Here is a 56,254-nt window from a genome sequence, read left to right as displayed (position 1 = left end):
GGGCAGGGTGATCTGGTTCTTCGACGTCAATTTGGCAAGCATGGCCGGCTCCTGCAAATGAGAGAAAACACGGAAATCTTACTTCCTTACCTCATTCCTCTGCGTCTCACCGGGCTTCTTCACTTGGCGAGGCTGGCCCTCCCAGTCCACTCACGCCGTTCAACCCGCTGTCCGCCGTCACCAGCACGCCCGCCGAAACGATGTAGTCGGCCGCGCTTTCGATGTCGCCGCGCAGCGCCTCCTTCGCGGCAGGCGCGTCGCGCCGGCGCAGGGCCTCGACCAGGCGCGCGTGGTGGCCGACCGCCACCTGCTCGCTCACGCGGCGCGAGCCCGAGCGCATGTCGTGGTTGAGGATGGGGCCTATGCGCAGCCATAGCGCCTCGATCATCTGCAGCAGCATGGGCATGCCGGCCGCGCCGTAGACGGCGAAGTGGAAATCCTTGTTGAAGGCGATGAGCCGTGCGCCATCGGGCGAGGCACCGGCCATCTCGGCCGCAAAGCGGTCCTGCAGGACGGCAATGCGCTGCAGCCCTTCGGCCGGCAGCTGCAGCGCGGCCTGCTCGGTGGCCAGGCCTTCGAGGTTGACGCGGATGCGGGTGATTTCGCGGAAGGCGCTTTCCGTCATCAAGGGCACGCGCAACGCGCGGTTGGGCGTGAGTTCCAGCGCCTGCTCGGCCACCAGCCGGTGCACGGCTTCGCGCACGGGCATGACGCTGACGCCCAGCGCGCTGGCCGTGGTGCGCAGCGAGATCTGCTCGCCCGGAATCATCTGGCCGGTGATCAGCAGTTCCCTGAGCTGTGCATAGACATCGCTGCTGAGGGTCTGGCGTTTGAGTGGGGTGACTAGTTCTTTGATGGCCATGGCGGCGATGGTAGCGCGGCGACACCGCTGTCATGTCACATAGGGTATTCACCATATTTGATCTGTGATCACAGATACAAAATCCAAAGCCAACCCGAATCCCTTTCACCTTTGTTTGAGTTCCCAAGGAGTCCCCGCATGTGGAAAAACGATCTTCTGGCCGGCCAGCGCGTCCTGGTGACGGCGGGCGCCGCCGGAATCGGTCTGGAAATCAGCCGCGCCTTTGCCCAGGCCGGCGCGCGCGTCATGGTCTGTGACGTGGCCCAGGCCAGCCTGGATGCGCTGGCTGCCGCCCTGCCCGGCGCCAGCGGCCGTCTTGCCGATGTGTCGGATGCCTTGCAGGTGCAGGCCCTGTTCAAGGCCGTGGACAACGAGTTGGGCGGCCTGGACATCCTCGTCAACAACGCCGGGGTGGCCGGCCCCACGGGCGCGGTGGAGACGCTGGAGCTGGCCGACTGGCAACGCACGCTGGATGTGAACATCACCGGCGCCTTCCTGTGCACACGGCTGGCCGTGCCCCGGCTTCGGCAATCGGCACGCGAGGGCCGGCAGGCAGCCATCGTCAACCTGTCTTCGGCGGCAGGGCATCTGGGCATGCCGGGCCGCTCGGCCTATTCGGCGTCCAAGTGGGCCGTGATCGGCCTGACCAAGTCGCTGGCGCTGGAGCTTGGCGCCGACGGCATCCGCGTGAACGCCATCCTGCCGGGCGCCGTGGACGGCCCGCGCATCCGCGATGTGATTGCCGCCAAGGCGCAGGCGCGCGGCCTGCCGCTGGAGGACGTCACGCGCAGCTACACGCACCAGGCCGCGCTGGGCCGCATGGCCACGGCGCGCGACATTGCCAACATGGCCGTGTTTGCCGCCAGCCCGCTGGCCGGCCATGTCACGGGCCAGGAGCTGGCCGTCGATGGGCTGACCCAGGCGCTGAGCTGAGCGCCCTCTCGTCCTCCCCTCCTCTCGCCTTTTCACCGTTTGCAAGGACCTTCCATGGCCACCCGCACCAAAGCCATCATCACCTGCGCGCCCACGGGCGCCATCCACACGCCCAGCATGTCGCCCCACCTGCCCGTGACGGCCGAGCAGATTGCGCGCGCCGCCATCGATGCCGCCGAGGCCGGCGCCGCCATCGTGCACCTGCATGCCCGCGATCCGCGCGACGGGCGCCCTTCGCAGGACCCTGAGCTGTTCCGCCCCTTTCTCAAGGCGATCCGTGCCGAGAGCGATGCCATCGTCAACATCACCACGGGCGGCAGCCCGCACATGACGGTGCCAGAGCGCATGCGGCCCGTGACCGAGTTCCAGCCCGAGCTGGCCTCGCTGAACATGGGCTCGATGAACTTCGGCCTGTTCCCCATGCTGGAGCGTTTCAAGGACCTGGAACACGCCTGGGAACGCGAGCACCTGGAAAACAGCCGCAACCTGGTCTTCAAGAACACCTTTGCCGATATCGAAGGCATCCTGCGACTGGGCCAGGCCCAGGGCACGCGCTTCGAGTTCGAGTGCTACGACATCAGCCACCTGCACAACTTGGCGCATTTCGTGGACCGGGGTCTGGTGCAGGGGCCCGTGTTCGTGCAGTCGGTGTTCGGCATCCTGGGCGGCATCGGCGGCCACCCCGAGGACCTGATGCACATGCGGCGCACGGCCGACCGCCTGCTGGGCAGCAACTACCAGTGGTCCATCCTGGGCGCCGGGCGCAACCAGCTGCCGCTGGCCACCATGGGCGCGGCCATGGGCTCGCATGTGCGCGTGGGGCTGGAAGATTCGCTGTGGATAGGCCCGGGGCAGCTGGCCACCTCCAGCGCCGAGCAGGTACGCCGCATCCGCACCGTGCTCGAGGCCCTGAATGTCGACGTCGCCACGCCTGCCGAGGCGCGCAGCATGCTGGGCCTCAAGGGTGCGGCCAACGTCGCCTTCTGAATCGCCTTCCCGGGCCAGCCCCCATGCCACCGAACAGGAGACCCCCATGCAGATCGATATCGTCGCCGACCTCAAGACCACGCTGGGCGAAGGCCCGCTGTGGGACGTCGGGCAGCAGCGCCTGTACTGGATAGACAGCTTCGACGGCCGCATCTTCCGCTGCACGGCCGACGGGCGCGAACTGCGCGCCTGGGAAGTCGGCCAGAAGATTGGCTCCATGGCACTGCGCCGCGATGGCCGCTCGGCCCTGGTGGCGCTGCACGGCGGCGTGCACACGCTGGACCTGGAAAGCGGCGAGCTGGAGCTGGTCGTCGCCCCCGAGTCCCATCTTCCCGGCAACCGGCTCAACGACGGCAAGGTGGACCGGCAGGGCCGCTTCGTCTTCGGCTCCATGGACACCCTGGAGGAGCAGCCTTCGGCGCGGCTGTACCGGCTGGACACGGACCTGAGCCTGCATGTGCTGGACGAGGGCATCATCTGCTCGAACGGCCCGTGCTGGAGCCCGGACGGCACGACGCTCTATTTCTCGGACACGTGGAGCGGCGAGATCCGGGCCTACGACTACGACACGGCCACGGGCCATGCCAGCGGCCGCCGGACCTTTGCCCCGGTCGACACCAGCGGTGGCGGCGCGGCCGACGGGGCCACGGTCGATGCCGAAGGCTGCCTGTGGCAGGCCCTGGTGTACGCGGGCCAGCTGGTGCGCTACACGCCGGACGGCCGAGTGGACCGGGTGATAGAGATGCCGGTGCGCAAGGTGACAAGCGTGATGTTCGGCGGACCCGGGCTCGACACGCTGTACGTCACCTCCATGGGCAAGCCGCCGTTGCCGCGCTTCCCGGGCGACGGCCAGTCCCGTGGCGCGCTGTTCTCCGTCAAGGGGCTGGGCGTGCGTGGCCTGCCCGAGCAGCGCTTCGGCGCCTGAACCCGCAACCGGGCATGCAGGCCCGGAGCCTTCGCACCGCAACGCCGCCCGCCCCGCGAAGCGGCACCTTCATCCACACAACAATGAAACGGCACCCACCGCTGGTGCCCGGGAGACTGTCATGGCCCAGGCCCCGCGCGCTTCGCTGCGCCAGATCCACCGCTATTCATGGGTATCCCTGCTGGTCTGCTGGCTGATCTGGGTACTGAATGCCTACGACCGCGAGATCGTGCTGCGGCTGGGGCCGACCATCTCCCGGCACTTCGGCCTGTCGGCCGACGAATGGGGCACGGTGGCCACCATCGTGATGCTGGCCCTGGCCGTGCTGGACATCCCCGGGGCGATCTGGAGCGACCGCTATGGCGCGGGCTGGAAGCGCGCACGCTTTCAGGTGCCGCTGGTGCTGGGCTACACGGCGCTGTCGTTCGCCTCGGGCTTCAAGGCGCTGAGCGGCAGCCTGGCGGGCTTCGTGGCGCTGCGCGTCGGCGTCAACCTGGGCGCCGGCTGGGGCGAGCCCGTGGGCGTGAGCAACACCGCCGAGTGGTGGCCGGTGGAGCGGCGCGGCTTCGCGCTGGGCGCCCACCACACGGGCTATCCGGTGGGCGCCATGCTCAGCGGCCTGGTTGCCGGCTTTGTGCTGTACGCCTTCGGCGAGGAGAACTGGCGCTATGTGTTCTTCGTCGCGCTGGTCGTCGCCATCCCGCTGATGTGGTTCTGGGCGCGCTATTCCACGCCGCAGAAGATGGAACTGCTGTATGCCGACATCGCCGCCCGGGGCATGACCCCGCCGCAGGCCAGCGTGGCGGCGCAGGTGGAAAAAGGCCAGGCCTGGCGCACCCTGCGCAACACGCTGGCCGATCGCAGCATCGCCCTGACGGCTGGCAACACCCTGCTCACGCAGGTGGTCTACATGGGCATCAACGTGGTGTTGCCCGCCTATCTCTACAACATCATGGGCCTGTCGCTGGCCGAATCGGCAGGCATGAGCGTGGTGTTCACGCTCACCGGCATCCTGGGGCAGCTGGTCTGGCCGGCTCTGTCGGACGTGATCGGGCGCCGCGTCACCCTGGTGATCTGCGGCCTGTGGATGGCCGCCAGCGTGGGCGCCTTCTACTTCGCCGACACCATGGCCCTGGTCGTGGTGATGCAGCTGCTGTTCGGCCTGGTCGCCAATGCGGTCTGGCCCATCTACTACGCGGTGGCCTCGGACTGCGCCCAGCCCTCGGCCACCTCCACGGCCAACGGAATCATCACCACCGCCATGTTCGTGGGCGGCGGCATCGCGCCCGTGCTGATGGGCAGCCTGATCGCCCTGGGCGGCGGCTGGACCAGCCCCGGCGGCTATGCCCTGTGCTTCCTGGTCATGGCCGGCTGCGCGCTGGGCGGCGTGGCCCTGCAGCTGGGCACGCGCGGCAATGGTGCCTCCACCGCCACCGCCTGACTCCGCTTTCCTCCATCCATCTTGCCAAGGATTTGCCATGGTCCATCACCCATCGCCCTCCCCTGTTCACGCGCCGCCCGCACGGCTGCAGCCTGCCACCGGCGACAAGCAGGCGCTGCTCAACGCCCGCATCTTCCGCAGGCTGATGCCGCTGCTGGTGCTGTCCTATGTGATCAGCTTCATAGACCGCACCAACATCGCGCTGGCCAAGTCGCACATCGAGGTCGACCTGGGCATCTCGGCGGCCGCCTACGGCCTGGGCGCCGGACTGTTCTTCCTGAGCTATGCGCTGCTGGAAGTGCCCAGCAACCTGGTCATGCACAGGGTGGGGGCGCGGTTCTGGATCACGCGGATCATGGTGACCTGGGGCCTGCTGTCGGCCGGCATGGCCTTCATCACCGGAGAGACCTCGTTCTACGTGATGCGCGTGCTGCTGGGCGCGGCCGAGGCGGGCCTGTTCCCCGGCGTGATGCTCTACCTGACCTACTGGTTCGGCCGCGAGGAACGGGCCCGCGCCATCGGCTACTTCCTGCTGGGCGTGTGCATTGCCAACATCCTCAGCGGCCCCGTGGGCGGCGCGCTGCTGCAGATGGACGGCATGCTGGGCTGGCACGGCTGGCAGTGGATGTTCGTGATCGAGGGCCTGCCCGCCGTGGCCCTGGCCTGGGTGGTCTGGAAGAAGCTGCCCGACGGCCCGGCCAGCGCGCCCTGGCTGACGGCCGCCGAATCGCGCGAGGTACTGCAACGGCTGCAGGCCGAGCAGGACCAGCAGGCCGGCACCGGCCAGGTGGGCCATTCGCTCAGGGACTGCCTGCGCGACGGGCAGATCTGGCTGGCCATCCTCGTCTACTTCTGCCACCAGATCAGCATCTACACGGTGATCTTCTTCCTGCCCGGCATCATCGGCACCTACGGACAGCTCTCGCCGCTGCAGATCGGCATGCTCAACTCCGTGCCCTGGATTGCAGCGGCCATCGGCGCGGCCTGGCTTCCTCGCTTTGCCACCCACCCGCAGCGCTGCCGGCGCATGCTGCTGGCGGGCCTGGCCACCATGGCCGCCGGCCTGCTGCTGGCGGCGCTGGCGGGCAAGGCCTCGCCAGCGCTGGGGCTGCTGGGTTTCAGCCTGACGGCGCTGATGTTCTTCGTGGTGCAGTCCGTGGTCTTCCTGTTTCCCGCCTCGCGGCTGGCGGGCGCGGGGCTGGCGGGCGGCATAGCCCTGGTCAATACCTGCGGCCTGGTGGGCGGCTTCATAGGTCCCACGGTGATGGGGATGATCGAACAGGCCACGGGCAGCACGCGCAACGGCCTGTTCATCATGGCGGGCCTGCTGGTGGTGGCAGCGCTGTCATCCACCCGCCTGCGACAGGGCCAGGAGACGCCGTGATGACGGCCCTTCCCCCGCTGCAGGCCGCGCTGTAGGCCAATCTCCTGTATGCGGGCCTGCCGGCTGCCCGCCAGCGCGTCCCGGACCTTGGCAAGCGGTTTTGCGGCGCTAGGATGGACCGAACTCCATTTCGCGGCCCCCTGCGCCATGACCGACACAGCGACCGACAGCCCCCAAACGCCAGCATCCAGGGCACCATCGCACCCGCCGCGCCGCCGCTGGCTGCGCATCCTCGTGTGGATGGCCTCGGCCCTGGTGCTGCTGCTGGCGCTGGTCGTGGTCCTGATTGCCACCTACGACTGGAACCGCGCCAAGCCCTGGGTCAACCAGCGGGTCAGTGAAAGCACCGGCCGGCATTTCGCGATTGAAGGCGACCTGCGGCTTCAATGGAACTGGCCCCAGCCGCTGGACCAGGGCTGGCGTCACTGGATTCCTGGCGTCACCGTCCAAGCCGAGCAGCTGACCCTGGGCCAGCCCGAAGGCTGGCAGGTGGAGCAGGAGCCGGCCAAGGGCAGTGCCGAGTTGCCCGCCCTGCCTGCGCCGCCCGACCAGTTGAACAAGGGCCGCCTGCCCGAGGAGAAAGCCAAGGAACAGCCCAAGGGGAAGGGGAAGGCGAAGGACAAGGACGAAGGCAAGGAAAGGGACAAGGACTCGCAGGCCAGCCCTTCCGCGCCCAGGATCGACAGCGACAGCATCGTCCTTGCCGACGAGAAAATGGCCCCACCTCCGCGCGACGCCGCCACCATGGCCACGGCCGCGCGCGCCACGGCCAGCCTGCGGCTATGGCCACTGCTGGGCCGGCACGTGCTGCTGGACCATCTGCAGCTCGAAGGGCCTGACCTGGTCTTCGCACGGCGCAAGGACGGCAGCAACAACTGGACCTTCAAGCGCCCCGAGTCCACGGGTCCTCGCTGGCGCTTCCAGGTGGCGCAATTGAGCCTGCGCGGCGGCCTGGTGGGCTGGAGCGATGGCCTGCGCCAGATGGCGGTGCGCGCACGCCTGGACAGCCTTGTGCAGACGCCCAGCCCAGACTTTCCCTATGGCATGCGCGTCGGCCTGACCGGCCGCATCGCCAAGGCCACGGTCGAGGCCCAGGGTCTCATAGGACCCGTGCTGGACCTGCAAAGCGAGCAGGCACGCTTTCCCGTGAAACTGTGGGCCCACGCGGGCAGCCTGCGCGCCCAGGCCGAGGGCATTCTCGACAATCCCCGCGCCCTCAAGGGCATGGACCTGCAGGTGCGCCTGCGCGGCACCAGCATGGCGGACCTGTTTCCGCTCACCGGCCTGCTGCTGCCGCGCACCCCACCCTTCGATACCAGGGGCCATCTGGTCGGCAGCCTGCAGCCCGGCCGCGCCGAGTGGGACTACGAAAACTTCGAAGGCCGCGTCGGCCAGAGCGATCTGCGCGGCACGCTGCACTACGCATCGGGCAAGCCGCGGCCCAAGCTCAGCGGCGACCTGGCCTCGCGCAAGCTGCGCCTGGCCGATCTGGGACCGGTGGTGGGAGCACCTTCCACCAAGCAGGGACAAAAAAGCAAGCAGGTCGCCAGCGGCAAGGCCCTGCCCACCCAGCGGTTTGACACCAGCAAGTGGAAAGCCATGGACATGGACGTGCGCTTCAAGAGCGATCGCATAGAACGGCCCCAGGCCCTGCCCATCGAGGACTTCAGTGTCCATGCACTCATGGACAACGGCGTGCTGCGCCTGTCGCCGCTGCGCTTTGGCATGGCCAAGGGCAAGCTGGACCTGGAGGCGGTGGTGGACAGCGGCGCCAAGCCGAACAAGGCCAGCCTCAAGGGCAAGGTCGAGGGGCTGCAGCTGTCGGCCCTGTTCCCGGAGATCGAACTCATGAAGAAAAGCCTGGGCAGCATGGACGGCGCCCTGGGGCTGGAAGGCCGGGGCCAGTCCATCGCCGAGTGGCTGGGCACCAGTTCGGGCGACATCCGCCTGTATGTGCGCGATGGCCGCTTCAGCAAGCAGTTGCTGGACCTGGCCGCGCTGAACCTGGGCAGCGTCATCGTTACCAAACTGTTCGGCGCCGACAAGGAAGTGCAGCTCAACTGCGCCGTTGCCGACCTGACCGTGAAGCAGGGCATTGCGCGCACCCGCAACGTCAAGCTGGCCACGCCCGAGGCCATCATCGAGGCCACGGGACAGATCAGCCTGGCGCAGGAGACCATGGACCTGCGCATCGTCCCCGAGTCGCTGAAGTGGAAGTTCTTCTCGCTGCGCACGCCGCTGTACGTGCGCGGCAGTTTCGCCCAGCCCAAGGTGGGCGTGGAGCCCGGCCCGCTGCTGCTGCGCGCGGGCGCGGCCGTGGCCGCCGCCGTGGTGGCACCAGCGGCCCTGGCGCTGGTACCGCTCACGGTGCCGGCCGCCGAGGAAGATGCGCAATGCCAGCGCCTGCTGGCGGAAAGCAGCAAGAAGTAGAGTAGACGCGGGGCCCTGATGCGGCACGCGCCGCGCTGCATTGGCGCAAAAAGGCTAGCAAACCCGGTGGCAATGTGACGAAATAGCGCCGCGGCACACAGGCATCGAGGCGCGGTGCCGGCAGGTCAAGGGCCTCGTCGATGCCCTCGCAGACGATGCGCAGGCAGCAGGCGCCGTGGCAGCAGCGGCGGCAGCGGCAGCGCTCAGGTCCCGACAGCCCGTGTGCAGGAACGCCCTGCCAGAGCACCATTCGCTGTAGCGATCCATGCATTGCGTATTTCCCCTTAGCCCCTGCGACGGCGCAAGCCGTTGATTTCGCTTAACCTTGACGTTCGCTTTTCTCCTGTGCCAAGTCCTTTCCCCATGTCCTCCAAAGTCCAGTTCCGCCTGCGCGTATACAACGAAAGCACCATTGCCATCGGCCCCGGCAAGGTGCAGTTGCTCGAAGCCATTGCCGAGGCGGGCTCCATCTCGGCTGCAGCGCGATCGCTGGGCATGTCCTACCGGCGCGCCTGGGTGCTGGTCGACGAGATGAACCGCGCGCTGCAGACACCGGCCGTCAACACCAGCGCTGGCGGGGCCCACGGCGGCGGCGCCTCGCTCACGGCTACCGGCGAAGCCATCGTCAGGCACTACCGCTCCATAGAGACCACGGCGCGCATGGCGGCGGCGGCCGATATCGCCGCGCTGACACGCCTGCTCAACCCCCAGGGAACGAGCGCATGAGCGCGGCCGGCTCCACGGCGCAGGCCATCGCCTGCCGCTCCATCGGCCATGTGCGCAGCCGCTTCACCGACCCGGTGGGCATGCCCATACAGACGGCAGGTGCGGCCGACGAGGCCGGCAGCGTGGAACTGCATCCCGAATTCGAGGCCGGGCTGCGCGACATCGAAGGCTTTGACTACCTGATCCTCATCACCCATCTGCACCAGGCCGTGGAAAAGCTGGAAGTCGTGCCCTTCATGGACGACAGCAGCCACGGCGTGTTCGCCACGCGAGCCCCGGCGCGGCCCAACCGGCTGGGCCTGTCCATCGTGCGCCTGGTGCGGCGCGAAGGGCGGGTGCTGCATTTCCTGGGCAACGACATGCTGGACGGCACGCCCGTGCTCGACATCAAGCCCTACGTGCCCAGGCTGGATGTGCGCCAGACCGAGCGCATCGGCTGGTTCGGCAAACGTATCGACCAGATGCCCGACATCCGCGCGGACGACCGCATGGCCTGAGCCTGCAGCGGCAGCAACGGCAACAGCCCTCAGTGGAAATTGCGGCTCGCCACGCCGGCGCCGCCCAGGCGGCCCAGCCAGCGGCTCATGTCGCGGGCGCGGTGCACGATGAGATGGCGCACGGCGGGCACCTCCAGGCCGGCCTGCTCTGCAGGCGCTGGCTCGCCGCAGTCCTTGCCGCCGCCCCAATCCGAGCTGCTTTGCCAGATGCCCTCCACCGCCAGCAGCCGCGCGCCCAGCAAGGGCTCGCCCCAGCGCGTGACGGTATCGGGCCAGACCACCAGGTTGACCGTGCCCGTCTCGTCCTCCAGCGTGATGAAGAGGGTGCCCTTGGCCGTGGGCGGGCGCTGGCGCACGGTGACGATGCCGCAGGCCCGCACGCGCATGCCCGGCAGCGTGTCGCGCAGCTCCAGCGCCGTGCGCAGCCCGTGGCGGCGCAGGCGGTCACGCAGCAGGGCCAGCGGGTGGCGGCGCAGGCTCAGGCCCGTGGCCGCGTAGTCGAACAGGATTTCCTCGCCCTCGGGCGCGGCAGCCAGCTGCACGGGCGCCTCATGCACAGGCACGCCCGCGAACAGCGGCGGCTGCACCTGCAGGGCCGCCGCATCCCACATCTGCTGGCGGCGGTGGCCGGACAGGCCCTGCAGCGCATCGGCCGCGGCCAGGGCCTGCAGCTCGGCGCGCTGCAGCCGGGCGCGCAGGGCCAGATCCTCGGTGCTCCTGAACGGCGCCTGCGCGCGGACCTGCGCCACGCGCTCGCCCGAAGTCTTTGGCAACTGCGCCACCATGCACAGACCCAGGCGCACGGCCGGCTGCGGCAGCTCGACGCCGGCAATGCGCTCGTGCGGCGCCTGCAGCGTGCAGTCCCAGTCGCTGTGGCGCACATCGACGGGCAGCACGCGCACGCCATGGCGGCGCGCATCCTGGATCAGCTGCGAGGGGGTGTAGAAGCCCATGGGCTGGGCATTGAGCAAGGCCATCAGGAAACAGGCCGGCTCATGGCGCTTGAGCCAGGCGCTGGCATAGGCCAGCATGGCAAAGCTGTAGGCATGGCTTTCGGGAAAGCCGTATTCGCCGAAGCCCAGCATCTGGCGGAAGATGGCCTGGGCAAATTCGGCGCTGTAGCCGTTGGCCAGCATGCCGTCGATCAACTGGCGCTCGAAGCGGTGCACGCCGCCCTTGCGCCGCCAGGCCGCCATGGAGCGACGCAGTTCGTCAGCCTCGCCCGCCGAGAAGCCCGCCGCGATCATGGCGATCTGCATGACCTGCTCCTGGAAGATGGGCACGCCCAGCGTGCGTTTCAGCGCATCCTCGAGCGCGGGCTTTTCCAGGACCAGCGCATCACCCTGCCGCCGACGGTCGCGCGCCTGCAAATAGGGATGCACCATGCCGCCCTGTATGGGGCCGGGCCTCACGATGGCGACCTCGACCACCAGGTCGTAGAACACGCGCGGCCGCAGCCGGGGCAGCATGCTCATCTGCGCCCGGCTTTCGATCTGGAAGGTGCCCACGGTGTCGGCGCGGCAGATCATGTCGTAGGTGGCGGCGTCCTCCTTGGGAATGTCGGCCAGCTCCCAGCGCGGCCCGCGCAGCGCAGCGCGTGCCTTCAGGCTGCCGCGCAGCACGGTGAGCATGCCCAGGGCCAGCACATCGACCTTGAGCAGATTCATGGTGTCCAGATCGTCCTTGTCCCACTGGATGACCGAGCGGCCCTGCATGGCGGCCGGCTCCACGGGCACCAGCCGCGTCAGCGGCCCGTCGGTCAGCACAAAGCCGCCCACGTGCTGGCTCAGGTGGCGCGGGCTGTCGCGCAGTTGCAGGGCCAGCTCCAGCCACAGCCGCGCACGCTGGGGCGACAGTTGCGGGCAGTCGTCGCCCAGCCGCTCGCGCAGCCGGGCCAGGCGCAGCAGCTTGGAGCGCACCCAGCCCAGGGCCGGGTCATCGGGTTCGGGCTCCGGCTCGGCCGCCTGGTCCTCGGCATCGCTGAACCAGTGGTGCTGCCTGGCCATGGCATCGATCAGCACCGCATCCACGCCCAGGGCCTTGCCCGCATCGCGCAGCGCGCCGCGCGTGCGCCAGCAGCTGACCACGGCCGTCAGCGCCGCACGGTCGCGGCCGTATTTTTCGTAGATGTACTGGATGACGGTCTCGCGCCGCGCGTGCTCGAAGTCCACATCGATATCGGGTGGCTCGCTGCGCTCGCGGCTGATGAAGCGCGCGATCAACAGCGTCTGCAAGGTGGGATCGACGGCCGTGATGCCCAGGCAGAAGCAGACCACCGAGTTCGCGGCCGAACCGCGCCCCTGGCACAGGATTCCTTCGCTGCGCGCAAAGCGCACGATGTCGTGCACGGTGAGAAAGTACATCTCGTAGCCGCAGTCGGCGATCAGCGCCAGTTCCTCTTTGAGCTTGTCGCTCACCGCGTCGGGAATGCCTTGCGGATAGCGCCCCGCCGCCCCCTGCCAGGTATGCCAGGCCAGGGTCTGGCGCGCGTCCATGCCGGGCAGCACGGTTTCCTGCGGATAGTGGTAGCGGATCTCATCGAGCTTGAAATCGCAGCGCGCGGCAATCTGCACGGTGGCATCCAGCATGGCGCGCGGATAGATGCCGCCCAGCCGCAAGCGCGAGCGCAGATGCCGCTCGGCATTGGGGTGCAGCTCGAAGCCGCACTCGGCCACCGTGCAGCCCAGGCGCAGCGCCGTCACCAGGTCCTGCAACGGCTTGCGCGAGCGCGCATGCATGTGCACGTCGCCGCAGGCCACGCAGGACAGGCTCAGTAACCCTGCCACGTCCTGCAGGCTTTGCAGCCACAGGCTGTCGTCGGGCGCCAGCAGCAGCTCCACGCCCAGCCAGCAGCCCGGCCCCAGCTGCGCCACGGCGGCCTGCACGGCCTCGGCCATGGCGGGCACATCGCCGGGCAACAGCTGCGCACGCTGCGGCACAACGATGCATTCGCAGCCTTCACGCAGCAGATGCCAGGGGCTGTCCGCATCGACCAGGTACCGGCCCTTTTCGGCACGGGCGCGCGCTGCGCTGATGAATTCGCAGAGGTTGCCCCAGCCGTTCAGATCGCGCGCCAGCGCCACCACGCGCAGCGGGCCCCAGGCGAATTCGCTGCCATGGATCAGGGCCATCTCGCAGTCGCGCGCGGCCTCGAAGGCCCGCACGGCGCCGGCCACCGAGCATTCGTCGGTCAGGGCCAGCGCCTGGTAGCCCAGGGCCTTGGCGCGCTGCACCAGTTGGGCGGGCGAAGAGGCGCCGCGCAGAAAGCTGAAGTTCGACAGGCAGTGCAGCTCCGCATAGCCGGGCAGGCCCGGGCCCGATGCCATGCCGGACACCGGCCCGGTGGCCTGGGGCGGGGGCTGCAGCCGCTGCAGCTGCGGGGGCGGCGGCTCCAGCAGGATGTCCTGCTCAGCCATAGATGCCTTGCGCAAACCAGGCGGCGGGCGACAGCAGGGCCGGCATGCCTGGCAGCCGCTCCGATGCAGGCGTGCGCTCGCGGTAGATCCAGACATGGCCGACAGCCGCGTTGCTCGCCACGAAATAGTCGCGCACGGCCAGCGCCGCATCGGCCTGCGGCTCTCCCCACCAGCCGGCCTCCAGCCGATAGGGGCCGGCCAGCAATTGCAGCGGCCCCTGCCAGCAGGGGCGGCTGCCCTGCAGGAGCAGCGGCTGGGGCGGATCGAGCAGCCAGGGAGGAAGCAGGTCCTGCCAGGGATTGGCCGCCTTGCGCGCGTGCGCGGGCCGCCGCTGTGCCTGCGGGGTCTGCAAGGCCTCGCAGGCCGGGGTCCAGCGCTGCATGGCCTCGGGCCGGTGGTCCGATTGCAGCTGCGCCACCCGCACGCCCTGCGCACCACGGCGGGCCGAGACGCGCTCCACCCATTCATGCCAGGCCATGCCGCTGGCCGCGTCTGTCGCGCCTGCCGCCTCGCCCAGCGGCGCCGGGCCGGGCGCGGCCGGTGGCAGGCAACTGCCGGCATCGGCCGCGAAAGGCGCGGTGTCCAGCGCCACCAGCTCCAGCATGTCCGCAGGCGCGCGCCAGGGCGTGCGGGCCAGGCGTTCGCGCAGCAGGCGCTCCATGTGCTCCAGCGCCTGGGCGGGCCGGGCCGTGCGGATGTCCAGCGCTTCCCAGGCCGGCAGCTCCGTGCCGTCCACGCGCCGCAGATCGTGGTGCCAGCGCAGTTGCAGGCCCAGCACGCCCTGGTGGCGGGCCTGCAGCCAGGCCTGCAGCGCACGCAGCAGGGGCCGGGCGGCATGCAGCAGGGCCTGGGCGTCGCTGGCCGGATAGCCCAGGTCGGCGCGCAATGCAAAGTGCTCGGGCAGCTCCAGCCAGTCCAGCGCATGGGGGCTGCTGCCATAGGCCTGGTCCAGCGCCAGCAGGGCCGGCAGCCCGATGCGCCGCGCCAGGCCCGCGCGCGGCAGGGCGCGCAGCTCGCCCCAGCGGCGGCAGCCCATGCGCTCCAGGGCCGGCGCATGCGGCTCCAGTGCGGGCAGCGTCCAGATGGGCAGTGCGTCGGCAGGCGGCCAGGGCTGGCGCGAATCCGCGCCCTGCATGCGCCAGCGCAGACGTGCCAGCGCCTGCCACGCCGTGGCGCCCCGGGCCCAGGACGGCATCCGGGGGCCGCCCGCCTGGCCGCCCTCGGGCTGCTGTTCGCGCAGCGCGCGCAGCAGGCCCAGCAGCATGGCCTGGCGACCGCCCCACAGGCGCTCCACGCTGCCCACCTCCATCAACGCCACGGCCTGCCCTGCCCCGCACCAGAGGGCCACGCGCGGCGTCCAGCGCAGGGCCCACCAGGCCTGCTGCGCGCAGGCACTGCCTTCGCCATCACTGTCGCCGTTGCCCTGGCCATCGCCCTGCGCGACATGCAGCGGCCAGGCAATCCAGTGCAGTGCTTGATTCGGCTGTGCCATGGCATCTCACCCCAGGGTGTGCGCTGCCGCCTGCAGGGCGGGCGTCTCGGAGGGCAGCAGTTGCCCGTGTCCATGAAGCCAGCGCTGCGCCTCGTCCGCCTGCCGGGTGCGCCGCTGGGCCTGGGCCTGCAGCACGTCCTGCCAGGCCCAGTGGTGCAGCGGCAGCCTCAAGGGATGCTCCAGCGCAGGCCCTCGGCGCTTGAGCAACTGCACGCGCAGGCAGGCTGGCGTGCCACCTTCGCCCGGCTCCCCCAACTCTGTCTCCACGCGCAGCCGCAGCGGCGCGGGCGAGGCTACCGTCTGCAAGCCGGCCGAGGCCTCGCGCCACAGCCACAGAATGCGCCCCTGCGCAGCGGCCGCCCATTGCAGCCGGCGCAGCGTGGCCATGGGCAGGCCGGCTGGCAGCCAGGCCAGCACGGCCAGCACGTCGCGGCAGCGCAGTGCCTGCTCACAGACCCAGGCCAGCCCTGCCCCATCGCCTGCCGGGTGGGCGCCGGGGTGGGTGTCGGCCTCCACGCAGCACAGCCGGTGCGCCGCCACGCCCGCCGCTTCCAGTCCCGGTGCAAAAGGCCTGCAAGGCGGCGCCACCAGCACCACCTGGCCCGCACTGCGCTGCATCAGGGCCGCCAGGCCCGGCAGCAGCAGCGGCCATTCGGCATGGCCATGGGCGGGTTGCAGCAGTTCGACCATGGCGCCCAGCGGCCAGCCCCCGCCCGGCAATTGCGCATCCAGCAGCGCATGGCCCGAAGGCTGGACCCGCTGCTGCAGCGCCTGCTGCCAGCCATCGCCACGCCACACGCCCTGCAACTGGGGCAGCGCACGCGCCGCGCCCGCCATGGGGGCGGGCTGCGTTGGCTGAGGGGCGTGGTGGATGGACATGGGGAAACCTTAAATACTGTATGAATATACAGCACTCTTGATTTCCCCAGAGATCCATGGATGTAAAAAAGCCGGGCAAGCCCGGCTGTCTCAATGCGCTGGCGCTCTCGCTGCGCCGCCCGGCGGGGGCGTGGCATCGATCTGCATGCAGGCTTCGCACCATTGCGCGACCGCCGTGTCCACCGCGTGGGTGCGGGCATTGATGGCGGGCCAGCGGCGCAGGCAGGCGTTGACGATGGCCTGCAGTTGCCACAGGGCCTCGCGGCTGAGCAGGGCCAGCTCGCTCATGCCCTGCACATCGTCCTTGAGGTAGGCCAGCAGGTCGGTTTGCTGGTTGGGATGCAGCCCTGCCTCGGCCAGCTGCTTTTGCAGGCCGCTGATGCTGGAGTCGACGTAGACGGCCGCCTGGTGGTCGGGCATGGCCTGCCAGCGCTCGGGGAAGGCCTGGCTCAGCGTGTCCCACATCTGGAAGGCGGCCGACAGCGCTGCCACGCTGTGCGTGACTTCGGCCTGCAGCGGCGGCAGCGGCGTGCCCGGCGAGATCTCGTCGTAGAGCAGCGGCAGCAGGATGCCGACCAGGTCGGCCGGATAGCGGCGGTGGTTCATGCGCAGCATCAGCGACAGGCGCTGGCCGGGCAGGTCCTGGAATTTGTCGAAGAAGGCCGAGACCACCTCGGCCAGCAACAGGATACGGCCCATTTTGGAGATGGCTTCGCCATGCACGCCGCGCGGATAGCCCGTGCCGTCCATGCGCTCGTGGTGCTCGAGCACGGCCATTTCCACGTCCTGCGAATACGCGCCCGCGCCCCGCATGATGAGCATGCCCGTGACCGAGTGCGCCACCAGGTGCTTGCGCTCGGCGCCCGTGAGCCGGTAGTTGGGGTCGGTCCAGGCCGGGTCCATGTAGAGCATGCCCACGTCGTGCAGCAGGGCCGCCGTGGCCAGGGGGCCGCATTCACGCTCGCTCCATTCGCTTTGCAGCGCCAGGTAGACGGCCACCAGCATCATCTGCAGGCTGTGGGCGAACAGCTCGGGCCGCTGCTCGCGCATGACCGTGAGCTTGAAGGCGATCTGCGGCGGCAGCACCATCAGGCGCAGCGGTGCCAGCAGCCGGTCCGTACCGCCCAGCGACTGCACCAGGCGGCGCATCAGGTCCACGGTCTCGCACTGCACCATGGACTGGGCCTCGATGGCCAGCACGTCCACGCGGTTGTCCACGCCCAGGTGCTTGTCGATGGGGTCGCGCAGCTTGTGCTTGACCAGGCGCTCGTACATGTTGCCGTCGATGCGCGCACCCTTGTCCACGAGCTTGACGCCCTTGTCGTTGAAGATGGGCTCGCCGGTGACCACGTTGCAATGCTCGGCCATGTCGGTGACGGCGCGCAGGAAATGCACGCCCTCGTCCTTCCATCCCTGCGCTGTCTGTGGATTGCGCACGGCCGCGACATCCGTCATAGAGGCTCCCATTGGCTCGAAATCTGAAATATAAGCAAAAGAGCCCGCGCAAGGCGGGCTCTCGTTGCGCAGGCCTGCCAAGGCAGGCCGTGCACGGCAACATCAGCGAATCAGCGTCACGCCGGTCTTGGACTGGATGTCCTCGAAGCTCACTTCGGGGGCCAGTTCCACGAGCTTCAAGCCCTGCGGCGTCACGTCCATCACTCCCAGGTCGGTGATGATACGGTCCACCACGCCCACGCCGGTCAAAGGCAGGGTGCAGGCGGGAAGAATTTTGAGGTCGGTCGTGCCGTCCTTCTTCTTTGCCACATGTTCCATGAGCACGATGACGCGCTTGACGCCGGCCACCAGGTCCATGGCGCCGCCCATGCCCTTGACCATCTTGCCGGGAATCATCCAGTTGGCCAGGTCGCCCTTCTCGGACACCTGCATGGCGCCCAGGATGGACAGGTTGATCTTGCCGCCGCGGATCATGGCGAACGACTGGTCGCTGCCGAAGATGGACGAGCCGGCAATCGTCGTCACGGTCTGCTTGCCGGCGTTGATCAGGTCGGCGTCCACGGCATCCTCGGTCGGGAAGGGGCCGATGCCCAGCATGCCGTTCTCGGACTGCAGCCACACTTCCTTGTCACCCGTGTGGTTGGCCACCAGGGTGGGAATGCCGATGCCCAGGTTGACGTAGAAGCCGTCTTCGAGTTCTTGGGCCGCGCGGGCGGCCATCTGGTCTTGGGTCCACGGCATGGTCAGGCTCCTTGTTTTTCTGTGATGGTGCGCTTTTCGATGCGCTTTTCGGGATTCGGGTTGTGCACGATGCGGTGCACGTAGATGCCGGGCAGGTGGATGTCGTCCGGTGCGATCTCGCCGACCTCGACCACCTCTTCCACTTCCACGATGCAGACCTTGCCGGCCGTGGCGGCGGCAGGGTTGAAGTTGCGCGCCGTCAGGCGGAACTGCAGGTTGCCGCTCTTGTCGGCCCGGTGGGCCTTGACCAGCGAGACATCGGGCACGAGCGAGCGCTCCATCACATAGGTCTCGCCGTCGAATTCGCGCAGCTCCTTGCCCTCGGCCACCATGGTGCCCACGCCGGTCTTGGTGAAGAAGGCGGGAATGCCGGCGCCGCCTGCGCGCAGCTTCTCGGCCAGCGTGCCCTGGGGCGTGAATTCCAGCTCCAGCTCGCCGGCCAGGTACTGGCGCTCGAACTCCTTGTTCTCGCCCACATACGAGGAGATCATCTTCTTGATCTGGCGCGTCTCCAGCAGCTTGCCGAGGCCAAAGCCGTCCACGCCCGCGTTGTTGGAAATCACCGTCAGGCCCTTGGCGCCGCTGTCACGCAGCGCGTCGATCAGGGCCTCGGGAATGCCGCACAGGCCGAAGCCTCCCACAGCCAGCAATTGCCCGTCGGCCACGACGCCCTGGAGCGCCTGCTCCGCGGAGGGGTAGAGCTTTTTCACACATGTCTCCTTCAGATTGGATGCGCTACGATACTACGTACTTGCATAGGTAGTTTTTCGTAAAGATTTGCCCATGGATATAGATTACCGGCTGGCGTTCGAGGCCGCCCCCGTCGGCCTCGTGATCTCGCGCAATCGCACCATGATCGACTGCAACCGCCAGGTCTGCGAGATGTTCGAGGCCTCGCGCGAGGTGCTGATCGGCCAGACCTTCCAGATCCTCTACCCCAGCGCCGACGAGTACGAGCGGCTGGGCGCGCGCATCGCGCCCATTCTCAACGCCCGGGGTTTCTACTCGGACAACCGCATCATGAAGCGCGCCAACGGCGAAACGTTCTGGTGCCATGTCACGGGCCGCACGCTGGACCGCAGCGACCCGCATGCATCGGGCATCTGGAGCTTCGAGGACCTCAGCGCCCACCGCCCCGTCAAGGCCGAACTCACCGGGCGCGAGCGCGAGGTGGCCGCCCGCCTGCTGGAGGGGCTTACCTCCAAGGAAATCGGCCGCGCCCTGGCCATCAGCCATCGCACGGTGGAGATCTACCGCGCGCGGCTGATGCGCAAGTACGGCGCCTCCACGGCCGCCGACCTGGTCCACAAGCTGGTCTCGGGCTGACAGGGCGACGGCCTACACGGGCCGTATCCGCCCGCGCAACACAATGCCATGGCAAAAAGCATGCCCGTCATCGGCGCATGCAGCAGCTGTGCATTTTTGGCTATGGCGCAGTTGAGATTTGCCAATCGCCAAAGCCTTGCCGCATCCATAGAACGAAACAACAATAAAAGCAATTCGATAGCACACAGCTATTGATTTTCCAAGCGCCGCGCTGCCTCCATGCAAGCCGGCGCCGCTACCACCCCTCGATCAAGGAGAGACCATGACCCACAAGCTCACCACCGCCGCAGGCGCCCCGGTTGCCAACAACCAGGACTCGCTCACGGCCGGCCCGCGTGGCCCGATGCTGCTGCAGGACCTGTGGCATCTGGAAAAAATGGCCCACTTCAACCGCGAAGTGATTCCCGAGCGCCGCATGCACGCCAAGGGCTCGGGCGCCTTCGGCACCTTCACCGTGACGGGTGACATCACGCGCTACACCCGCGCCAAGGTGTTCTCCGACATCGGCAAGCAGACCGAAGTGTTCGCGCGCTTTTCCACCGTGGCCGGCGAGCGCGGCGCGGCCGATGCCGAGCGCGACATCCGCGGCTTCGCCGTCAAGCTCTACACAGAGGAAGGCAACTGGGACCTGGTGGGCAACAACACGCCGGTGTTCTTCTTCCGCGACCCGCTCAAGTTCCCGGACCTGAACAAGGCCGTCAAGCGCGACCCCTACACCAACCTGCGCTCGCCCGAGAACAACTGGGACTTCTGGACCGGCCTGCCCGAGGCCCTGCACCAGATCACCATCGTCATGAGCGACCGGGGCATTCCGCGCGGCTACCGCCACATGCACGGCTTCGGCTCGCACACCTACAGCTTCATCAACGCCAGCAACGAGCGCCACTGGGTCAAGTTCCACTGGGTCTGCCAGCAGGGCATCGAGAACTTCGGCGATGCCGAGGCCGCCGCCGTGGTCGCCTCCGACCGTGAAAGCAGCCAGCGCGACCTGCTCGAAGCCATAGAACGCGGCGAGTTCCCGCGCTGGAAGCTGTGCGTGCAGATCATGCCTGAGCACGAGGCCGAGACCTACCGCTTCCACCCCTTCGACCTGACCAAGGTCTGGAGCAAGAAGGACTATCCGCTGATCGAAGTGGGCGTGATGGAACTCAACCGCAATCCGCGCAACTACCACGCCGACGTGGAGCAGGCCTCGTTCACGCCGGCCAACCTGGTGCCGGGCATAGGCCCCTCGCCCGACCGCATGCTGCAGTCGCGCCTGTTCTCGTACGGCGATGCCGCGCGCTACCGCCTGGGCGTGAACCACCACCAGATTCCCGTGAACGCGCCGCGCTGCCCCTACCACGCCTACCACCGCGACGGCGCCATGCGCGTGGACGGCAACTACGGCGGCACCATTGCCTACGAGCCCAATACCAAGGGCGAGTGGCAGGAGCAGCCCGCCTTCGCCGAGCCGCCGCTGGCCCTGCACGGCGCGGCCGACCGCTGGAACTACCGCGAGGACGATGCCGACTACTTCACCCAGCCCGGCGACCTGTTCCGCCTGCTCACGCCCGATGCGCAGCAGCGCCTGTTCGAGAATACGGCGCGCAACATCGCCGGCGTGTCCGATCACATCGTGCAAAAGCACATAGCGCACTGCACCCAGGCCGACCCGGCCTACGGCAAGGGCGTGGCCGACGCCATCGCCCGCCAGAAGGCCGGCACGCTCTGACCGGCTGACGTCCACGGCAAAACGCCCCCGCATCGCCGGGGGCGTTTTTCATGGCGCGCCCTGCCCTCAGGCCACGGCCTTGAAGGCGGGAAGCCTGTCACCCAGCCGCTTGCCCATCTCCGTGCCCAGGGCCTGCAGGCCGCTCATGGGGCGCACCATGACCTCGAACTCCCGGATCAGTCCCTGCTCGTCGAAGCGGATGAAGTCGATGCCCTTGAGGTTCTTGCCGCCCACGCTGGCGCTGAACTCCAGCACCACGTCCAGGCCGTCATCGCTGGCCATCTGGCGGTGGTAGGTGAAGTTCTCGAAGACCTGGACCACGGTGGACAGCGCCAGCATCAGCGCGGGCGCCGAGGCATAGGGCGTGTTCGCCATGGGCGAGCGGAACACTGCATCGGGATGGACGATGGTGTGCAGCTCGCCCAGGTCGCTGGCGGCAACCATGCGATGCCACAGCTCCAGGGAGCGGGCGACTGCGGGATGGGCGTTCTTCGGGGGCTGGGACATGCATGTCTCCTGGTGGTTGAGGTTGAAAACGGAATCGGGCGGCGCCCTCAAAGGCTGGCCGCCAGCGTGGTGCCTTGCAGGATGGCGCGCTTGGCATCGAGTTCGGCCGCCACGTCGGCGCCGCCGATCAGGTGCACGCTGCAGCCCGCCGCGCTCAGGGCCGCATGCAGCTCGCGCTGCGGTTCCTGGCCCGCGCAGAGCACGACGTTGTCCACCTCCAGCAGCTGCGGCTGGCCGTCCACGGTGATGTGCAGGCCGGCGTCGTCGATGCGCTCATAGGCCACGCCCGAGCCCATGGCCACACTGCGTGCCTTCAGCGAGGTGCGGTGTATCCAGCCCGTGGTCTTGCCCAGCTGGTCGCCCACCTTGGTGGACTTGCGCTGCAGCAGGTGCACGCGGCGCGGCGATGGCTCGGCCTGCGGCTGCGCCAGGCCGCCGGCCTGGGCGTAGTCCGTGTCTATGCCCCACTCCGCATAGAACTTGCGGGGCGCCACGGCGCCGCTGTCGCCGGCATGGGTCAGGTACTCGGCCACATCGAAACCTATGCCGCCCGCGCCGATGATGGCCACGCGCTCGCCCACGGGCCGCTCGTCACGTAGCACGTCCAGGTAGCCGAGCACCTTGGGATGGTCCACGCCGTCGATGTCAGGAACGCGCGGCCGTATGCCCGTGGCCAGCACGATCTCGTCATAGCCGCCCTCGATGAGCTGGGCTGCCTCCACGCGGTGGCCCAGCCGCAGCGCCACGCCGCCCAGCTCCAGCTGGCGGCGGAAGTAGCGCAGCGTCTCGTGGAACTCCTCCTTGCCAGGCACCTTCTTGGCAATGTTGAACTGCCCGCCGATCTCGCTGGCCGCATCGAACAGCGTCACCGCATGGCCGCGCTGCGCAGCGGTGACGGCGAAGCTCAGGCCCGCCGGGCCGGCGCCCACCACGGCGATGCGCTTGGCGGCGGGCGCGGGCGCAATCTCCAGCTCGGTCTCATGGCAGGCGCGCGGGTTGACCAGGCAGGAGGTGATCTTGCCGCCAAAGGTATGGTCCAGGCAGGCCTGGTTGCAGGCAATGCAGGTGTTGATCTCGTCGGCCCGGCCCTGGCGTGCCTTGCGCACGAAGTCGCCATCGGCCAGCAGCGGCCGGGCCATGGAGACCATGTCGGCATAGCCCTCGGCCAGCAGGCGCTCGGCCACTTCGGGCGTGTTGATGCGGTTGGAGGTGATCAGCGGGATGCCCACCTGCCCCATCACGCGCTGCGTGACCCAGGCATAGGCGGCGCGCGGCACCTTGGTGGCGATGGTGGGGATGCGCGCCTCGTGCCAGCCTATGCCCGTGTTCAGCAGCGTGGCGCCTGCGGCCTCGATGGCCTGGGCTAGCGCGATCACTTCCTCCAGCGTGGAGCCACCTTCCACCAGGTCCAGCATGGACAGGCGGTAGATGATGATGAAGTCCCGCCCCACGCGCTGGCGCGTGCGCCGCACGATCTCCACCGCAAAACGCATGCGGCCCGCGTAGCTGCCGCCCCATTCGTCGTCGCGGTGGTTGGTGCGTGCGGCGATGAACTCGTTGATCAGATAGCCCTCCGAGCCCATGATCTCCACGCCGTCGTAGCCCGCATGGCGGGCCAGGGCTGCGCAGCGCACGAAGTCCTCGATGGTCTGCTCCACCTCGTCGCCCGTCAGCGCATGCGGCACGAAGGGGTTGATGGGCGCCTGCAGCGCGCTGGGCGCCACCAGCCCGGGCTGGTAGGCATAGCGGCCGAAGTGCAGGATCTGCATGGCGATCTTGCCGCCCTCGGCATGGACGGCCTGCGTGACGATGCGGTGCTGGTCCGCCTCGTGTTCGTTGACCATCATGGCGCCGCCCTTCATGGGCCGGCCGCGCTCATTGGGGGCGATGCCGCCCGTGACGATCAAGCCCACCTCGCCGCGCGCGCGCTCGGCGTAGAAGGCGGCCATGCGCTCGAAGCCGTTGGGCGCCTCTTCCAGGCCCACATGCATGGAGCCCATGAGCACGCGGTTTCTGAGCGTGGTGAAGCCCAGGTCCAGTTCGGCATTCAGGTGGGGATAGTGGGTCATGCCTGTCTCGCTTTTTATGCAACTGATTGCATGAATGTAGTCAGCCTCCTTTATTTATGCAACTGGTTGCGCAAAAAATTGCAGAAATGACATTCCCGCCCACTCGGCCCTTTCTGCAGGACCGTAAGATGGCGGCCAGCGCCAGTCCCTTTGTTGCCGATGTCCTTGCCACACGCCCTTCTCACCGCCTTGGTCGAGCACCCCTGCTCGGGCTCGGAACTTGCCGAGCGCTTCGACCGCTCCATCGGCTATTTCTGGAACGCCACGCACCAGCAGATCTACCGCGAACTCGCGCGGCTGGAAGAGGCGCAATGGATCGAGGCCCTGCCCGCCGAATCCGGCCGGGGCCGCAAGCGCCAGTACCGCATCCTGCCCACGGGCCGCAAGGAGCTCAAGCGCTGGGTGGCCGAGCAGGAAGACCCCAAGCCGCTGCGCGAGGAATGGATGGTCCGCCTGCGTGCCGAGGCGGTGGTGGGCCCCTGCGGACTGCAGGACGAAGTGCAGCGGCTGCTGGCACTGCACCAGGCGCAGCTCGACGTCTACCAGCGCCTGGAGCAGCGCGATTTCCTGGACAAGCCACCCACGCGCGAGCGGCGGCTGCAGCACCTGGTGCTCAAGGCCGGCATACAGCATGAAGAGCTGTGGATAGGCCTGCTGCGCGAGGCCCGCGAGATCCTGGAGATGCCGGCCAGGCCTTGAGGTGCTTGTGTTTCCATAGCGCCGACATTGGACGCGTGGGAGCCTCAGGCTCTATGGGAGGCGCCCCACTCCGAAAGTGTTTGGAAGACTGTTTTACTCCATGCGGAACTGGTGCGCGCGGTACTCTTGCGGTGCAACGCCAAAGGCCCGCCGGAATGCCCTGGAGAAGTCGGAGGCACTGCCAAAACCGAAGCTGTAACCCACCTGGACAGCGGCCACATCAGGCTGTCGCACCAAGTCGACTGCCGAGGCCCATAGCCGACAGTTCCGAATGTAGGTGACCAGACCCCCTTCTTCTTCGAACATCCGGTAGAGCGTCGGGCGAGTGATGGTGAAGCGCTCCATGATGCTCTCGGGCGAGAGGCGCGCGTTGTGCAGATTGGCCTGGACATGGTTGCGCACCTGGATTTGAATCGCCTGGCGTGCGGCATTCCGGGTGCGCAGGCTCAGGTCGTGCTGCTTGCCGAAGGCCCCAAGGATCAAATGGGCGCAGGTGCGAATGCTCGTGGCGGCTTCTTCTGCGGGCATGGACGAAAGCTGGTGACACAGCGCAAACAGAAGATCGGGGATGGGGCTGGCCGAGAGTGAGGAAAAGGCGATCACACGTCCATGAATGGATTGCGCATCCGCAATCTCGGATTCCACCATCGCCCGCGGAAGAAAGAACGCGAGTGTCCGGGTCCCGGTGGGCCGCACCATGCGCATGGGCTGCGCCATGTCCAGCGCCAGGATGCCCGGCACGAACTGGGTGGAGCGGGTGTGCAGCCCCTGTTTCACATGGGTCTCCAGCATGCCGTGGACCGCCACATGGAATACAAAGTCACGCATGGAATCCCGCGAGATGCGGGCGCCGGTGCGGGCCTGGATCAGCCGGTCGGTGCGGCTATCGAGGTAGATCATGTCGGGCAGCACGCAGGCGTCAAGGTCACCCCGAAACCCATGCTCCACCTGGCTGCGCGAAACGGGAGCATCCAGGATTCGCCCTACGTAGTCACTCCAGGCGATGGCCTGCGCGTTGACCGCCTCGTGCGCCACCGTGAAGTGCTGGCGGACCATGGCCGGCAAGGGGGTGGTCGGTCCGGCAGAGACGGTGGGGTAGGCGTAGCGGTCAGGGACGAACGTCATGGGAGCTGGATTATCCAATGCTTGCAGGCGCATACGCCGCCTGAAAGAGGAAATCCATCCATGCCACAACCATGGCGTCAGCGCTCTGCGCTGGGGCAGTCCAATGCCTCTCTTTTGTACAAATCTCTAAAAAATTCTGGCAAGTGAGACACCTTGTCAAGGTTGCAGGCGCCCGTTGGCAAGAATGTGAAACACCGCGCGGGCATTGCGTTCTGCTGCATCTCGCTCGCACGAATCACTTTTATGCGCCCACCCGGCACCAGCGGACAAGGTTCCGCCGCCGCAAGACGCGCCTTCGGCGCCCACGTAAGAAAAACATGTTCCTGCAACCCTTGTGCCTCCAGTTTTTGCGTGCTGCCTTGCTCGCCGTGGGCTTTGCCGGTGGCGGTGCCCAAGCCGCCATCAGCGTCGTGTCCACCACGCACTCGGCGGGCATGGTCACCGTCACCCTGAACTCCACCAGCGCGGGAACGGGCTACCTGACGTTGCTGCCCGCAGGCCAGAGCTGCGGCAGCACGGCCCAGACCCTGGCGGGCCAGAACAGCACGGGTGCAGCGGCCTACCGCAAGGGCTCGCTGGTACTGGCCGCTGGCACCGATGCCAGATACACCGTGCGCAACCTTGCCCAGGCCAGCGACTACACCCTCTGTGCCACCAATGGCGCGGACGACGCCAGTGCGGCGTTCAGCACCACGGCCATGGCCGCGTTTGGCGCGGCATCCTGGGAGATGGTCGGAGGGAGCGGGTTTTCCGCCGACAGCGCGCTGCACCACTCCCTGTCGTTCGCGCCCGATGGCTCTCCCTATGCGGCGTTCGCGGATGCAGGCCTCGGCTACAAAACCAGGGTGATGCGATTTGATGGCACGGCCTGGGGCGACGTGGGTAGTCCTGTCGTTTCAGTGGGTTCGGCGGTATACCAGTCTTTGTCGTTCGCGCCCGATGGCACGCCCTATGTGGCTTTTGGCGACGACGACAATGGCAACAGGACCACTGTGATGCGCTTTGACGGAGCAGACTGGATCAACGTGGGAAGCCCCGGTTTTTCTGCTGTGGCCGTGAGTGCGCTGTCTCTGGCTGTAGCACCTGATGGCACGCCCTATGTGGCGTTTCGCGAAAACGGCAGCGGCAACAAGACCACCGTGATGCGCTTTGATGGCACGGCCTGGGCTACCGTCGGAACCGCTGGTTTCTTTGCGGGCCAGTCGGATTCCACCTCCTTGTCGTTCGCGCCCGATGGTTCGCCCTACCTGGATTTCAAGGACGCGGGCAACGGCAACAAACTGGTGGTGATGCGCTTTGACGGTGCAGCCTGGGAGGCCGTCGGCGGGTCCGGGGTTTCTGCCGCAGGCGTGTACGACCATAGCCTGTCGTTCGCGCCCGATGGTGCCGCCCATGTGGGTTTTTCGGATGTCGGCAATGGCTACAGGGCTACGGTGATGCGATTCAACGGCACGGCCTGGGCCAACGTGGGAGGTCCCGGGTTTTCCTCGGATACCGCATTGGCCATGTCGCTGTCGTTCGCGCCCGATGGCTCGCCCTACATGACTTTCATTGATCGTGGCAATGGCGACAAACTCCGGGTGATGCGCTTCAACGGCACGGCCTGGGCTGACGCGGGCGACACCGCTTTGCCTCAGAGGGAGGCGCGCCTGTCTGTGGCGCCCGATGGCTCGCCCTATATTGCCTACACAAACGGCGCCAACAGGAACAGGCTCATGGTCATGCGCCTGACAGGGACGGCAGGCGCGCCCACCGCGGTGACGGGCCTGGCCGGCGGTCGGCAGGCAACCGTGGGTTTTACCCCCGCCAGCGATGGTGGCAGCGCGGTAACCCACTACACCGCAACGGCGACGGCGGGTGGCGCCTTCTGCACGGCGACGCCACCCGCCACATCGTGCGTGGTGCAGGGGCTGACGCCTGGCATGCCCTACGCATTCACCGTCGTTGCCACCAACGGAGTGGGTGACAGCCCCGCTTCGGCGGCATCGGCACCGGTCGTTGCGCTGGCCGTGGTGGCAGGCGCCCCCACGGCAGTGACCGCACTGGCCGGCAATCGGCAGGCCACGGTGAGCTTCACCCCGGCGGCCGACGATGGCGGCAGCGCGGTGACCCGCTACACCGTAACGGCCACGCCAGGAGGCGCCTTCTGCACGGCGGCCCCACCCGCCACATCGTGCGTGGTTGCGGGGCTGACTCCCCTTGTGCCCCATACTTTTTCCGTGGTCGCAACCAATGGCGCAGGCGACAGCGCTGCGTCGACGGACTCGGCATCGGTCACCCCGATGCGCGTTCCCGATTCGCCAACAGCGGTGACGGTGGCGGTCACCGGCACCCAGGTGGAGGTGGGCTTCACGCCACCGGCCAGTGATGGCGCCAGCACCATCACCCGCTACACGGTGACTGCCACACCTGGCGGCGCATCCTGCACGGCGACACCACCCGCCACGTCGTGCGTGTTCACGGGCTTGACGCCCGGCGTTTCCTATACGTTCGTTGCCGTGGCCACCAATGGCGTGGGCAACAGCGTCCCATCGTCCACATCGCCGCCGGTCACACCGCAGATGGTGAACGACCCGGCGGTGCCGCTGCCGGGCAACGGCGGTGCTGGTGGCAGCGCTGCAGTGGTCATCAGCGGCGGCCCCGCGGGTTGCACTGTGGTGCCGGGCTCGGTGCAGTTCAATGCCACCGTCCCCCCGGAAGGCTCCCGGAATGCGGGTTTTCCGCTGGGGGTGTTCAGCTTCAGCGCCACGGGCTGCGCGGGCGCAACGCTCACAGTGGCGATCACGTATCCGCGCAGTTTGGCGGGGCTGGCACTGCAGAAGTTTGGCCCGCCAGCCACTGGCCAGGCGGCACGCTGGTTCACGCCCAGTGTCATGGCGCTCAGCAATGGCGACCATACCGTGACCTACCAGGTCACCGACAACGGCGAAGGGGACAACGACACGACGGCGGGCGACATAGCAGACCCGTTCGCGCCCATGCTGCTGGCGCCCGATGGCGTGGGCATTCCCACGCTCGGCGAGTGGGGCCTGCTGCTGATGTCCTGCCTGCTCGCGGCATGCGCGATGGTGGTCCAGTCTCTCAAATCCAACCCGGATGAACACCGGATGCAACCTATTGAAGCTTTACACGCCCAGCATCTCCAGCACACTGCGGGCCGCGCCCACGCCCATGCCCGGCTTTCCTCGGTCAGCGGGCAGTGCAGCGAAATAGCATCGGACTCGCGCCAGAGGGCCAGCAGCTCCAGCGCCTGTTGCGCCAGATCGGCGCGCATGGGCGAGGGGCTGCCGCTGGACCAGGGCTCGCCGGGGCGCATGATCCTGGCGTTTTCAGGCGAACCGGGGCCGGTGTACGAGCAGATCCGCCAGCGCGGCTAGCACTGGTCCATCGGCGAGCGCGAACAGGGCGTGGCCACGGTGTCGGCGCCGGTGTTCGGCATGCACTGGCGGCTGATGGGGTCGGTGTGCATCTCCGGGCCGGCATCGCGCCTGCCCGAGTCCCGGCTGGAAGCCATGGCGCAGACCGTGGTGGCGGCGGCCAACCAGCTGTCCTATGCGCTGGCGGGCAGCGCCAGCACACAGGCCCCCGTGGTGCGCGCCAGCCAGTGGCATCCCTGAGAACACCCTCCGGGGCGGCGCCCGGAAGGTGGATGGCCGCTTACTGCAGCGCGCCCATGGGCAGGGCGATGGGCTTGCCGTTGAGCGTGACCTGGCCGGCCTGCATCTTGAGCGCGCTGACCAGCTTGTCGCCTTCCAGGCGGGCATAGCCTGTGGCCTGGGCCATGCCCAGCATGCCCTCCACATCCTCGGCCGAGGCATCGGGCTTGCCCGATGCCTTGAGCAGCGGCTCCAGCCAGGCCTTGGGCAGGCTGGCATTGGCCTGCAGTGCCGAGGTCTTGAGCAGCGCCGGCATCCAGCCGGCCTGGGCGACCTGCTCCTGCGTGGGCGCGCTTTGCACTTCGGCGCCGTACTCCAGGTGGCCGGTCTGGCCCTGGTAGGTGGCCTGCAGCTTCATGGAGTAGGCCGGCAGGGCCGCCACCAGGCGCGGGGCGTTCTGCATCAGCACGCCCATGCCCTGCTCTTCCAGCGATTCCAGCGCCTTGGCCAGGCCCTCCTTGCGGTAGCCCTCGACCATGACGCGCTGGAAGCCGCGCAGGGCCTCGATGTCCAGGCGCTGGATCTTTTCCTCGTAGCCCACGGACTCGAAATCGATGGGGCCGATGCGGCCCGTGCCCTTGACCTGGGTGGTCATGCCCAGCGTGGTCTTGTCGGACTCGATGACCGAGCTGCCGTCCACGTTCTTGAGGTCCAGCAGCGTCTTGGCCTCGCCGCCTTCGGCGGGCGTGCTGCTCATGCCCAAACGCGCGATGCGCACGCTGGCCTTGCCGGGGCCCAGGCCCCACAGGCCGTCGATGACCTTGTTCTCGAAGCTGCTCTCCAGACCCGTGAGCATGATGCTGGTGCGCTCCACGGGCACTGAGGCCGGCTGGGTGGGGAGGGCCTCGTCGTTGTCGGACTCCTCCTCCTCGCCCTCTTCCTCTTCCACGCCCATGGACTTGTCGCGGCTGGGCAGGCCCAGCAGGGCCACCTCGGGCCAGCGCCAGGTGCCCTTGACGCTGCCACCGCCCAGGGCCGTGTCCAGCACCATTTCCTGCCAGCGCATGGTGACTTCCTGGTCGCCCAGCTCGCCGGCGGGCAGCAGCAGGCGCACATCCTGTCCGCCCGTGAAGTGGTGCACGCTGGTCAGCGTGGGGGCTGCGGCCTTGGCCAGCATCTGAGTGCTCTTTTCGTCCAGTCCGTCGAGCGCAAAGCGTGTCTCGGAAACCGCTGCCGCCAGTCGGCCACCGGCCAGCGGGCCGTGGCGCACCGTGGTGTCCACCACCAGGCGCACAGGCTTGGCCGCAGCGACCGGTTCTGCGGCGGCGGGCGCTTCAGTTGTGTCGGCTGCTTTTGCCACGTCAGCCGTTTTTGCCGTTTCAGCCGCCTCGGCGGCCTGAGCTTCCGCCGCAGGCCACTGCAGCACCAGCTTGGCCTGGGATGACAGGAATCCCTTGTGGTATTCGTCGGTCACGACGACCTTCTCGCCCAGCACCTTGCGCAATTCGGCCACTGCATCCTTGTAGCCGGACTCGGCCCTTTGGCCCGTATACCAGGTGGTTCCTCCATAGGCCACGACGGCCAATGCCACGGCAGCGGCCACTGCGGTTTTCTTGTTGCTCATTGTGAATATCCCGTGATGAATAAGACCCTCCCCCTCGGGCGGGCCGCGCGACTGTATCAGTTCGGCGTTTCACCACGGAACGGCAATGGGCTGTGCATTGGCGCAGCCATGCCTCCTGTCGCAGGCACGCAAGGACGCAGGCCCTTGCCCAGGGCTTGCCAGGCCTTGCCTGCAGCGGTTTTCAAGACCTGCGCCCCAGGCATTGCCCGCGCAAGACAGGCCACCGGATTTTTCAAATGCTTACCATTGCAGCACATGATTGGCATGCCAATTGAACTCGGAGGGAAATGCTATGGCGTCATGCATATGGCGTCACGGATATGGCGTGAATGCACCTTTCCCCTCTTTGCCGGCTTGCCCGAATGCCGTATCGAGTGCCTCCAATGGCGGCACTCACCCGGCCTGCAGCAGAAATGGCAGGGCCGCGTCCAGCAATGCGTCGGGCGCCTCTTCGGCGATGTAGTGCCCGCAGGCCAGCGGCCGGCCCCGCACATCATCGGCCACCAGTTGCCACTCGCGCAGCGGATCGAAGCAGCGGTGCACCACGCCCTCTTCGCCCCAGAGCACCAGCAGCGGCATGGGCAGCCTGCGTCCCAACCGGCGGTCTTCGCGGTCGTGCTCCAGATCGATGCCGGCCGAGGCGCGGTAGTCCTCGCACATGCCGTGCGCGCTGCCCGGCAGCGCCAGGCAGCGCTGGTACTCGGCCAGCGCCCGGGGATCGAAGGGCGCCAGGCCGGCGCTGCGCCGGCCCATGATCTCGCGCACATAGGCGGCGGGGTCGGCCTCGATCAGGCGCTCGGGCAGCGGCGCGGGCTGGATCAGGAAGAACCAGTGCCAGTAGGCGCGTGCAAAGGCCTCGCCGGTCTGCTCGTACATGGCCAGCGTGGGCGCAATGTCCAGCAGCACCAGACGCTGCACGCTGGCGGGATAGTCCATGGCCAGCCGGTGCGCCACGCGCGCGCCCCGGTCATGCGCCAGCACGCTGAAATGCTCATGGCCCAGCCGGGCCATCAGCCGCAGCAGGTCGCGGGCCATGGTGCGCTTGCTGTAGTTGACATGCTCGGGATCGCCGGCCGGGCGCGAGGAGTCGCCATAGCCGCGCAGATCTGCCAGCACCAGGGTGAACTGCTGCGCCAGCCGGGGCGCGACGCGGTGCCAGATGGCGCTGGTCTGCGGGTGGCCGTGCACCAGCAGCAGGGCCGGCCCCTGGCCGCCCACCCAGGCGTTGATCTCCACGCCGTCATCGACCGTGATGCGCTGCTGGCGCAGGCCCGGCATCCATGGATCTGTGTGCATCCCGGAGATTCCTTCTACGTTGTTCATGACTGTCAGCCTGCCATGCTAATCAGTAAACCAGGCTGCATAAATAGCAAAATACTGCATTGATCCATCAGTTCAATTTACGAATCCAGCGCCTGCTGCACCCACCCATGGACGGCTTTTCCGACCTGCGCTTCTTCTCGCTGCTGATCCGCGAAGGCAGCTTGGCCGCCGCGGCCCAGCAGATGGGCGTGACGCCGCCCGCCGTCAGCCGCCGCCTGTCCCTGCTGGAGCGGCGCCTGGGCGTGCGCCTGCTGCAGCGCACGACACGGCGCATCCACCTGACGCCCGAGGGCGAAGCCTACCTGCTGGACGGCGCGCGCATCCTGGCCGACCTGGAGGCGCTGGAGCGCAGCATCTCGGGCACGCGCGCCACGGCGCGCGGCCCGCTGTCCATTGCGTGCACGCTGGGCTTTGGCCGCCAGCGGCTGGCGCCCGCGCTGTCGGCCTTTGCGCGCGCCTATCCCGAAGTGCAGGTGCAACTGCAGCTGACGGACAGGCCCGTCAACCTGGTCGAGCAGGGCTTTGACGCCGTGGTGCGCTTTGGCGCCCTGCCCGACTCCGCCCTCACCGCCCGCCTGCTGCTGCCCAACCGCCGCGTGCTGTGCGCCGCGCCCTCCTACCTCAACGCCCACGGCGAGCCGCGCCAGCCCGCCGACCTGCAGGCCCACCGCTGCATCGTGATCCGCGAGAGCGACGAAACCTATGGCAGCTGGCGCCTGAGCCGGCGCACGCGCCAGGGCATGAGCGAGCACAACATCAAGGTCAACGGCGTGATGAGCACCAACGACGGCGCTGCGGCCCTGGCCTGGGCGCTGGACGGCCACGGCATCCTGCAGCGCTCGCTCTGGGATGTGGCCGCGCCGCTGGCCGCAGGCGCGCTGCGCGAGGTCCTGCCCCAATGGCAGCTGCCTGCGGCCGACATCTACCTGGTGCACGCCACGCGCAGCGAGATGTCGGCCAGAATCCGCGCGCTCACCGGCTTTCTGGGCGACTGGTTTGCACAACGGCCTGAGCCGGACATGGTGCCCGCCTGAGCCCGGGCGCAATCTGCAACCTCGGCGGCAGACAGGCTGTCATGTGCGTTCACCCTGCGCAGCGCAGGCCATGCGAACATGGCCCGCAACAGCAACCACCACACCCAGGAGACAAGACACATGGCCACCGCCCGCTACCCCCAGCCCGAACTGTCCAGCCTGCCCGAGGACATCCGCGCCCGCATTCTTGAAGTGCAGGAAAAGGCCGGCTTCATTCCCAACGTCTTCCTGGCCTTTGCGCGCCGCCCCGCCGAGTGGCGCGCGTTCTTCGCCTACCACGATGCCCTCATGCTCAAGGAGGAAGGCAGCCTGACCAAGGGCGAGCGCGAGATGATCGTCACTACCACCAGCGCGGCCAACCAGTGCCTGTACTGCGTGGTGGCCCACGGCGCCATCCTGCGCATCTACGAAAAGCAGCCCTACGTGGCCGACCAGGTAGCCGTCAACTACCGCAAGGCCGCCATCAGCGCCCGCCAGCGCGCCATGCTGGACTTCGCCATGAAGGTCTGCGAACGCAGCCATGAAATCTGCGAGGCCGACTTCGAGGCGCTGTACCCGCATGGCTTCGACGACGAGGACATCTGGGACATCGCCGCCATCACCGCCTTCTTCGGCCTGTCCAACCGCATGGCCAGCTTTGCCGGCATGCAGCCCAATCCCGAGTTCTTCCTCATGGGGCGCGTGCCGCGCGAGAAGAAGTAGGCTGGCCGACCTGTGCCCCCTGGCGCGCCGCAGCACCCTCGACCAAACCCCGGCATATCTCCCCCACCTGCCCCACGGCCCCCAGCAGGCGCGGCGTGGGCTCGTTGGCGCAGTTCAGGCGCAGGTGGTTGGGCAGGTCAGAGCGCGATGAAAACAGCGGGCCGGGGCTGACACCAATGCCCGACTCCAGCGCGCGGCGGTGCACCTCCAGTGCATTCACCTGGCGCGGCAACTCCACCCACAGCAGAAAGCCCACGCGCGGGGCCGAGACGCGGGTGCCGGGCGGAAAGCTGGCCTCGACCCTGGCCGTGACGGCCTGCACCCCGGCCTGCACACGGGACTTGAGACGGCGCAGGTGCCGGTCGTAGTCGCCGCTGGCCAGCACCTCGCTCACGGCGGCTTCCAGCAGCGGCGCACCGGCCCAGTCGCCCGCCAGGCGCACCTGCAGCACCTGGGCATGGAAGCGGCCCGCCGCGATCCAGCCCACGCGCCAGCCCGGCGCCAGGGTCTTGGACACGGAGCCGCAGTACAGCACGTTGCCGCTGGCGTCGAAGGCCTTGCAGGCCGGCGGGCGCTGGCCGTCGCCTGCAAGGTCGCCATAGACATCGTCTTCGATCAAGGGAATGCCCGCCCGCTCCAGCAGCGCCACCAGGGCCTGCTTGCGCTCCACCGGCATGCTGGCGCCCAGCGGGTTCTGCACGGTGGGCGATGCCAGCACGGCAGCCGGCCGGTGGCGGGCAATGGCCTCGGCCAGCGGCTCCAGCAGCAGGCCTTCGCGGGGATCGGTGGCAATCTCCAGCGCCTTCAGGCCCAGGTCCTCCAGCAGCAGCAGGCTGCCGAAATAGGCGGGCCGCTCCACGGCCACGACATCGCCGGGCTTGCACACGGCGCGCAGGGCCAGCCGTACGGCCTGGGTGGCGCCTGCCGTCAGGACCAGGTCGTCGGGGCCGAAGCGCGCACCCCATTGCGCAGCCCGGGCCGCTATCTGGCCGCGCAGGTCCGCGCGGCCCGGCGGCATGCTGTAGGTCTGGCCGTGCGCGTCCAGGCGGCGCCCGGCGGTCTGCAGCGCGCGCTGCAGCCGGGCCGTGGGCAGCCAGGCCGGATCGGGCAATGCCGCACCCAGCGGGATCAGGCGCGTGTCGGGGCTGCTGAACAGCGAGCGCGCCAGGGCCGACAGGGTCACGGGCACGGGGCGCGACGACGGGCGGGACGCCTGCAGCGCCGCGCCGCCGGTTGCCTGGCGCACAAAGTAGCCCGAGCGCGGGCGCGCGACGATCAGGCCCTCGGCCTCCAGGCAACGCAGCGCCTCCAGCGCGGTGGGCAGGCTGACCTGTTCGCGCTCGGCCAGGCTGCGGGCGGAGATCAGCCTATCGCCGGGACGCAGTGCGCCGCAGGCCAGCGTCTGGCGCAGGGCCTGGGCAATGCGGCGGTACTGGGGCAAGGGTTCGTTGGTGGTGGGCATGCCAATCTGTACAGGTCAGTTTTCTTGGATTCTGCTTATACAGGCATTGGTGGTCCCGATTTATCGTTGCAGCCATCCAGCAACCCGAGGAAACCCATGCAAGCCAGCAATTTCGATCTCCAGGCCTACTTCCGCCGCATCGCCTTCAGTGCCGGGGACTCCGCCCAGGCGGATGCCGCCACCTTGCATGCGCTGATGCGCCAGCAGCTGTTTTCCGTGCCTTTCGAGAACCTCGACGTGCAGGCCGGCAAGATCGTCTCTCTGGTGCCCGAAGACATTGCGGCCAAGATCCTCGGCGGCGCCCGGGGCGGCTACTGCTACGAGGTGAACGGCCTGTTCGCCATGGCGCTGCAGGCCCTGGGCATTGCCTACCGCTTTGTGGCGGCGCGGCCCATGTTCTATCCGGCCCGCCGGCCCCGCACCCACATGGCCCTGGTGGCCGAGGTCGAGGGACGGCGCTGGCTGTGCGACCTGGGCTTTGGCAGCTACGGCATACGCGCACCCATGGCCCTGGACGAGCTGGACACCGAGGTCCGCCAGGACGGCGACACCTTCCGCCTGAGCCTGGACGACCAGGGCGAGTACCTGCTGCAGGCCCGCGTGGACGGTGAATGGGCCAACCAGTACGCCTTCAACCTCTCGCCCCAGGAGTGGGTGGATTTCGCGCCCGCCAACTACCTGAACTCCACGCACCCGGACGCCATCTTCGTGCAAAAGCGGGTGGTGGTGCTGCACCAGCCGGCCGGCCGCATGATCCTGGTGGGCGACGCGCTCAAGACCATCACGGCCAGCGGCACCGAGACCAGGCAGCTGGCGCCTGATGAAATCCAGCACGTGCTGGGCAGCCTGTTCGGGCTGGCGACCGAGCGCCAGGCGGCTGCCGTGTGCTGACCCTCTAAGCCAGGCGGGTCGAATCCCGCTCGATCAGCTCGAACCCCAGGTCGAACGCCGAGCGCCCGGCACTCTGGCCCTTGCAGCGTGCCAGCACGAGTTCGGCGGCCAGGCGGCCTATGCCCGGCCCGTCCACATGCACGGTGGTCAGCGACGGCAGCAGGTGGGCCGCGAAATCGGCATTGCCGAAGCCCGAGACGGCCAGGTCCACGGGCACGCGCAGGCCGCGCGCCTGGGCTTCCACCAAAATGCCGTGGGCCAGCATGTCCGAGCTGCAGACCACGGCCTGCAGATCAGGCTGCTGCGCCAGCAACTGGCCCAGCGCCTGCCGGCCCAGCTCCAGGCTGCCGGGCGCGGACACGGTGACCGTGGGCACCTCGCGGCCCCAGGCTGCGAGAAAGCCCTCGCGCCGCTGCTGGGCCCGGTGGTCGCCGCCCGTGGCCATGCCCACGCGCTGCAGGCCGCGCGAGAGGAAATAGCCGGCCAGCGCGCTGCCCACCTTCAGGTGGGAAAAGCCCACCACCATGTCCAGCGGCCGGTCGCTGAAGTCCCAGGTTTCCACCACGGGAATGCCGGTCCTGCGCAGCCGCTCGCGCGCCTTGTCGGACTGCACCAGGCCCATCATCACAATGCCGTCGGGCTGGCGCCCGATCATGGCGTTGAGCACCTCTTCCTCGCGCTGCTCGTCGTAGAAGGTCTGGCCCAGCAGCAGCTGATAGCCCTCCTGAGCCAGCGTGGCCGTCAATGACTGCACCGTGGGCAGGAATTGCGACACCGACAGCGCGGGCACCACGCCGGCCACCATGCGGCTGCGGCGGGACTTGAGGCCGCCGGCCAGCAGGTTGGGGATATAGCCCGTGGCCTCCACGGCCTGGCGCACGCGCTCGCGCGTCTTCTCCGAAACGATGGAAGGGTTGCCCAGTGCGCGCGAGGCCGTGATCAGCGAGACGCCGGCCGCCTCGGCCACGTCGTGCAGCGTGGCGGGCCTGGGTGGTGTGGGTGTGTTCATGGGCAAGCGCGATCGCGGGCTGGTATCGGGGACGGGCCTGAAGATAGCAGACCGCCCTCCACGCGCGGGCGCCAGGCCTGCCCTGCATCGCAGAAATCGTGATTGACAGCCAAAATGACAACGATATCATTTTGCTGGAAGCGCAAATCCTTGCATCTAAGAAATGGCATCGGCGCTTTTTCATCTCCCCGGAAATGATAACGATGTCATTCACAAATCAGGAGACAAGATGAATCACATTCTTCGTGCCATGGCGCTGGCCCTGGCCGCGCTCGCTGCCTTTTCTGCATCGGCCCAGGCCTGGCCCGACAGGCCCGTCACCCTGGTCGTGCCCTTCCCCGCCGGCGGCTCCACCGACCAGGTCGCGCGCGCCGTGGCGCCCAGGCTGGGCGAGAAGCTCAGGCAGTCCTTCGTGGTGGAGAACAAGGCCGGCGCCACGGGCACCATCGGCGCGGCCTTCGTGCAGCGCGCGGCGGCGGACGGGCAGACCTTTCTCGTCACCTCGCTGGGCCCGCTGGTCATCGTGCCCCACCTGATCAAGAACCTGCCCTACGACGCGCTCAAGGACTTCGACCTGATCACCGTGGCCGTGCAGTCGCCCAACGTGCTGGTCGTGCCCGCAAGCTCGCCGCACAAAAGCGTGGCCGACGTGGTCACCCACCTCAAGGCCCATCCGGGCAAGATGAGCTTTGCCTCGGCCGGCCACGGCTCCAGCGACCACCTGACGGCCGAACTGTTCTGGCAGCAGACGGGCACCCAGGGCGTGCACATCCCCTTCAAGGGCGGCGCGCCCGCCCATGCCGACCTGATCGGCGGCCAGGTCGATGCCTCGTTCCAGAACATCAATGCCGTGATACAGCACATCCGGGCCGCCAAGATGCGCGCCCTGGCCGTGACGAGCCCGCGCCGCTCGCCCGTGCTGCCGGACCTGCCCACGCTGGCCGAAGCCGGGGTGAAGAACGTGGAGGTCGCCTCCTGGCAGGCCATCGTCGCGCCCAAGGGCCTGCCGCCTGCGCTGCGCGACAAGGCCCATGCGGCCTTTGTCGAGGCGCTCAACGATCCCCGGGTGCGCGAGCAGTTCGTCTCCATCGGCTACGAGATGGTGGCCGGCACCCCACAGCAGTTCGCCGAATTCCAGCGCCAGGAATACGCGCGCTGGAAGACGGTCATCGAGGCCGGAAAGATCAGCATCGACTGATGCCTGCCCCTGTCCGTTTTCCAACCACCGCACTCCCGCAGCCATGACTTCTTCCGCGCTTTCAGAAACCACCAGCCAGGACCGCATCCAGTGGATACGCCTGTCGTCCTGCTACCTCCCCCTGGCCCGGCCCATCAGCGATGCCAAGGTGCTCACGGGCCGCCAAAAGCCCATGACCGAGGTCGCCATGCTGTTCGCCGAGATCCAGACCCGCGACGGCCACCGGGGCCTGGGCCTGAGCTACGCCAAGCGCGCCGGCGGCCCCGGCCAGTTCGCCCATGCCAGCGAAATCGCGCCCTCCCTGCTGGGCGAAGACCCCAGCGACATTGCGCGGCTGTGGACGCGCATGTGCTGGGCCGGCGCCTCCGTGGGCCGCAGCGGGCTGGCCGTGCAGGCCATCGCGGCCTTCGACGTGGCGCTGTACGACATCAAGGCGCGCCGCGCGGGCCTGTCGCTGTCCAAGCTGCTGGGCTCGCAGCGCGAATCCGTGCGCTGCTACAACACCTCGGGCGGCTTTCTGCACACGCCGCTCGATGAGCTCAAGCGCAACGCCAGCGCCTCGCTGGAGCGCGGCATAGGCGGCATCAAGCTCAAGGTGGGCCAGCCCGACTGCGCGCTGGACATACGGCGCGTGGAGGCCATGCGCGCCCACCTGGGCGATGTCGCGCCCATCATGGTCGATGCCAACCAGCAATGGGACCGCCCCACGGCCCAGCGCATGTGCCGTGTCTTCGAGGAATTCAACCTGGTCTGGATCGAGGAGCCGCTGGACGCCTACGACCACGAAGGCCATGCCGCGCTGGCCGCGCGCTTCGACACGCCGATCGCCACCGGCGAGATGCTGACCAGCGCCGCCGAGCACGGCGATCTCATACGCCACCGCAGCGCCGACTTCCTCATGCCCGACGCGCCGCGCGTGGGCGGCATCACGCCCTTCCTGCAGATCGCGGCCCAGGCCGAACTGGCCCACCTGAGCCTGGCGCCCCACTTCGCCATGGAGCTGCACGTGCACCTGGCCGCCACCTGCGCCAACGAGCCCTGGGTGGAACACTTCGACTGGCTGGAGCCGCTGTTCAACGAACGCCTGGACATCGCCGATGGCCGCATGCTTGTGCCCACGCGCCCCGGCCTGGGACTGAGCCTGAGCGAACAGGCGCGGCGCTGGACGCGCGAAAGCGTGGAGTTCGGGGAGCGGGGCTGAGGGCGGCTGCGAGCGGCTGAGGGCCTGGTTACACCCGGTACCTCAGGCTTTTCACATATATTGCTTGGCTAAATGGAGTGAACAGTGGACAGCCGGACCACGACAGCGGCTGTCCATGCCGGGCCGGGCCGGGCCGGGCCGGGCCGGGCCATTCGACCATCACAACCTCAACAGGCGAAATTTGGGAGCTGACTTGATGCGCGTGGCCTTGCTTCTTTTGGTTCCAGCCATCGCCGGATGCACCCCGGACACAAATCCCGCAGGTGGCGCTCGCACGCAAGTGCAGCGCGACGTTGAAAGCTATGCCATCGCAAGCTGCCTGACCCAGCAGGCCGAGCCCTATCTCAAGGACCAGGGAGATGCCTGGGCCTCCGTCATCGTGCAGCGCATGCACGGGGATATCGATGTGCTGGCAGGCATTGCCGAGCAGGTGCAGCGGGAGAACGCCAAAGGCGGCAATGGCGCCAAGGGCGATATGGCCGTCATGCGCGACGAGGCCCGTCCCGGGCAGGGCAAGCCATTGCCCGTGCTGCACTGTGGCGAGGTGATCGACCGGCCCACCGTGCGCGCTGCGATTCAAAAGGCGATTGCGCCACTGCGCCCGTCCTACGAATCCAGGTAGGCCAGGCCGTTTCCCGAAAATCCGGGTTGGGGGCGGGCAACCAGCCCCTACCCATCCAGCCCGTACTTGCGGATCTTGTCGTGCAGCGTGGTCTTGGGCATGGACAGGGCTTCGGCCGTGCGCGCCAGGCTGCCGGCGTGGCGGCGCAGGGCGTCGGCGATGAGGGCGCGCTCGAAGGCCTCGACAGCGGCGGACAGCGGCCGGGGCGCGGCGTCCTGCGCCGTGGTGCCGGCCGGCTGGCCGAAGGGGGGCGAGCCGGCCTCGATGCCCAGCACCGTGCGCTCGGCCACGTTGCGCAGCTCACGTACGTTGCCGGGCCAGTCATAGCCCAGCAGTTGCTGCACGCGCGCCGTGGTCAGCTCGGGCACGGGCCGCTGGTGGCGCGCCGCGCCCTGCAGCGCGAAGTGCTCGAACAGCAGCGGCACGTCCTCGCGCCGCTCGCGCAGCGGCGGCAGCGAGACGGTGGCCACGTTCAGGCGGTAGTAGAGGTCGGCGCGGAACAATCCTTGCCGGCTCAACTCCAGCAGATCGACCTTGGTGGCCGCGATCACGCGGCAGTCGATGGGGATCAGGGTGTTGGAGCCCAGGCGCTCCAGCACGCGCTCCTGCAGCACGCGCAGCAGCTTGATCTGCATGGGCAGGGGCATGCTTTCGATCTCGTCCAGGAACAGCGTGCCGCCGCTGGCGTGCTCCAGCTTGCCGATGCGCTTCTTGCCCGCGCCGGTATAGGCGCCGGCCTCGCTGCCGAACATTTCGCTGTCGAACAGCGTGTCGGGCAGGCCGCCGCAGTTGACGGCCACGAAGTTGCCATCGCGCCGTGCGCTGGCCTCGTGCAGGCAGCGCGCCACCAGCTCCTTGCCCGTGCCGGTCTCGCCCTGGATCAGCACATCGGCCGCGCTCTGCGCCAGCCCCGTGAGCATCTGGCGCAGCTGGCGCATATTGGGCGCGCGGCCTATCAGCCGGTGCTCCAGGCTGTCGCGCTGGTCCAGCTGCTGGCGCAGCGCGCGCACCTCCAGCACCAGGCGGCGGCGCTCCAGGGCACGGCGCACGGCGCCGACCAGGGTTTCGGGGGCGAAGGGTTTCTGGATGAAGTCCTGGGCACCGTCCTTCATGGCCTGCACGGCCATGGAGATATCGCCGTGGCCGGTGATCAGCACCACGGGCAGCTCGGCATCCATGGCCACCAGTTCGCGCAGGAAGGCCATGCCGTCCATGCGCGGCAGGCGGATGTCGCTGACCACGATGCCCGCGAAGTCGCGCGACAGGCGCCGGCGTGCCTGCTCGGCGCTGCCCACGCTTTCGCAGGCAATGCCTTCGAGCTGCAGCGCCTGCTCGCAGCCGAGCACGATGTCGGGGTCGTCCTCGATGATCAGGACTTTGAGGGCGTCGGTCATGGTGTGTCGGCGGATGGGGTGGAGGGTGCCAGGGCCAGGCTCAGCGTGAAGACGGCGCCGCCGCCCGGATGGTTGCTGCCCGTCAGCGTGCCGCCGCATTCGCGCACGATGCCGGCCGACAGCGCCAGCCCCAGGCCCAGGCCCACGCCCTCTTCCTTGGTGGTGAAGAACGGCTGGAACAGATGGGCCTGCGCCGCTTCGCTCAGGCCCGGCCCGTGGTCGCGCACGGTGACCTGGGCGCGGCCATCGGCCACGGCGCAGGCCAGCTCCAGGCAGGGCGCGGGCTGGCCGCGCATGGCGTCCAGGGAATTGTTGATCAGGTTGATCAGCACCTGCTCGATGCGGTTGCGGTCGCACCAGGCCACGGCCTCGGGCACGCCGTCATCGCGCAGGATGCGGGCGCCGGTCTCGGCCACGCGCGACTCCAGCACGGCCAGCGCATTGTCCAGCGCATGCGCCAGCGGCACGGCCTGGCTGGCGCCGCTGGACTTGCGCGCAAAGTTGCGCAGCTGGCCCGTGATGCGGCCCATGCGGTCGGCCAGCTGCGCCATGCGCTCCAGGTTCACGCGCGTGGTTTCGGTATCGCCGCGCTCCAGAAAGCGCTGGCTGTTGCCCGCCAGGGTGCGCAGCGCCGTCAGCGGCTGGTTGAGTTCATGCGCCACGCCCGTGGACAGCTGGCCTATCACGGCCAGCTTGCCGGCCTGCACCAGTTCGTCCTGGGCGGCGCGCAGCGTGGCCTCGGCGTGGGTGCGCTCGACCACCTCGGCCTGCAGGGCCTCGTTGGCGGCCGACAGGTCGGCCGTGCGCTGCTCCACCTTGCGCTCCAGCTCGTCATGCGCGGCCTGCAGCGCCTCGCGCGCGGCCAGGCGGTCGCGCAGGTGGCGGCGGCGCTCGTTGACCATCATGGCCAGCAGCAGCACGAAGGCCGCGCCCACGGCCGCGGCCAGCGCGCGGCTCTGGGCAAGCTGGTCGACCTGCTCCAGGTGCGAGAGCACGGTGATCGTCCAGGGCGTGCCAGGCAGTTGGCGCGACTGGGCCAGGAAGCGGCCGCTGACCGGATAGACCGAGCCTGGCGATTCCTCGCCATGGCGGGCGATGCGCACCAGGCGCGCGCCCTGGCCCAGGTCGCGCAGCACCTGCAGGCCCAGGGGCTCCAGCGCGCGGCGGTTGTACTGGCGCGTGTGGTCGAAGGCGGCGCGCGTGCCCTCGTCCAGCGTGCGCAAGGTGGTGAATTTCCAGTCGGAGACCGTGCCCAGGATGACGACGCCGTTCTCGTCGCCCACCAGCACCGGCGCCTCCACCGTGGACCACGATTGCTCCAGCTGGTCCAGGCTGACCTTGACCACGGCCACGCCCAGCGTGTGGGTGTCGTCGCCCAGGGTGGAGGCCAGGTAGTAGCCGGGCTCGCCGCGCGTGGTGCCTATGCCGAAGAAGCGCGCACTGCCCGTGGCCATGGCGGTGCGGTAGTAGGGGCGAAAGCTCAGGTCCTCGCCCATGTAGCTGTCGGAGCGCCGCCAGTTGCTGGAGGCCACGACGTGGCCGCGGGCATCGACCAGGTAGGCGGTCAGCGTTCCCGCACGGTCGTTGAGTTGCTCCAGGTAGGCGTTGACGCGGTTGGTGAGCTGCTCGTCGCCGGGCTCGGCCAGCAGCCTTTGCACATTGCCTTCCAGTGCCAGCACGTCGGGCAGGAAGGCGTACTTGCCGATCTCGCGCTGCAGGCTGGCGCCGTACAGCTCCAGCCGGTGCATGCCCGTGGCACGCAGATCGGCAATGCCCAGCCGCTGCGCCAGCAGGTACGCACCCCAGCCGCTCAGCCCGCTCAGGGCAAGCCACAGCAAAAGCAGAATGAGCTGGCGCAGGGGGCGGCGGGCGGGCATGGTGAAGGCACCGATGTTATCAGCGCCCTCCCGCACCGCCCCGGCCTCAGGCCGAGACAGCGGGCCGCCCTTGCTCGGAATGGTCCGTGGGCAGCAGGGACTCGTCGTCATCCGTGGCCGTGGTCGGATCGACGGCGCCTTCCCACTTGGCCACGACGGCCGTGGCGATCGCATTGCCCAGCACATTGGTCAGCGTGCGGCCCATGTCCAGGAAGTGGTCGATGCCCAGGATCAGCAGGATGCCCGCCTCGGGCAGGCCGAACATGGGCAGCACGGCGGCCACCACCACCAGCGATGCGCGCGGCACGCCGGCAATGCCCTTGCTGGAGACCATCAGCACCAGCAGCATGGTGATCTGGGCCGTCAGCGTCATGTCGATGCCGTAGGCCTGGGCGATGAAGATGGCCAGGAAGGTGGTGTAGACCATCGAGCCGTCCAGATTGAACGAGTAGCCCAGCGGCAGCACGAAGCCGATGATGCGCGGCTTGATGCCGAACTTCTCCAGCTGCTCCATGAGCTTGGGATAGGTCGATTCGCTGCTGGCCGTGGAAAAGCCCACCAGCAGCGGGCCACGAATCAGGTTCAGCAGGCGGAAGATGTCACGGCCCAGCACGCAATAGCCGGCCACGATCAGCAGCACCCACAGCGTGGCCAGGGCCAGGTAGAAGCACAGCATGAACTTGCCGAACACCGACAGCATGCCCAGGCCATGGATGGCGATGGTGCCGGCCACGGCGCCGAACACGCCCACGGGGGCGAAGCGCATCACATAGTCGGTGACCTTGAGCATGACGTGGACCACCTCGTCCATCAGGCCCACCATGGAGCGCGCGGCCTGGTTGTGCAGATTGCCCAGCGCAATGCCGAAGAACAGCGCGAACACCAGGATCTGCAGCACCTCGTTGGTGGCCATGGCCTCGAAGATGTTCTTGGGGAACACGTGGGCGATGAAGTCCTTGAGGTTCAGCGCCGAGGTCTTGAGGTTCAGGCCCTCGGCCGACGACGGCAGGGCCACGCTCAGGCCATGGCCGGGCTGCAGCACGTTCGCATAGATCAGGCCGATGGTCAGCGAGCAGAACGAGGCCACGATGAACCAGCCCAGTGCGCGGCCGCCGATGCGGCCCACGGCCTTGGCATCGCCCATGTTGGCCAGGCCCGACACCAGGGTGGCGAACACCAGGGGCGCGATGATCATCTTGATCATGCGCAGGAAGACATCGGTGAGGATGCCGAAGTAGCTGGCGATTTCCTTGGCGGCCTCGGGCGTGGGTGCGTAGCTGTTGCAGGCATAGCCCACCAGCACGCCGAGGACCATGGCCACGAGCACCATGGTGGTCAAGCGGTTGAATTTCATGCGGATTTTTTCGTTGGACGTGTTTCGGTCTTGCAAGCGAGCCCGGCCACCACGGCTGCCGGCCACTGGCCGGATGCCGCAGCGAAGACGGGCTTGTCTCCCTGCATACACAACCACGATGCACGTGGCCTGCGCCTGACAGTGCACAGACCGTGCCAGCCGCATCCGGCACCTGCACCCCGCGCTAACTGCTTGATCCGCCTATATCGACCTTACTTTTATGCATAAGGTTGGACGGAAATCCGAACAATGGAATGCAGGCGCCGTTCGGAAAACCGGACGGCCGGATGCCCGGGCATGCCGCCTGCGTCCTGCCTGTGCCCCGGGCATTACGCGGACACCGAGGCCCAGGCCATGGGCTGCGGGTCATGCACAAGAAGCCTCACACACCCTCCATGCGCTGCGCGCATCCCGGAGCCCGGGGTTGCGGGCATAGCGGCCCCATAATGCGCCACCCCATTGAATCAAGGAATTGGCACCTATGTCTTCCGGCGGCTTTCACGTCCATGGCCCACACGATCACGAGCTAGAACATGCCGCCCAGGGCGAGCATGGCCAAACCGCCCACCACGGCATCGGCGGCGGCAGCCTGACCAACCAGATCGCCATGTGCACCGCAGTCATCGCCACGGTCGGAGCCATCTTCTCGTACATGGGCGGTGCCACCCAGGCCAATGCCGGGCTGTACAAAAACGACGCAGCCATCAAGAAGACCGAAGCGGCCAACCAGTGGGCCTTCTTCCAGGCCAAGAGCACCAAGCAATCGCTGTCCGAGTTCGCGCGTGACCTGGCGACCACGGAGGACAAGCGGGCAGCCTACCAGGCCAAGGTGGAGCGCTACGAAAAAGAAAAGGATGACATCAAGCGCGATGCCGACCGCCTGGAAGCCGAGGCCCGGCAATGGGACGAGAAGTCCGAGATGCAGATGCACCTGCATCACCGCTGGGCTCAGGCCACCACCGCGCTGCAGGTCGCCATTGCCCTTGCAGCCATCGCGCTGCTGACCAAGAAGAAATGGCTGGAATACGCCATGCTCGGCGTGGCAGCGCTGGGCCTTGGCGTGGGCGGGCTGGCCATGCTGCACATCTAGAGCGTGTGGCAAAGCCGCAAAGCCGCATATCCGCCTTGGAAGGCACCTGTGAAGCAGCCCCCTGATTCCCCGGCCTTGCCCGCGGCTCAGTCCTCGCTGGGACGGGGATAGCCTGCCTCTGCCCAGGCTTGCGCAGACGTCCGGGTGAGCTGATGGTCCGGCCTGACTCCCACCTTGGCCAGCTCGCTGCCGTCGGCGGCAGTGGCGGTGAGCGTGGCGCTGGGATTGTCCTCATCGGGCTCGATATCCAGAGAGACGGTCACGCGTGACCCGCCCGCCATGATCTGCACATCCTTGTGCAACTGCGCTGCCAGATGCTGCTCATGCCGGCGCATCACCTCGTGCGCCGTCTTCACGAGCGTGTTGAAGGCGGCAACGTCCAGCGGCTTGGGGTTTTTCTTGTCGCGGCCCATGGTCCACGGGCCGACCAGGCTCGGCTCCACCTGGCCGTCCTGGGTCATTGCGACGGCCCAGCCATCGTCGTCTTCATTCTTGATGACGCGGGCTTCCCAGCCGTTGTGGTGCCAAAGGCGGTCTTCGAAGATTGAGGCGACTTCCTGTTCGAGTTCTCCAGACATGTCCAGACCTTTGTGGAAACTATCAAGCCCAGGATTTTACTGTCTATCCATACAGTTCGCGGGCATGGGTCTATTTCGAAAGCGGTCGACTCAGGCCAGCAAACCGGCTACCGCGACGGTATGGCAGGCGCTGCCGGCAACCACGAACAGATGCCAGATGCCGTGCGCGTGGCGCATGCTCGCCAGACGACGGTAGAACACCGTTCCTGCCGAATAGAGCAGTCCGCCGGCGAGCAGCCAGGCCAGGGTCTGCGCACCATGGCGAAAGGCCACCGGCACCGCGCTCCCCAAGCTGAGCCAGCCAAGGCTGATGTACAGGGACAGGCGCGGCGGCGAATCGAAACCCAGTGCACGTATCGCACCCTGAAATGCGAGCCCCCATACGCCGCCCAGCAGCAGCCAAGCCCACAAGCCAGGGGGCGCCATCAAGGCAAAGGGCGTGTGGCTGCCGGCAATCAGCAGGTAAATGCAGGCGTGGTCTACGCGCTGCCAGAAACGCTTGCGCACCCCGGTACAGCTATGAAAGAGGGCCGATGCGCCAAACAGCGCCGCCAGAGACAGGCCAAACACCACAGCGCCCACAATCTTGCGCGCATCACCGCCGGCCACCGTTTCGCAGATGAGAACCACACTGGCCGCCAGGCCCACGGGCAGGGCTGCCAGATGGCTCCAGGTATTGAACCGTTCGCCGGGCTGGCACCAAACGGAAGTGCCGTGCGGCGAGCCTGCCTGCAAATCTTGCATGGAGCCTCCTGGCGCATGGCTGAGCAACGCCGGGCGCGTTGGCCCGGCCCGGCCACCCTAAGGCCCAGACGTGACAGGGCAATGATGGCAACGGACACGCTGGAGAGCCCGTCCACCGTACACCACACGACGTGCAGCACCAAATTGAAACATCAGGCCTTGAAAACATCCACAAACCATCCATATGGATGGCATAAGGATGTTCCATGGCCACAACCACCTCCACCCCTCGCGTGAGCGAATCCGAGAAGCTCACCATCAATCTGGGCTATGTCGACCTGGGCCAAATCGACCTGCTGGTCGCCGAAGGCTTCTACGCCAACCGCAGTGATTTCATCCGTACAGCGATACGCAATCACCTGCGCAGCCATGCGGACGCGTTGCAGCAGGTCGTCGCCCGCAAGATGCTGGTCCTGGGTATGCAGCATTTCTCCCAGGCCGATCTCCTGCGGGTGAAGGCTGCCGGGGAGAAGCTGCAGATCCGGGTGCTGGGCCTGGCCAGCATCGCGCAGGACGTGCCTGCTCAGTTGGCCGCAGAAACCATCGAATCCATCACGGTGCTGGGAGCGCTCCAGGCCAGCCCCGCCGTTCGCGCCGCTCTGGCCGGCCGCATTACCTGAGAACCATTCCATGAAACAGCTTTTTCACGACATGCTGGGCGAGGCTACACGCCTGACGCGCACTGGCAATTTGCTGGAAGCAACCGAGCTGATTCAGCGCACGTTGCGAGGCGAAAGCGCGCCCGCGCCCCACGGCAAGCCAGCCGCAACCAGTCATCGGGAAGGCGGCTGGATCGTCGATGCCGAAGCCCGTTTCATCGACGATGCTCCCGAACTTGCCGTGCCTGCAGGCACGGCGCAGGCAGACACCTCCAGCGACGAGCAATGGCTGCGCGGCAGCTACTCTCACGGAGGCCGGCAACTGGCCTATCGGCTCTATGTGCCGCCAGGCAGTGCACTTGAAGCGGGACCTCGGCCGCTCGTCCTCATGCTGCACGGTTGCACCCAGGGGCCGGAAGACTTCGCCGCCGGCACGCGCATGAATGACCAGGCACGCAGCGCTGGTGTACTGGTGCTCTATCCCGAACAAACACAGCATGCGAACTCCCAAAAGTGCTGGAACTGGTTCAAGGCCCAGCATCAGCAGCGGGGCCGGGGTGAGCCAGCACTGCTGGCGGGCCTCACGCGCCAGGTGATGACTGACCATGGCGCGGACGCATCGCGTGTCTATGTCGCCGGACTATCGGCTGGAGGTGCTATGGCGGACATATTGGGACGCACCTATCCTGAGCTGTTCGCCGCCGTGGGTGTGCATTCGGGCTTGGCCGCCGGTGCAGCCTCCAATCTGCCATCAGCCCTCGAGGCGATGCGAAGAGGCGCAGCATCAGGCTCGGCCAGTGGTCCCAGCGTGTGTCCAGTGATCGTGTTTCACGGCGATGCGGACACGACGGTGCACCACGACAACGGCGCGGCCGTGGTGCATGCTGCACGCAGCGCGCAAGGTCCCCAAGGCGCACCTCGCGTCATCCAGGGCCATGCGCCGAACCGCCAGCGATTCACCCGCACTGCCTATGTCGCGGCCGACGGAAGTACCGCCATTGAGCACTGGCAACTGCATGGCGCGGGCCACGCATGGTCCGGCGGTAGCTCGGCGGGCAGCTACACCACGCCAGGAGGAATCGACGCCAGCGCCGAGATGCTGCGCTTTTTCCTGTCGCACAAGCGTGCCCACGACTGTTGACCCGAGGCCACGCATTGCATCCGCCAACCGCATGACGCCAAAGAGTCGCAGGGTTGGCAGCGTCCCATTTCTCGGCGCACACGGATGCAAGAAACAGCGCTGGACTCCATCGAGAAACCATGCCGAAGAAAGCTGAGCGCTGCCCCGAACGGCTGCTCATGGCCGGAAGCTGCTTGCGGCAACGCCCGCTTGGGGGACTCCTCCCGGCTGATCTGCGCCATTCACGGTGCAGTGCGCGGTTGAAGCTCGAAGAGGTCGGCCCCGAGCGACCTCTGGATGAGTCCTGCGACGACACGGGTGTTGCCTGACCTCGAAAAGTAGGCGACTGGCGTCGACGTTCGGTCTGAACGCCTACCGTCCCGTTGCTCCGTCGCTGTCGCTCTGGCGATCAGTGGGAGAGGGGTTATGGCCGCCATCAATGCGCGACGAATCGAGTCCGCGCTGTCCTTCATCGGAAACTCCTTGATGCAGGGCAGGCACCGGGCCCGTTCTTCGTTCGACCCGCCGTGGAGGGAGCAGCCATGGTTGTAACTCCGAGGGCTGCTGCAGAAATTGCGATGGCCGAAGTGCCAAGGAACTCACGGCGCTTCGTGTCAATGGATACGTGGGTCATGGGTCGTCCGATCTACTGAGACATCTGTGCGGTTCTTGCGAACCAGGCGAAAGGGTCAATCGAGCCTCTTCCTGGTGAGGAAGGAGGACACCAGGTCCGCGATCTGGACGTTGTTCAGGTCGGACATGATGAAGTGGGTGTTCCCGCGTATGCCCATCTCAGGCAGATGCACGAGCTGTGCATCTCCGCCGTGCCTGTTGACGGCGTCCACCCAAAGGCGAGCCATGGCGAGCCGGACGCGCCAGTTGTCCTTGCCGCGCTCGGTGGTGGGCTCAGTCGGGAAGTTGTCGCCGTAGTAAATGACGATGGGGATGCGGGTGAGCTTTTGGAAGTCTTGTGCCGAGACAGCCTCCGGCGCCAGGGTTCCCGCAGCGCTGGGCATGGCGGCCGGCAGTTCCCCCGGCGGGAAGATGAAGCCGCTGCCCGGCTCGAACGCCACGACGCCCTTGACGTTGGCGCTCTTGATGGCTGTCAGCCAGCCAGGTCCGCCGCCCTGTGAGTGCGTGAAGAGGATGGCCGGGCCTGTTTTGGTGAAGAGCGCAGCCATCGCCTCGGCGATCACGTTGGCGTCATAGGCGCCGGTGTTCGGCGTCACCGAGCGCAGGAACTGGTTCAGTGTCTCCGGCTGGCGGTCGAACTGTACGTTGTCGAAATAGCCCGGCCACTTGCCAAAACGGAACTGGTCGAAGAACAGCTGGTCGTAGGGCGTCGGCCCGGTCGTCGTGGCGACGGTGCTGTTGCCGGCCCTGCCTCGGCGCGGCTGATCGACAAGGTAGACCGGGAAGCCGCGGCGCAGGAACAGGTTCTGGAAGCCCTCGCGGCCGTCCGACGTCGTTTCCCAGCTCCGAGCCGACTGGAAGGCGCCGTGCAGCATCACGATGGGCAAAGGCCTCGGATTCTGCGGGACCTGATAGAAGGCGTAGAGGTGATCGCCGTGGAAGCTTTGCCCTGCACTTGTCGGCTTGTCGTTGTCGTACACGCCGGGCACCGTCTTCACAACGCCACCGACCGCGAAGCTGCCCTGGCGCTGAATGACCAGGGGCTTCGACGAACTGTCCGAATGAGAGGCGCAACCTGCCAGCGATACAGCCAAGACAAGTGCTCCTGCGCGGAAGATGCGGGTGATGCTCATCATCAGCCTTTTGATGCAGCGTCGAGGGCCTGCACGAGTGCGTCATCGGCGCGGGCTGCCACCTCGGGGCCGACCTCTTGCGCCAGCGCTTGGCTCAGCTGCCGCAGTTGCGATGCGGTCAGGCCCACGCGCAGGCTGGCTCGCATGTGGGAGCGCAGCTGGTTCTCTGCACCCGGTGTCGCAGCCAGCGCTCCGACCGTGGCCAGCTCGCGGCTGCGCCAATCGAGGTTGTCGCGCTCGAAAATGTCGCCAAACAGGTGAGCCTGCAGAAACTGATTGATGATCGGCGCGAACTCGAACACTGGGCCCTGGACCGGTCCACCTGAAATCTCGGTCTGATTGGCCTGGCCGACCAGCGCCAACTCACGACCGGTGGACACGGCTCGGCTGGGGTCGTGACCCGGAGCGTCCTGCACGCCGCGCTGCTTGCGCAGCTCGACGACCTTGAGCAGTTCGCCGAGCGCATTGAGACTTCTGGGGAAGCCCGCGTAGGCATAGAGCTGCACCAGGACTTCCTTGGCCTCGCTGACTGTCATGCCCGCGTCCAGCCCCTGGTTCAGTGCCATGCCCAGCCGGGGCAAGTCACTGATTGCCGTGAAGGCGGCGATGAGCGGAATGGCGCGTTGCCTGGGGCTCAGCGAATCGGACGCAGGCTGCACGGCCTTCTGTGGCTCCTGTGGCTTCTGTGGCTGCTGTGCCCTCTGGCCGGTCATCGCGGAAAGGCCTGCGCTCACCACGGCGGCCTGGTAGTCCTGCTCGCAGAGTTTGTCCTGCCAGGCCACGGCGCTGCCGTTTTCTTTCTCGGCAATGGCGATGTGGGTCATGGAGCCTGAAGGCCCGGCGCCATGCCAGTGGCGCACGTTGGGCGGGATGGTCACGACATCGCCAGGGCGAATGATGAGCGCCGGCTGGCCTTGTTGTTGCACGAGGCCCTGTCCCTCGGTGACGATCAGCGTCTGACCGAGCGGATGGGTATGCCAGGCCGTCCGCGCACGGGCCGTGAACGTGACGGTCGCTCCACCGGCCGTTCCGGGAAGTGGCGCCTGAAAGGGTGAGCTGATGCGGACGTCGCCGGTGAACGTCTGGGCCGATCCAACGCTGACCTGCTGCGCAGACGCGGGGCGAACTTCGACGACGGGCGGCATTGCGCCAGGACCGGAAGACTGCGCCGCAGCGGCTGTCACCGCACCGCTCAGGGCCATTGAAAGCAGTGATTTCACGAGAGCGCCTCCTGTTGTTTCGCCTGATGGCGGCGGTGCGGCTTGACGATAAAGAACCACGAGACGATCAGCGCCAGGCCGAGCAGCAGAGCGGCCACGTCCATGACGGCAGCAATGCGATGCGCGAGGGCTGCACTGTCTTGTTGCTCGATGGACGAGCCAGCGCTGGCGAAGACAAGAACCAGCAGTCCAAGCCCCAGTGCTCCCCCCAACTGGTGAGCCACGTTGACCAGGCCGGACGCAGCACCCGCGTCCTCACGCGCCACTCCCGCCACACCGGCCGCGGTCAGCGGTGCCAGCAACAAGCCCTGGCCCAGTCCGATCAGGACCATGGGTGGGGCGATGCCGGTCCAATAGCTCGATAGCGCATGCGCTTGACCCAACCAGGCGAGGCCCACCACTCCGAGCAGCAGGCCGGCGAGGAGCAGCGTTTCGTTGCCGAAGCGGCGAGCCAGCCCGGGCACGGCCATGGCCGAGGCAAAGTTGGGCAGCGTCACGGGCAGGAAGGCAATGCCGGCTTGCATGGGCCGCAGATGCAGCACGCCCTGCAGGAACTGCGTACAGAAGAACCAGAAGCCAACGGCTCCGCCCAGGAAGAGCATGCGCGTGATGTACGCACCGGCTCGCTGCGGGCTGGTGAACAGGCGCAGCGGCAGGATGGGTTGCCGGACCCGGCGCTCAATGCCGATGAAGAGCAGGATCATCAGCATGCCGCCGACCAGGGCCCCCTGTGCGAGGCCATCGTGCCAGCCAGCTTCGGCTGCTCGAACCAGGCCGTAGACCAGCGCCGTCATCCCTATGGTCGAGCTGATGGCGCCGCCCACGTCGAACTGGCCTTCCTGCTTCTGGGTCTCGCCAATGTGGCCACGCGCAGCGACGATCAACAGCAACCCTATTGGCAGGTTGATGAAAAAGCCTGCGCGCCAGGACACCAAATCAGCGAACAGGCCGCCCAAGACCAGGCCCAGGGTTGCGCCGACACCGGCAGCCGCCGCGTACAGCGAGAGCGCCCGGGTGCGGCCTGGCCCCTCCGCGAAATGCGTGGACAGCAGTGCGAGCGTGGACGGCGCAAGGACGGCGGCGCCTACACCTTGAATTGCGCGGGAGACCAGCAACCAGCTGGCGCCAGGCGCCAGGCCGATGGAGACGGAGGCGAGCGTGAACAGCGCCAGCCCCAGGATGAACATCCGCCGGCGGCCCAGGATGTCGCCAGCGCGGGCACCCAGGAGCAGCAAGCCACCGAAAGCCAGCGTATAGGCATTGGTCACCCAGGACAGTTGCGCCGAAGTGAAGCCCAGGCTTGCCTGGATGCGGGGCAGACCCGTGATGACGATGGAAATGTCCACGACGATCATCAGGTAGCTGGCCACGATGACGGCCAGGACCTTGTTCTCGTTGCGGATGGGGCAGGATTGCGCGGCGTTCATCGCGGTCACTCAGATGTCCAGCCTGCGCTCGGACATCCACTTGACGATGGCCGGGTCGCGGTGAGAGAAGAAGCTGCTCGTGTTGGTGTCGAGCGTGGCGATGCTTGCCATGTGGGCGTCGCTGAGTGCGAAGTCGAAGATGGCGATGTTCTCTGCCATGCGCTCCTTGCGGACCGACTTGGCGAGCGCGACGATCCCGCGCTGTACCAGCCAGCGCAGCACCACCTGGCCGACCGACTTGCCGTAGTGCCGGGCGATGCCGAGCAGCACTTCGTTCTGGAAGAGGCCGTTGCGGCCTTCGGCAAACGGAGCCCAGGCCTCGGCCTGCACACCCATCTCTCTCATGAACGGCACGGCTTGCAGCTGCTGCTGGAAGGGGTTCACTTCGACTTGGTTGACCGCCGGTGCGATCTCGTTGAACGCCTTGATGTCCATCAGGCGGTCCGGTTGGAAGTTGCTGACGCCGATGGCGCGCAGCTTGCCCGCGCGGTAGGCGTCCTCCATCGCGCGCCACGAACCGTGGACGTCGCCGAAGGGCTGGTGAATCAGGTACAGGTCGAGGTAGCTGAGCTGCAGCCGACGCAGGGACTTGTCGATGGCTTGTTGCGTGCGCTCGTAGCCGGTCTCCTGCACCCAGAGCTTGCTGGTGACGAAGAGCTGGTCACGCGGCACGCCACTGGAGCGCAATCCCTTGCCGACCGCTTCTTCGTTCATGTAGGAGGCCGCGGTGTCGATCAGCCGGTAGCCGGCTTCGATGGCATCGACGACGCTGCGCTGGCACTCATTGGCATCGGCGATCTGGAAGACGCCATACCCGACCATGGGCATGTGAAGACCGTTGTTCAGAACGACGTGCTGCATGCGCTTTGCCTTGTAGAAGTTTGATGGCACGAACTTTAGGCAGCGGACTGGCATCTGGATAGATGCATTTGGGTTGTTGAATTAGCATCAATTCAATGACAATGAAAGCCGCGAGGAGGCCACTCATGGCGATCAACGAGCTTCGATCCATCACGACCTTTATCAAGGCAGCGGAACTTGGCAGCCTGCGCAAAGCTGCAGCAGAACTTGGCATCAGCCCCCAGGCGGCGAGCAAGGCATTGGCCCAGCTGGAAGCCCATCTGGACGTGCGCCTGTTCCATCGGACAACGCGTGTGATGTCGCTGACCGATGCAGGACAGCGGCTGTTCGAGGACGTGCGGCCGGCCGTGACGGGAATGCACAGAGCACTGCAGTCCGCCAAGTCGGCACGGGATGAATTTGCGGGCCCGCTGCGCATCACGGGACCTCGCACCACGTTCCAGCCGATTCTTTGGCGCCTGGTCGACGAGTTTTGCGATATGCATCCAGGGATCCAGCCCGACGTCTTGCTGGACGATCGTATCGGCAACTGGGTGGAGGATCGCGTGGACGTGGGCTTTCGTCTCGGTCCGTCGCCCCATGAGGGCGTGATTGCACGACGGCTGTTCCCGGTTCAGTTGCCCATCTGCGGTGCACCTTCCTACTTCGCGAAGCACGGTGTGCCCGAGTCGTTGGCTGACCTGGCCACACACCGCTGCAGCGCCTATCGGCATCCGAGCACGGGGAAAGTGCTGCCGTGGCGGGTGAAGATCGACGGCCAGGCCGCCGACCAGCCAGTCGCCCCGACGATCTGCAGCAACGACGAGCTGTTTGAGCTGCAAGCCGTCCTGGCCGGCAAGGTGCTGGCCCAGCTCGCGGGCGTCACCGCGGCACCGTTTATCCGCTCCGGCAAGCTGATCCCGATCCTCGTGGACCACATGCCGGACTACGCCAGCTACTTCGTCTACTTCGGAAGCAGGTCGTCCCAGCCAGTACGAGCCCGTGCATTCATCGATTTGGCCGTTCAACGTCTGGTAGACAGCCCGGAGTACGTACTCAGCCCGAGCGAGCTTCTGGGCAAAGTCGGACGACCAGGCCGCGCTTGATGCAACACAAGCAGCATCAGCCATTGCCCAGAAAGCACGGGCCCCCTCCCCCTTCAACGCCCTCTCATCCCCATCAAAGCCTCGATCGTCACCTTCGTCGCGTCGTCGTCAGGCCTTTTGCGATGCGCGATGCCCAACGCCCTTGACAGTGCCGGCCGCAGGGGCCGCGTGGTGATGCGGGGGTCAGGCTGCGGTGCGCCGGCCTCGTGGGGCAGCAGCGCGGCGCCGTAGCCCGCTGCGACCAGGCTCTTCATTGCGTCGTTGTAGTTCAGCTCGATCCGTGCCTGCGGCCGGGCGCCGCCTGCGGCAAACCATTCGGCGGTCTGGCGTGACAGCCGGGTTCCACGGTCATTGGCGATCAGGGGGCGGGCCGCAAGCCAGGCGGGCGTGATGTGCCGCGGCGGCTTCCAGGCGGCCGGGATGAAGGCCAGCACGGGGTCCTGGCGCCAGGCCTGCACCTGCAGCCCGCGCAGCACGGGCTGCGGCAGCGCGACGATGCCGATGTCCAGGCTGCCGGCAGTCAGGCGCGCCAGGGCTTCCTCGCTGGTCATCACCGCCACTTGCACATCGATCTCGGGATGCCGGGCGGCCAGGGTTTCCAGTGCCTGGGGCAAGAGGTGCGCGAGCGCGCCGGTGGAGGCGCCCAGGCGCACGCGGCCCCCGCGCGTGGCGATCTGGCGCTGCACGGTCTGCAGGAGATCGTCGGCCTCGGCCAGGAGCTGGCGCGCCTTGTCTATCAGCAGGCTGCCCGCCGATGTGGCGGTGACGCCAGCCGGTGCGCGGTGCAACAGACGTGTTCCCAGACGCTCCTCGAGCTGCGCCACATGCAGCGTCACCGTGGGCGGCGCCAGGTGCAGCACCTTGGCGGC

47 protein-coding genes and 2 pseudogenes (2 of these 49 only partly in view) are annotated in these 56,254 nt (G+C 67.5%); 23 read left to right on the top strand and 26 right to left on the bottom strand.

Annotated elements, in window-relative coordinates; translation table 11 throughout:
- On the bottom strand, positions 1-42 hold the beginning of the coding sequence (locus ACFPFG_RS31525) for an AbrB/MazE/SpoVT family DNA-binding domain-containing protein (RefSeq protein WP_013802025.1). Its footprint begins 186 nt before the window's first position; only the first 42 of its 228 coding nucleotides appear in the window; the start codon lies at positions 40-42; its stop codon lies off the left edge, out of view.
- A 64-nt stretch (positions 43-106) separates the two neighbouring features.
- Positions 107-862: a GntR family transcriptional regulator gene (locus tag ACFPFG_RS31520; RefSeq protein WP_380109828.1), complete on the bottom strand. Its 756-nt coding sequence runs from the start codon at positions 860-862 to the stop codon at positions 107-109.
- Positions 863-1,000: 138 nt separating this feature from the next.
- Here ACFPFG_RS31520 and ACFPFG_RS31515 point away from each other — a divergent pair, with 138 nt between their 5' ends.
- The 8 genes from ACFPFG_RS31515 to tsaA all read left to right on the top strand — a co-directional run bounded on the left by ACFPFG_RS31515 (position 1,001) and on the right by tsaA (position 10,185).
- A complete protein-coding gene (locus ACFPFG_RS31515) occupies positions 1,001-1,795 on the top strand; it encodes an SDR family oxidoreductase (protein ID WP_016451594.1) in 795 nt (264 codons plus the stop codon).
- Positions 1,796-1,849: 54 nt separating this feature from the next.
- Positions 1,850-2,782: a 3,5-dioxohexanoate:acetyl-CoA acetone transferase gene (gene kce / locus ACFPFG_RS31510; RefSeq protein ID WP_197956033.1), complete on the top strand. Its 933-nt coding sequence runs from the start codon at positions 1,850-1,852 to the stop codon at positions 2,780-2,782.
- 46 nt (positions 2,783-2,828) lie between these two features.
- Positions 2,829-3,707: an SMP-30/gluconolactonase/LRE family protein gene (locus tag ACFPFG_RS31505; RefSeq protein WP_013802021.1), complete on the top strand. Its 879-nt coding sequence runs from the start codon at positions 2,829-2,831 to the stop codon at positions 3,705-3,707.
- Between the two features lie 121 nt (positions 3,708-3,828).
- Positions 3,829-5,148 (top strand): MFS transporter, encoded by a 1,320-nt coding sequence (locus ACFPFG_RS31500; protein WP_312372185.1) that lies wholly within the window; start codon positions 3,829-3,831, stop codon positions 5,146-5,148.
- A 37-nt stretch (positions 5,149-5,185) separates the two neighbouring features.
- On the top strand, positions 5,186-6,532 hold the full coding sequence (locus ACFPFG_RS31495; protein ID WP_374617638.1) for an MFS transporter: 1,347 nt from the start codon (positions 5,186-5,188) through the stop codon (positions 6,530-6,532).
- A gap of 147 nt (positions 6,533-6,679) precedes the next feature.
- On the top strand, positions 6,680-8,962 hold the full coding sequence (locus tag ACFPFG_RS31490; RefSeq protein ID WP_380109825.1) for an AsmA family protein: 2,283 nt from the start codon (positions 6,680-6,682) through the stop codon (positions 8,960-8,962).
- A gap of 363 nt (positions 8,963-9,325) precedes the next feature.
- Entirely contained in the window at positions 9,326-9,688 is a 363-nt protein-coding gene (locus ACFPFG_RS31485; RefSeq protein ID WP_183018236.1) for a winged helix-turn-helix domain-containing protein, read from the top strand.
- Entirely contained in the window at positions 9,685-10,185 is a 501-nt protein-coding gene (gene tsaA / locus ACFPFG_RS31480) for a tRNA (N6-threonylcarbamoyladenosine(37)-N6)-methyltransferase TrmO (RefSeq protein ID WP_183018237.1), read from the top strand. The genes ACFPFG_RS31485 and tsaA overlap by 4 nt, the downstream gene beginning before the upstream one ends.
- A 29-nt stretch (positions 10,186-10,214) precedes the next feature.
- On the opposite strand, the gene dnaE is transcribed toward tsaA, so the two are convergent.
- The 6 genes from dnaE to ACFPFG_RS31450 all read right to left on the bottom strand — a co-directional run bounded on the left by dnaE (position 10,215) and on the right by ACFPFG_RS31450 (position 18,878).
- Complete coding sequence (gene dnaE / locus ACFPFG_RS31475) at positions 10,215-13,601, bottom strand: DNA polymerase III subunit alpha (protein ID WP_380109823.1); 3,387 nt, start codon at positions 13,599-13,601, stop codon at positions 10,215-10,217.
- Positions 13,594-15,093, bottom strand: coding sequence for a DNA polymerase Y family protein (locus ACFPFG_RS31470; protein WP_380109821.1), 1,500 nt, complete (start codon positions 15,091-15,093; stop codon positions 13,594-13,596). The genes dnaE and ACFPFG_RS31470 overlap by 8 nt, the downstream gene beginning before the upstream one ends.
- 6 nt (positions 15,094-15,099) lie before the next feature.
- On the bottom strand, positions 15,100-15,972 hold the full coding sequence (gene imuA / locus ACFPFG_RS31465) for a translesion DNA synthesis-associated protein ImuA (protein WP_380109818.1): 873 nt from the start codon (positions 15,970-15,972) through the stop codon (positions 15,100-15,102).
- A gap of 90 nt (positions 15,973-16,062) precedes the next feature.
- Positions 16,063-17,427 (bottom strand): HD-GYP domain-containing protein, encoded by a 1,365-nt coding sequence (locus ACFPFG_RS31460; RefSeq protein WP_197956027.1) that lies wholly within the window; start codon positions 17,425-17,427, stop codon positions 16,063-16,065.
- 102 nt (positions 17,428-17,529) lie between these two features.
- Entirely contained in the window at positions 17,530-18,168 is a 639-nt protein-coding gene (locus ACFPFG_RS31455; RefSeq protein WP_012206068.1) for a 3-oxoacid CoA-transferase subunit B, read from the bottom strand.
- Between the two features lie 2 nt (positions 18,169-18,170).
- On the bottom strand, positions 18,171-18,878 hold the full coding sequence (locus ACFPFG_RS31450; protein ID WP_013802011.1) for a CoA transferase subunit A: 708 nt from the start codon (positions 18,876-18,878) through the stop codon (positions 18,171-18,173).
- Positions 18,879-18,951: 73 nt separating this feature from the next.
- On the opposite strand from ACFPFG_RS31450, the gene ACFPFG_RS31445 reads away from it, so the two are divergent.
- Both ACFPFG_RS31445 and ACFPFG_RS31440 read left to right on the top strand, forming a co-directional pair.
- Positions 18,952-19,494: a PAS and helix-turn-helix domain-containing protein gene (locus ACFPFG_RS31445; RefSeq protein WP_012206070.1), complete on the top strand. Its 543-nt coding sequence runs from the start codon at positions 18,952-18,954 to the stop codon at positions 19,492-19,494.
- 262 nt (positions 19,495-19,756) lie between these two features.
- Entirely contained in the window at positions 19,757-21,208 is a 1,452-nt protein-coding gene (locus ACFPFG_RS31440; protein ID WP_043821544.1) for a catalase, read from the top strand.
- A gap of 66 nt (positions 21,209-21,274) precedes the next feature.
- Here ACFPFG_RS31440 and ACFPFG_RS31435 read toward each other — a convergent pair whose 3' ends face one another.
- Both ACFPFG_RS31435 and ACFPFG_RS31430 read right to left on the bottom strand, forming a co-directional pair.
- Positions 21,275-21,715 carry a nuclear transport factor 2 family protein gene (locus tag ACFPFG_RS31435; protein ID WP_197956024.1) on the bottom strand — a complete coding sequence of 147 codons (441 nt, stop codon included), beginning with the start codon at positions 21,713-21,715 and terminating at the stop codon, positions 21,275-21,277.
- 47 nt (positions 21,716-21,762) lie between these two features.
- Positions 21,763-23,784, bottom strand: a complete 2,022-nt coding sequence (locus ACFPFG_RS31430; RefSeq protein ID WP_197956023.1) for an NADPH-dependent 2,4-dienoyl-CoA reductase — start codon at positions 23,782-23,784, stop codon at positions 21,763-21,765.
- A gap of 159 nt (positions 23,785-23,943) precedes the next feature.
- Between ACFPFG_RS31430 and ACFPFG_RS31425 the strand changes: the two genes are divergently transcribed.
- Positions 23,944-24,483, top strand: a complete 540-nt coding sequence (locus ACFPFG_RS31425) for a PadR family transcriptional regulator (RefSeq protein WP_183018251.1) — start codon at positions 23,944-23,946, stop codon at positions 24,481-24,483.
- A 93-nt stretch (positions 24,484-24,576) separates the two neighbouring features.
- On the opposite strand, the gene ACFPFG_RS31420 is transcribed toward ACFPFG_RS31425, so the two are convergent.
- Complete coding sequence (locus tag ACFPFG_RS31420; protein WP_232245778.1) at positions 24,577-25,608, bottom strand: helix-turn-helix domain-containing protein; 1,032 nt, start codon at positions 25,606-25,608, stop codon at positions 24,577-24,579.
- 71 nt (positions 25,609-25,679) lie between these two features.
- Between ACFPFG_RS31420 and ACFPFG_RS31415 the strand changes: the two are divergent.
- Positions 25,680-28,673: pseudogene (locus ACFPFG_RS31415) on the top strand (IPTL-CTERM sorting domain-containing protein); the annotation flags it as partial.
- 201 nt (positions 28,674-28,874) lie between these two features.
- Positions 28,875-29,225 (top strand): annotated as a pseudogene (locus ACFPFG_RS31410) (IclR family transcriptional regulator domain-containing protein); the annotation flags it as partial.
- Positions 29,226-29,265: 40 nt separating this feature from the next.
- Here ACFPFG_RS31410 and ACFPFG_RS31405 read toward each other — a convergent pair.
- Both ACFPFG_RS31405 and ACFPFG_RS31400 read right to left on the bottom strand, forming a co-directional pair.
- Positions 29,266-30,828, bottom strand: a complete 1,563-nt coding sequence (locus ACFPFG_RS31405; RefSeq protein WP_380109812.1) for a YdgA family protein — start codon at positions 30,826-30,828, stop codon at positions 29,266-29,268.
- A 393-nt stretch (positions 30,829-31,221) separates the two neighbouring features.
- A complete protein-coding gene (locus ACFPFG_RS31400; protein ID WP_374617628.1) occupies positions 31,222-32,124 on the bottom strand; it encodes an alpha/beta fold hydrolase in 903 nt (300 codons plus the stop codon).
- 134 nt (positions 32,125-32,258) lie between these two features.
- On the opposite strand from ACFPFG_RS31400, the gene ACFPFG_RS31395 reads away from it, so the two are divergent.
- Positions 32,259-33,185 (top strand): LysR family transcriptional regulator, encoded by a 927-nt coding sequence (locus ACFPFG_RS31395; protein WP_183018254.1) that lies wholly within the window; start codon positions 32,259-32,261, stop codon positions 33,183-33,185.
- Between the two features lie 120 nt (positions 33,186-33,305).
- Complete coding sequence (locus ACFPFG_RS31390; protein WP_380109809.1) at positions 33,306-33,887, top strand: peroxidase-related enzyme; 582 nt, start codon at positions 33,306-33,308, stop codon at positions 33,885-33,887.
- On the opposite strand, the gene ACFPFG_RS31385 is transcribed toward ACFPFG_RS31390, so the two are convergent.
- Positions 33,856-35,349: an aminotransferase-like domain-containing protein gene (locus ACFPFG_RS31385; RefSeq protein ID WP_380109807.1), complete on the bottom strand. Its 1,494-nt coding sequence runs from the start codon at positions 35,347-35,349 to the stop codon at positions 33,856-33,858. The genes ACFPFG_RS31390 and ACFPFG_RS31385 overlap by 32 nt on opposite strands.
- Before the next feature lie 96 nt (positions 35,350-35,445).
- Between ACFPFG_RS31385 and ACFPFG_RS31380 the strand changes: the two genes are divergently transcribed.
- Positions 35,446-36,240 carry an arylamine N-acetyltransferase family protein gene (locus ACFPFG_RS31380; RefSeq protein WP_312372238.1) on the top strand — a complete coding sequence of 265 codons (795 nt, stop codon included), beginning with the start codon at positions 35,446-35,448 and terminating at the stop codon, positions 36,238-36,240.
- Between the two features lie 4 nt (positions 36,241-36,244).
- Here the strand turns inward: ACFPFG_RS31380 and ACFPFG_RS31375 are convergent, their stop codons facing one another.
- Entirely contained in the window at positions 36,245-37,249 is a 1,005-nt protein-coding gene (locus ACFPFG_RS31375; protein WP_197956016.1) for a LacI family DNA-binding transcriptional regulator, read from the bottom strand.
- 229 nt (positions 37,250-37,478) lie between these two features.
- Here ACFPFG_RS31375 and ACFPFG_RS31370 point away from each other — a divergent pair, with 229 nt between their 5' ends.
- The 3 genes from ACFPFG_RS31370 (at position 37,479) to ACFPFG_RS31360 (ending at position 40,270) form a co-directional block, all read left to right on the top strand.
- Positions 37,479-38,447, top strand: coding sequence for a Bug family tripartite tricarboxylate transporter substrate binding protein (locus tag ACFPFG_RS31370; RefSeq protein ID WP_380109804.1), 969 nt, complete (start codon positions 37,479-37,481; stop codon positions 38,445-38,447).
- Positions 38,448-38,490: 43 nt separating this feature from the next.
- Positions 38,491-39,648, top strand: a complete 1,158-nt coding sequence (locus tag ACFPFG_RS31365) for an L-talarate/galactarate dehydratase (RefSeq protein WP_380109802.1) — start codon at positions 38,491-38,493, stop codon at positions 39,646-39,648.
- Positions 39,649-39,928: 280 nt separating this feature from the next.
- Positions 39,929-40,270, top strand: coding sequence for a hypothetical protein (locus tag ACFPFG_RS31360; RefSeq protein WP_380109800.1), 342 nt, complete (start codon positions 39,929-39,931; stop codon positions 40,268-40,270).
- A 47-nt stretch (positions 40,271-40,317) separates the two neighbouring features.
- Here the strand turns inward: ACFPFG_RS31360 and ACFPFG_RS31355 are convergent, their stop codons facing one another.
- Genes ACFPFG_RS31355 through ACFPFG_RS31345 form a run of 3 tightly spaced genes read right to left on the bottom strand, consistent with a single transcriptional unit; the run spans position 40,318 to position 44,895 of the window.
- Positions 40,318-41,664 (bottom strand): sigma-54-dependent transcriptional regulator, encoded by a 1,347-nt coding sequence (locus ACFPFG_RS31355; protein ID WP_312372248.1) that lies wholly within the window; start codon positions 41,662-41,664, stop codon positions 40,318-40,320.
- A complete protein-coding gene (locus ACFPFG_RS31350) occupies positions 41,661-43,541 on the bottom strand; it encodes a sensor histidine kinase (protein WP_183018259.1) in 1,881 nt (626 codons plus the stop codon). The genes ACFPFG_RS31355 and ACFPFG_RS31350 overlap by 4 nt, the downstream gene beginning before the upstream one ends.
- A 46-nt stretch (positions 43,542-43,587) precedes the next feature.
- A complete protein-coding gene (locus ACFPFG_RS31345; protein ID WP_183018260.1) occupies positions 43,588-44,895 on the bottom strand; it encodes a dicarboxylate/amino acid:cation symporter in 1,308 nt (435 codons plus the stop codon).
- A 481-nt stretch (positions 44,896-45,376) separates the two neighbouring features.
- Here ACFPFG_RS31345 and ACFPFG_RS31340 point away from each other — a divergent pair, with 481 nt between their 5' ends.
- Entirely contained in the window at positions 45,377-45,985 is a 609-nt protein-coding gene (locus ACFPFG_RS31340; RefSeq protein WP_183018261.1) for a DUF4337 domain-containing protein, read from the top strand.
- Between the two features lie 86 nt (positions 45,986-46,071).
- Here ACFPFG_RS31340 and ACFPFG_RS31335 read toward each other — a convergent pair whose 3' ends face one another.
- Positions 46,072-46,563: a hypothetical protein gene (locus ACFPFG_RS31335; RefSeq protein WP_380109797.1), complete on the bottom strand. Its 492-nt coding sequence runs from the start codon at positions 46,561-46,563 to the stop codon at positions 46,072-46,074.
- 90 nt (positions 46,564-46,653) lie between these two features.
- A complete protein-coding gene (gene trhA / locus ACFPFG_RS31330) occupies positions 46,654-47,307 on the bottom strand; it encodes a PAQR family membrane homeostasis protein TrhA (protein ID WP_380109794.1) in 654 nt (217 codons plus the stop codon).
- Between the two features lie 206 nt (positions 47,308-47,513).
- Here trhA and ACFPFG_RS31325 point away from each other — a divergent pair, with 206 nt between their 5' ends.
- Positions 47,514-47,927 (top strand): CopG family transcriptional regulator, encoded by a 414-nt coding sequence (locus ACFPFG_RS31325; RefSeq protein WP_183018264.1) that lies wholly within the window; start codon positions 47,514-47,516, stop codon positions 47,925-47,927.
- 10 nt (positions 47,928-47,937) lie between these two features.
- Positions 47,938-49,047, top strand: coding sequence for an extracellular catalytic domain type 1 short-chain-length polyhydroxyalkanoate depolymerase (locus tag ACFPFG_RS31320; RefSeq protein ID WP_380109793.1), 1,110 nt, complete (start codon positions 47,938-47,940; stop codon positions 49,045-49,047).
- 448 nt (positions 49,048-49,495) lie between these two features.
- Here ACFPFG_RS31320 and ACFPFG_RS31315 read toward each other — a convergent pair whose 3' ends face one another.
- Genes ACFPFG_RS31315 through ACFPFG_RS31295 form a run of 5 tightly spaced genes read right to left on the bottom strand, consistent with a single transcriptional unit; the run spans position 49,496 to position 54,300 of the window.
- Positions 49,496-49,660 (bottom strand): twin-arginine translocation signal domain-containing protein, encoded by a 165-nt coding sequence (locus ACFPFG_RS31315; RefSeq protein WP_380109792.1) that lies wholly within the window; start codon positions 49,658-49,660, stop codon positions 49,496-49,498.
- A gap of 55 nt (positions 49,661-49,715) precedes the next feature.
- A complete protein-coding gene (locus ACFPFG_RS31310; RefSeq protein WP_380109789.1) occupies positions 49,716-50,795 on the bottom strand; it encodes an alpha/beta hydrolase in 1,080 nt (359 codons plus the stop codon).
- Entirely contained in the window at positions 50,795-52,012 is a 1,218-nt protein-coding gene (locus ACFPFG_RS31305) for a (R)-mandelonitrile lyase (RefSeq protein ID WP_380109787.1), read from the bottom strand. The genes ACFPFG_RS31310 and ACFPFG_RS31305 overlap by 1 nt, the downstream gene beginning before the upstream one ends.
- Positions 52,009-53,439, bottom strand: coding sequence for an MFS transporter (locus ACFPFG_RS31300; RefSeq protein WP_380110368.1), 1,431 nt, complete (start codon positions 53,437-53,439; stop codon positions 52,009-52,011). Before ACFPFG_RS31300 ends, ACFPFG_RS31305 begins: the two co-directional genes overlap by 4 nt.
- A 9-nt stretch (positions 53,440-53,448) precedes the next feature.
- Positions 53,449-54,300 (bottom strand): aldo/keto reductase, encoded by an 852-nt coding sequence (locus tag ACFPFG_RS31295; protein WP_197956008.1) that lies wholly within the window; start codon positions 54,298-54,300, stop codon positions 53,449-53,451.
- 125 nt (positions 54,301-54,425) lie between these two features.
- On the opposite strand from ACFPFG_RS31295, the gene ACFPFG_RS31290 reads away from it, so the two are divergent.
- Positions 54,426-55,385 (top strand): LysR family transcriptional regulator, encoded by a 960-nt coding sequence (locus ACFPFG_RS31290; RefSeq protein WP_380109785.1) that lies wholly within the window; start codon positions 54,426-54,428, stop codon positions 55,383-55,385.
- Positions 55,386-55,438: 53 nt separating this feature from the next.
- Here ACFPFG_RS31290 and ACFPFG_RS31285 read toward each other — a convergent pair whose 3' ends face one another.
- Positions 55,439-56,254, bottom strand: partial view of a LysR family transcriptional regulator gene (locus ACFPFG_RS31285; RefSeq protein ID WP_183018272.1) — the 3' portion only. Its footprint extends 69 nt past the window's final position; only the last 816 of its 885 coding nucleotides appear in the window; the start codon falls outside the window, past its right edge; its stop codon occupies positions 55,439-55,441.

It is taken from the genome of Delftia deserti (assembly GCF_042653485.1).
Lineage (GTDB): Bacteria > Pseudomonadota > Gammaproteobacteria > Burkholderiales > Burkholderiaceae_C > Comamonas > Comamonas acidovorans.
Note: the sequence above shows the minus strand (reverse complement) of the source record. Positions and strands in the feature narration are given on the sequence as shown.

Bases quoted from the DNA above. Each gene is read 5' to 3' on its own strand.
- ACFPFG_RS31520 (WP_380109828.1), bottom strand. From the start codon at position 862: ATGGCCATCAAAGAACTAGTCACCCCACTCAAACGCCAGACCCTCAGC.
- ACFPFG_RS31515 (WP_016451594.1), top strand. From the start codon at position 1,001: ATGTGGAAAAACGATCTTCTGGCCGGCCAGCGCGTCCTGGTGACGGCG.
- kce (WP_197956033.1), top strand. From the start codon at position 1,850: ATGGCCACCCGCACCAAAGCCATCATCACCTGCGCGCCCACGGGCGCC.
- ACFPFG_RS31505 (WP_013802021.1), top strand. From the start codon at position 2,829: ATGCAGATCGATATCGTCGCCGACCTCAAGACCACGCTGGGCGAAGGC.
- ACFPFG_RS31500 (WP_312372185.1), top strand. From the start codon at position 3,829: ATGGCCCAGGCCCCGCGCGCTTCGCTGCGCCAGATCCACCGCTATTCA.
- ACFPFG_RS31495 (WP_374617638.1), top strand. From the start codon at position 5,186: ATGGTCCATCACCCATCGCCCTCCCCTGTTCACGCGCCGCCCGCACGG.
- ACFPFG_RS31490 (WP_380109825.1), top strand. From the start codon at position 6,680: ATGACCGACACAGCGACCGACAGCCCCCAAACGCCAGCATCCAGGGCA.
- ACFPFG_RS31485 (WP_183018236.1), top strand. From the start codon at position 9,326: ATGTCCTCCAAAGTCCAGTTCCGCCTGCGCGTATACAACGAAAGCACC.
- tsaA (WP_183018237.1), top strand. From the start codon at position 9,685: ATGAGCGCGGCCGGCTCCACGGCGCAGGCCATCGCCTGCCGCTCCATC.
- dnaE (WP_380109823.1), bottom strand. From the start codon at position 13,601: ATGGCTGAGCAGGACATCCTGCTGGAGCCGCCGCCCCCGCAGCTGCAG.
- ACFPFG_RS31470 (WP_380109821.1), bottom strand. From the start codon at position 15,093: ATGGCACAGCCGAATCAAGCACTGCACTGGATTGCCTGGCCGCTGCAT.
- imuA (WP_380109818.1), bottom strand. From the start codon at position 15,972: ATGTCCATCCACCACGCCCCTCAGCCAACGCAGCCCGCCCCCATGGCG.
- ACFPFG_RS31460 (WP_197956027.1), bottom strand. From the start codon at position 17,427: ATGACGGATGTCGCGGCCGTGCGCAATCCACAGACAGCGCAGGGATGG.
- ACFPFG_RS31455 (WP_012206068.1), bottom strand. From the start codon at position 18,168: ATGCCGTGGACCCAAGACCAGATGGCCGCCCGCGCGGCCCAAGAACTC.
- ACFPFG_RS31445 (WP_012206070.1), top strand. From the start codon at position 18,952: ATGGATATAGATTACCGGCTGGCGTTCGAGGCCGCCCCCGTCGGCCTC.
- ACFPFG_RS31440 (WP_043821544.1), top strand. From the start codon at position 19,757: ATGACCCACAAGCTCACCACCGCCGCAGGCGCCCCGGTTGCCAACAAC.
- ACFPFG_RS31435 (WP_197956024.1), bottom strand. From the start codon at position 21,715: ATGTCCCAGCCCCCGAAGAACGCCCATCCCGCAGTCGCCCGCTCCCTG.
- ACFPFG_RS31430 (WP_197956023.1), bottom strand. From the start codon at position 23,784: ATGACCCACTATCCCCACCTGAATGCCGAACTGGACCTGGGCTTCACC.
- ACFPFG_RS31425 (WP_183018251.1), top strand. From the start codon at position 23,944: ATGTCCTTGCCACACGCCCTTCTCACCGCCTTGGTCGAGCACCCCTGC.
- ACFPFG_RS31420 (WP_232245778.1), bottom strand. From the start codon at position 25,608: ATGACGTTCGTCCCTGACCGCTACGCCTACCCCACCGTCTCTGCCGGA.
- ACFPFG_RS31405 (WP_380109812.1), bottom strand. From the start codon at position 30,828: ATGAGCAACAAGAAAACCGCAGTGGCCGCTGCCGTGGCATTGGCCGTC.
- ACFPFG_RS31400 (WP_374617628.1), bottom strand. From the start codon at position 32,124: ATGCACACAGATCCATGGATGCCGGGCCTGCGCCAGCAGCGCATCACG.
- ACFPFG_RS31395 (WP_183018254.1), top strand. From the start codon at position 32,259: ATGGACGGCTTTTCCGACCTGCGCTTCTTCTCGCTGCTGATCCGCGAA.
- ACFPFG_RS31390 (WP_380109809.1), top strand. From the start codon at position 33,306: ATGGCCACCGCCCGCTACCCCCAGCCCGAACTGTCCAGCCTGCCCGAG.
- ACFPFG_RS31385 (WP_380109807.1), bottom strand. From the start codon at position 35,349: ATGCCCACCACCAACGAACCCTTGCCCCAGTACCGCCGCATTGCCCAG.
- ACFPFG_RS31380 (WP_312372238.1), top strand. From the start codon at position 35,446: ATGCAAGCCAGCAATTTCGATCTCCAGGCCTACTTCCGCCGCATCGCC.
- ACFPFG_RS31375 (WP_197956016.1), bottom strand. From the start codon at position 37,249: ATGAACACACCCACACCACCCAGGCCCGCCACGCTGCACGACGTGGCC.
- ACFPFG_RS31370 (WP_380109804.1), top strand. From the start codon at position 37,479: ATGAATCACATTCTTCGTGCCATGGCGCTGGCCCTGGCCGCGCTCGCT.
- ACFPFG_RS31365 (WP_380109802.1), top strand. From the start codon at position 38,491: ATGACTTCTTCCGCGCTTTCAGAAACCACCAGCCAGGACCGCATCCAG.
- ACFPFG_RS31355 (WP_312372248.1), bottom strand. From the start codon at position 41,664: ATGACCGACGCCCTCAAAGTCCTGATCATCGAGGACGACCCCGACATC.
- ACFPFG_RS31350 (WP_183018259.1), bottom strand. From the start codon at position 43,541: ATGCCCGCCCGCCGCCCCCTGCGCCAGCTCATTCTGCTTTTGCTGTGG.
- ACFPFG_RS31345 (WP_183018260.1), bottom strand. From the start codon at position 44,895: ATGAAATTCAACCGCTTGACCACCATGGTGCTCGTGGCCATGGTCCTC.
- ACFPFG_RS31340 (WP_183018261.1), top strand. From the start codon at position 45,377: ATGTCTTCCGGCGGCTTTCACGTCCATGGCCCACACGATCACGAGCTA.
- ACFPFG_RS31335 (WP_380109797.1), bottom strand. From the start codon at position 46,563: ATGTCTGGAGAACTCGAACAGGAAGTCGCCTCAATCTTCGAAGACCGC.
- trhA (WP_380109794.1), bottom strand. From the start codon at position 47,307: ATGCAAGATTTGCAGGCAGGCTCGCCGCACGGCACTTCCGTTTGGTGC.
- ACFPFG_RS31325 (WP_183018264.1), top strand. From the start codon at position 47,514: ATGGCCACAACCACCTCCACCCCTCGCGTGAGCGAATCCGAGAAGCTC.
- ACFPFG_RS31320 (WP_380109793.1), top strand. From the start codon at position 47,938: ATGAAACAGCTTTTTCACGACATGCTGGGCGAGGCTACACGCCTGACG.
- ACFPFG_RS31315 (WP_380109792.1), bottom strand. From the start codon at position 49,660: ATGACCCACGTATCCATTGACACGAAGCGCCGTGAGTTCCTTGGCACT.
- ACFPFG_RS31310 (WP_380109789.1), bottom strand. From the start codon at position 50,795: ATGATGAGCATCACCCGCATCTTCCGCGCAGGAGCACTTGTCTTGGCT.
- ACFPFG_RS31300 (WP_380110368.1), bottom strand. From the start codon at position 53,439: ATGAACGCCGCGCAATCCTGCCCCATCCGCAACGAGAACAAGGTCCTG.
- ACFPFG_RS31295 (WP_197956008.1), bottom strand. From the start codon at position 54,300: ATGCAGCACGTCGTTCTGAACAACGGTCTTCACATGCCCATGGTCGGG.
- ACFPFG_RS31290 (WP_380109785.1), top strand. From the start codon at position 54,426: ATGGCGATCAACGAGCTTCGATCCATCACGACCTTTATCAAGGCAGCG.